Origin of the sequence: Bacillus cereus, from assembly GCF_002564555.1 — a bacterium.
GTDB classification, from domain to species: domain Bacteria; phylum Bacillota; class Bacilli; order Bacillales; family Bacillaceae_G; genus Bacillus_A; species Bacillus_A cereus_K.
On record NZ_NUVD01000091.1, the window covers coordinates 1 to 57,671 of the forward strand.

A 57,671-nucleotide genomic window follows, 5' to 3' on the forward strand; every position below is an offset into this window, starting at 1 on the left:
GAAATAGGAACGATCAATGCGACAAGCCTGCGAGTAAGAAGCGAAGCGAATACAAATAGCTCAGTTTTAGGAAACTTAAAAAATGGAGAAAAAGTAACAGTACTAGGAAAAGCAAATGGCTGGGCGAAAATAAGCTACCAAGGAAAAGAAGGGTATGTATCGTTAGAGTTTGTGAAGTTAGAAGAAGGAAAACCAGAAGAGAAGCCAGCGGAAAACATTACAAATGGAACGCAAGAAATAGGAACAATCAATGCGACAAGCCTGCGAGTAAGAAGCGAAGCGAATACAAATAGCTCAGTTCTAGGTAACCTGAAAAATGGAGAAAAGGTAACAGTACTAGGAAAAGCAAATGGCTGGGCGAAAATAAGCTATCAAGGAAAAGAAGGTTATGTATCGTTAGAATTTATAACGATCGGCAAGGATTCAATAGATCCAACAAGTCCAATAAGTCCTGAACAAGTAACAGAAGAACGAGCTGTTGTAAATGCGTCTTTATTAAATGTGCGTAAAGATCCATCAACAGGTGCGGCGGCTGTTGGTCATTTGAAAAATGGAGAGACTGTTACAATTATAGGGAAAGAAAATGGTTGGGCAAAAATCCGTTTTAATGGTGGAGAGGGTTATGTTTCATTACAATTCCTAAAAGTTAAACAGGGTTCGTCTTCTTATGAAATTGTTACCTCATCACAAAAGGTTCAAAAACCAAATGAAACAGAAGCAACACAAATTATGCAGAACATGAAAGAAGATGCTTACATTAAAAGTGACGGTAAAGTTGTAAATATGAAGCAAGGTTTCGTTCGTGCAAATGGAGTTATTAATATTTATGATATTACGACTGGTAAAAAGCTCACATATGTAAAGGGTGGAGCTGATCTGAAATTTGTAAAAGCTGTTGGGGATCGTATTCATGTCCAAATTGATGGTATGACAGGTTATGTGAATATAAACGATGTTACATTACATCCGACAATGACTGGTGAGAAAACGTCGTATTATGCAACTAAAAATGGCAAGCTATATCATTATGTATACAATCCGGAAAATGGTAAATATGCAACGTATCAGATTGGTAATGCTCCGAAACATTTAAAAGAAGGAGAGCGTTACGAGGCTTTCGATAAGAAGCAAGTTGGAGGGCAAGATAGTTATCAATACTTTGAATATATGCCACTTCGTGCAACATCTACTTATACAGGAGATGAAATTGATAATTTCTTACGTAAATCGAATGCAAATAGTCCACTTATAGGATTAGGAAAATATTTTGTAAGTGCAGCAGAGAAATATAAGATGAATGCTGGCTACTTAGTGTCACATGCAATTTTAGAATCTGGATGGGGAACAAGTCGTATCGCGCAGGATAAGAAAAATTTATTTGGCTTTAGAGCGGTAGATTCAGATCCATATAATGGTGCGACTGGATTCAAGACATGGGAAGAAGGCATTGATTTTTGTGCGGCATATATAGATAAGCATTACTTAAATCCAAGTGGAAATACATATAATGGCGGGAACTTGGGGGATAAAGCCGAAGGAATGAATGTCATGTATGCAAGTGATGAAAACTGGGGACAACAAATTGCCTCGCTTATGTATAGAATTGATGCAATGAATGGAAGTAAAGATTTAAATAAATATCGACTTGGAACGTTGACAACAGGTTCACCGATATTTAAGAATTTGGCTGAAGGTCAGACTGGAACTACATCGCGGAATATTATGGTAGCCATTAAGAGAACAATTAATACACCACAAGGGCCATATTATGAAATTGTTTCAGATAATAAAGAATACAACAGTGTCTACGTAAAAGCTGGGTCTGTAAATCTTGTAAACTCTTATTAAAGGAAAATATCATTATTTCAATGCATAAGAATGAAATTCATAATGTTATAGGGAGTGACAGTGTGAAAAAATATATTGCATTTGATATTGGTGGTACACAGATTAAATATGGGATTGTTTCAGAACTCGGGATATTATTAAATCACGAAACTACATTAACAGAGGCTCATGTAGGTGGGGAGCAAATCGTTCAAAAAATCATTAGTTTGGCGGAACAATTAATGAATGAACATGTTGTTTCTGGAATCGGTATTAGTACAGCTGGAATTGTAGATATTCATAAAGGAATTATAACCGGCGGCGTGGATCATATTCCACGCTATGCTGGTATTCCCATTATTGATAGATTACAAACAGAATTAAAAGTTCCTATATCTATTGAAAATGACGTCAATTGTGCTTCGTTTGGAGAGCTGTGGCAAGGTGTTGGAAGGGATGAAAGTAATTTCATTATGCTTACTCTTGGAACAGGCATAGGGGGAGCTATTGTTATTAATAAGGAACTGTACAGAGGTCATTCATTTAGTGCTGGTGAATGGGGAAATATGTTGATCGAAGGGAAAACGTTTGAAGAAGTTGCCTCGATTTCAGGATTAATTTATCTTGTGCGAAAGTATAAAGGTAGCGGTAATTGGAATGGTGAAACAATTTTTGAATTATATGATCAAAAAGATAAAGAAGTTATACATGCTGTTCAAATATTTTTTAAACATTTAGCAATTGGAATTAGTAATCTTGCTTATATATTTAATCCGCAAGCAATTATTATTGGTGGAGGGATTACTAATAGAGGCAGTCGGTTTTTAGAAGAAGTAAAGACAGAGGTGCGAAAATACTTGAATCCTGAAATTTATAGTAATTGCGAGATTAACCTTGCACAAAATCGTAATCATGCAGGAATGCTTGGTGCTATTTACCACTTCTTACATCATCACAAGTAAGTTATATGAATGTTTTCATATAACTGAGAATTTATCCTTTTTCTCACTAGATAAATAATGCTACAATGTAAGAGAAGAATACAATATTTTCCGATTCGGAAAAGGCTTTGTAGAAAGGAAGAAACTTCATGCCTATTATTTTAGAAAAAGGTCAAAAGATTGATTTAACGAAAGGACAACCGAGAGTAGCGAAACTACAGGTTGGCTTAGGCTGGGATCCAATTGGGCAATCAGGTGGATTTCTGTCTTCATTATTTGGAAGTAAACCAAGTGTAGATTGTGATGCATCTGTTGTTATGTTAGAAGGAGAGCATTTTTTAAATAAAAATGATCTAGTTTACTTCGGAAACAAACTTTCTACTTGTGGTAGTATTATTCATTCAGGAGATAATTTAACAGGTGAAGGTGCTGGTGACGACGAAACAATTTTCGTAGAATTACATAAAGTTCCGAGCCGTATTAATCGTTTAGTATTCGTTGTAAATATCTATGACTGTGTAAATCGTCGTCAAGATTTTGGGATGATTCGCAATGCATATATTCGTATTCAAAACCCACAAACAGGTGAAGAATTAGCACGTTATAACTTGTCGGATAATTATGCTGGCAAAACGACTTTAATTGCAGGGGAAATGTATCGAAACGGAAACGAATGGAAGTTTTCAGCAGTTGGAGAAGGCACACAAGATAAAAACTTAAGTGAGATTGTATCACGTTATCAATAATATAAACCAAGGAGGAATTGAATATGGCATCAATTTCATTGAAAAAAGGACAAAAGGTAGACTTAACAAAAACGAATCCAGGTCTTTCAAAAGTTCTTGTAGGACTTGGTTGGGATACGAATCGTTATGACGGACAAAACGATTTCGATTTAGATGTTAGTATTTTCTTAGTAGGTGCTAACGGTAAAGTTTCAGGTGCAGAGGATTTCGTTTTCTATAATAATCCAAAAGGTGCGAATGGTGCTGTAGAGCATTTAGGAGATAACCGAACTGGTGACGGTGAAGGCGATGACGAAACGATTAAAGTAGATTTAAAAAATGTACCTGCACATATCGAACGTATCTGCTTCACAATTACAATTTATGATGGAGAAGGCCGTAGCCAAAACTTCGGACAAGTTTCTAACTCTTTCGTACGTATTCTAGATGAAGAAAAGAATGCAGAATTAATTCGTTATGACTTAGGAGAAGATTTCTCTATTGAAACTGCTGTAGTAGTCGGAGAGTTGTACCGTCATGCAGGTGATTGGAAATTCAATGCAATCGGAAGTGGATTCCAAGGTGGATTAGGTTCTCTATGTAATAACTTTGGATTAGATGTAGAGTAATAGATTAATATATCCATCAGTAAATATATGTTTACTGATGGATATATTTTTAAAAATTAAAATATAGAGGTGAATATACATGGTTATTCAATTACAAAAAGGTCAGAAGATTGATTTAGGTAAGACAAGCCCTGGTTTAACAAAAGCGGTAATTGGTCTTGGCTGGGATATTAAATCTTATGATGGTGGATCAGATTTCGATTTAGATGCATCTGCCTTTTTATTAGATGCGAACGGCAAATGTACGAAGGAAACTGATTTTATTTTCTATAATAATTTACAGTCTCCTTGTGAATCAGTGTTACATACAGGAGATAACCGTACAGGTGAAGGTGAAGGCGACGATGAGCAACTTGTAGTGGACTTAAAGAAAGTTCCAGCAGATGTTCATAAAATTGCTATTACAGTTACAATTTATGATGGAGAAGGCCGTAATCAAAACTTTGGCCAAGTAGGAAATGCGTTCGTTCGTTTAGCAAATGAAGAAACAAATGAAGAAGTGCTTCGTTTTGATTTAGGGGAAGATTTCTCCATCGAAACAGCAGTTGTCTTTTGTGAATTATACCGTCATAATGGACAGTGGAAGTTTAATGCAGTAGGAAGTGGTTTCCAAGGTGGTTTAGGTGCGCTTGTAAGAGCGTATGGCTTGGATGCATAAAAGGAAACGACATTCGTTTCCTTTTTTTGACCTTTCTATAAATCTAGCAAAGAATAGGGGATAAAGGTAAGATGAGCATTTTGCAAGAAATCCTTAATACGTATGCTCAGTTTTTCGACTTAGATATGTGGATTAAAGTGTTACAAGATCCAGTATCTTGGGGATTAATCGGTACACTTGTTGTACTTGAAGGTTTATTATCTGCTGATAACGCACTTGTGTTAGCGGTAATGGTAAAGCATCTTCCGGAAGAGAAACGAAAAAAAGCGTTATTCTATGGGCTTATTGGAGCTTATGCATTCCGATTTATCGCGATTGGAATTGGAATGTACTTAATTAAATTATCGTGGGTAAAAGTGTTAGGTGCACTTTACTTAGCTTGGCTTTCAATTAAATACTTCATTGATAAAAGAAAAGGTAATGCAGAAGAAGAAGAAGCTCATGGCATGAATCAAAATAGTATTCTCATTAGAATGTTCGGTGTTTTCTGGGGAACGGTTGCGATGGTTGAATTAATGGATATCGCATTCTCTGTAGATAGCGTACTTGCTGCATTTGGTGTATCGAATGAAGTTTGGATTTTACTATTAGGCGGAATGCTGGGTATTTTAATGATGCGTGGTATCGCTGGCGTATTCTTAAAACTGTTAGAACGTATTCCAGAGCTTGAAACGACAGCATATATTTTAATCTTAATTATTGCAGTAAAAATGTTACTGTCTGTTATTCATATTGAAGTAAGTCATACAGCGTTCTTTATTATTTTAGTTGTAGCATTTGGAGTAACATTTATACTTCACTACATGAAGAATTCTGGACAAGCTAAAGAAGAAGTTGCAGCTACTAAAGATAATCATAAATAATTGAAATGGGTTTGCTCGTTTTGCGAGCGCCCATTTTTTATAACCAAAAATAGTTTATAATAGAAGAGAGACTTTATAAAAAACGTAAATGTTTTTGGAGGTGAACTGTTGTGTTTTCACGTTTTACACTTCAACCATGTGCATTAAAAGACGAATCAGATTTAAAGCAATTTGAAGCGCTTTTAGAAAAACGCCCACAATATGAACTGACAGAGAATGAGATGAAATTTAGTTATATAGCAACTCGTATTCTTGGTGTTCCTAATGATGTAGATGAATATTTCAATGAATTATTTGATTATAGTGAAGCAAAAGGGATTGAGGTTTTGCATGAACAAAATTTAAATAAGGTGATTGATCCCGACAAACTGCGCCATATTCAAGAAGTGTTTACATTACATCAAGAAGCACCGAATGGACTTACAGTAAATAGGCTTGTAGCCCATTTGTCTGGAAAACAACTATTACCGCAAGTAGACAATCCTGATTTACAGCATTATATACATACGACGTTTATTTCTGTATTGAAATTATATGAAAAACAACATAATCAATCATTAAAAACAGAAGGGTTTCGTCGCTTCTTAATTGATATCATTAAGCTAAGTGAAAATTACGTAGCGAAGTGGTTCTCTACTATTAATTATAAGAAACAAATGCCACGTATCATTTGGTACGGTGATGCGACGGAGAGTCGTATATATTTCTTATACTTTCTTATTATGCTCGGCTGCGATGTACTTTATTATCACCCTGAGGGGAAAGATGGATTTGAGGATATTGATGAAGCGGGAAGAACTTTTGTTGTGTCTCATTCTAGTCGTATTTCTCTTGAACCATTCCCCGATCGTCGTCGTGAGCGAGTTGCAACAGTAGCGTATCAAGCTTCAAAGGAAATTGAGCAAGTACTTCACCACGATAATTCACTATTATACAAACCGTGGCAATTCCGTTCATATACACCAGTAGCTCGTACGCTCAAAACAACGTATGATGAACTCTTTTTAATTACGAAAGAAAAAGCATTTGTACGCCCAACATTCTTTGTTGAAAATAAGCATATTTATATCCCTTCTTTATTTGCAAAAATATCAGGTGTGTCAAAGAATGATAAAGAATATTTTCAGCGATTAAAGGCTGTTACATCATTTGATAATAGTTTATTAATTAATACATTTCCGTTTACGAAAGAACAAAAAGCGAATTTCCAATATCATTATCGAGATGCATTAGATCGGGCAGGGAAGTTGCATCCAGATTTAATTATGAATAGCCATTGGTGGCCACATAAACGTCTACCAGAAGGATTGCAGCATGGCATTGCAGAGGCAATTATTCATACGTGTGAAAGTGAAATGTGTAAACCAATTGGGAAAGAGACGAAACAAGAGGTAGCATTATATGTTTTCGCGCAGCTCTCTCAAATACCACCGAATATTTTGGAACAGCTTGAGAAATTTGATTATTCGCAAGAAGTGCCGAAAATTGTTATATTTAATAATGAGAAGAGCGGAGAATTAAGTCGTTCTGATGCTGTTTTATTACTGTTTTTAAATCAAATTGGAGTAGATGTATTCCACTTTAATCCGACGGGGAGAAACGATATTGAACCGTATATTGAAGCAGGAGCATTTGATTCACATTGGCTTGAAGAAGTTAATTTTGATCTTGAGTTTCATGGTTCATCAGCCTATAAAAATTTATCACAAACAATAAAAGGACTATTTCGTCCGTTTTTATAAGGAAAGGGAGAATGTCATATGAATAACCCAGTCGTACTAGATTCGAAAACAGAATTGAATGAGCAAACTGCACAAGATGTTCGCTTGCAACTTAGACAAGATGAGGAAGTACAACGTATTTATAACGCTGTAGATATTAAAGACCAATTAGAATTAATCGAGCTTGGAAAAGAGCCTTCTATGGAAATTTCACGTTTCGCAGATCAAATTTTACATACAATGTCTTTATCGAAAATAGAAGACTCTGGTGAATTGTTAAAACAGCTTGGTAAAATTATGGACAAATTTGATAGCAAAGACTTTGCGGAAGAGAAAAGTGGTTTCTTCTCACGTATGTTCAAAAAAGCGGATAAAATGATTGAACAAATCTTTAGCAAGTATCAAACGATGGGCCGTGAAATGGATAAAGTATACGTGGAAATTACGAAGTATCAAGATGAAATGAAAAAATCAATTGGTACGTTAGACGGTTTATATGAGCAAAACTTAAAATATTACTTAGACTTAGAAAAATACGTAGTAGCAGGAGAAATGTTATTAGAGCGTTTAAATACAGAGTTAGTTCCAATGTATGAAGAGCGCGTACGTAATAATGATCAGTTAGCAGGTATTGAATTAGAATCTCTTAAAAACTCTGTTGAAATTTTAGAACAGCGTATTGATGATTTAGAAAAGGCACGTATGGTTGCGTTACTTACAGCACCACAAATTCGTATGGTACAACGTGGTAACAATAAATTAATCGGTAAAATCAATACAGCATTTATTACAACGATTCCGATCTTTAAAAATGGTATTATTCAAGCAGTAAATGCGAAGCGTCAAAAGCTTGTTGCAGACTCTATGGCTGAACTGGATCGCCGTACAAATGAGTTACTTAAGAAAAATGCACAAAATATTGCAACGCAAAGTGTGGAAGTAGCGAGATTATCAGGTTCTTCTAGTATTAAAATGGAAACACTTGAGGAAACTTGGAACATTATTTCAAGAGGTATGCAAGAAACACAACAAATTGAAGAGCAAAATAAACGTGAGCGTGAAGAAAGTCGCAAGCGCATGGCTACATTAACAGAGAATATCAAAAAAGAATTACAAGGATAAAGAAAAGGCAATGAGGAACAGTCCTCATTGCCTTTTAGTTTCTCTTAACTAATTTAATGATTTCATTCACAACAAGCGGAATGATACTTAGTAAGAGAACAAATCCACAATCTCGCATCGTTAATGCATGGACACCAAATATATTTGCAAGAGGTGGGATGGAGATGATGCACACTTGCATAAGAACACCGATAAGAAGGGAGAAAACTAAATATTTATTTGTAAATATCCCAATTGAAAAAATGGATTTCGTTCTTGAACGTAAGTTAAACGAATGAACGAGCTGAGAAAAACTAAGAACGACAAATGCCATTGTTTGAGCGTGTAATAGAGCGTCTTCATCAATTTGCTCGGGGAAAAGTGGAAATAGGTTTGTATCTCCGGAATAGAGTTTTGCCCCGACGATAAAGGCTGCTAACGTTAAAAGTCCAATTACAACTCCATTGAAAATAAGAAAAGGGACGCTCCCGCTAAATAAGCTTTCTTTTGCATGACGTGGTTTTTCTTTCATTACATCAGGGTCTTCGGGATCAACACCGAGTGATAATGCGGGCAATGTATCTGTGATTAAATTGACCCATAGAATATGAATAGGTCGTAGTGGTGTTGCCCAACCAAGTAAAATAGCTAAAAATAAAGCGATAATCTCTCCAAAATTACAAGAAAGTAGGAAGAGAATCGACTTTTTAATATTACGATAAATGTTTCTTCCTTCTTCAACCGCTTTAACGATAGATGAGAAGTTATCATCTGTTAAAACCACATCTGCGGCGCCTTTTGCTACATCCGTTCCTGTAATTCCCATAGCTACTCCAACATCTGCTTGCTTTAAAGATGGGGCATCATTTACACCGTCACCAGTCATGGAAACAATGTTACCTTTGTCGCGTAATGCTTTTACAATCTTCACCTTATGTTCGGGAGAGACTCTAGCAAAGACATTTAAATGATTAATTTTACTTGCTAGTTCTGTATCTGAAATGGTATCTAATTCAGTTCCAATCATAATTTCAGATTTTTCTTCAGCAATCCCAAGTTCTTTTGCGATTGCAAAAGCTGTGTCTTTATGGTCACCTGTAATCATGACTGTGCGAATACCAGCTTTTTTACATTCTGTAATAGAATCCTTTACTTCTGTTCGCGGTGGATCAATCATACCGACAAGGCCGATAAAGATGAGGTTTTCTTCAAGATGATCTATATCTACCTCGCTTGAATTGTATTGTTTAAATGCGAATGAAAGTACTCTTAAAGCTTCTTGTGACATTGCCCCGGCAGCGTCTAATATTTGATTTTTATTAGAATCTGTTAGAGCCTCTATTTTGCCATTTTTAAAAATATGGGTACATCGAGGCAAGAGCTTATCGATGGCGCCTTTCGTCATACTATAGTAGCTCTCATCGTATGTATGCACTGTTGACATCATTTTACGATCTGAATCAAAAGGTACCTCATTAACACGTTCATGTTTATTTTCTAAATCATCTTTTTGCATGTTAAAAGTACTTCCAGCAACGAGAAGGGCAATTTCAGTGGGATCCCCCGTTTGGGATTCACTGTTATAAGATGCATCATTACATAACACCATATTTTCTAACAATAGGCGTTGTACATCGTTATTTACATTCAAATTTTCTAAGTGATCGTATGTGTTATCACTATAAAAGTGAGTAACGGTCATTTTATTTTGAGTTAAGGTACCTGTTTTATCTGAACAAATAATTGTGACAGACCCGAGAGCTTCAACAGCCGGTAGTTTACGAATGATAACATTTTGTTTAATCATGCGCTGAACACCAATTGCAAGAACGATAGAAACAATAGCGGGTAAACCTTCTGGAATGGCTGCAACAGCTAAACTAATTGCAGTCATAAACATTTCTAACGTATCCCGGCCCTGTAAAAAACCAATGAGAAACATAGTAGCGCAAATAGCTACAGCGACAAATCCTAAATATTTCCCTACTTGTGCTAAGCTCTTTTGAAGTGGCGTCATATCATCGTCTGCTTCATGTAAAAGAGTTGCAATCTTACCAATTTGTGAATTCATTCCTGTTTCAACAGCAATACCGACGCCTCGTCCATACGTTACAAGCGTCGACATGAAGGCCATGTTTTTTTGATCGCCCAGTGGTACTTGTTCATCAGTTTGTATAGAAGGATGGTAAAGTGCATCCTTATCAACAGGGACAGACTCACCAGTGAGAGCAGATTCTTCAACTTTTAAATTTGCTGTTTCGATAAGGCGCAAATCACATGGGATATAACGCCCGGCATCGAGCATGACAATATCACCTGGAACGACTTGTTCAGATGGAATTTCTTTTAGCTCACCGTCTCGTTTTACAATGGCTTTAGGCGTTGCCATTTTCTTTAGTGCTTCTAAGGCCTGCTCAGCTTTGGATTCTTGGATTACACCAATAACTGCATTTAATATGACAACGAGCGCGATAATACTTGCATCCGCCCATTCTCCTACAAATGCGGAAATAAGTGCAGCTACAAGAAGAACATATACGAGGACGTCATTAACTTGAGCAAAAATCCGCTGCCATAAAGTACGTTTTTGTTTTGAAGTCAATTCATTTGGCCCATACCGCTTTACACGTTCATTTACGCTTTCGGTTGTTAAGCCATTTTGCTCATTTGTTTTAAAATCTGTTACTATTTGATCTTTCGTCTTACTGTACCAATTGCTCATAAGTAAGCACCTCCAGTAAAAACAGTTAGCAATGGTAGTGTTGCTATTATTTGTGAGTAGTATGTATGGAGAAAAAAATCTAAGGTGAGGTTCTATTTCTATTGTACAGCATTTAAAAATTGCTGGAAGAAAAGAGAAGATTTGTCATGAATTTGTTGGAATTAAAAAGAACCTCGAAACTCGAGGCCCTTTGTTATTTTTTAATTAATGTACCTAATTCTTCTGTAATAGCTTGCATTTCACTGATGCTGAATGTTTCACGTTTCATAACATGTTCATAAATGTCACGTAAATCTTCGTACATTTCTTCATTAAAGCTAGCAGCTCTCATCGCTCCAGCATTAACCATACGTAATTTTTCTTTAATAGCTTCGACCATATATTCAACGTTTTCTTCTGACTTTACGGATAAATCCACCGAAGTGTCCCCCTTTAAAATAACATAAGGTTATCTTAACATTTTTTATCATTTTCGTTAATGAATCTTTTCAATCCTATTAAATTAGTGGGGATTTCCTTTATAATTAATAATTGGTTGTTTATACTATAAGTATATATAGAAATGCACCAAGAAAGGAAGAAACAAAAATATGGTTCAAGTATTGTTTGTTTGTCTTGGGAACATTTGCCGTTCTCCAATGGCAGAAGCGATTTTTCGAAATCTTGTCGTAAAAGAGGGACTTGAGGAGAAAATTGTCATTGATTCTGCAGGAACTGGAGATTGGCATATTGGTCATCCACCACATAAAGGAACACAAAAAATTTTAAAAGAAAATGAAGTCGCTTTTGAAGGAATTAAAGCACGTCAAGTAGAAAAAGAAGACTTAACAAAGTTTGATTATATTATTGCCATGGACAACAAGAATATAGCAGATTTAAAAAGTTTAGGTAAAACTGGAGGCTATATTGGTAGGCTGTCCGATTTTGTTCCAGACGGTGGCTGGACAGACGTTCCTGACCCTTACTTTACAGGTAATTTCCAAGAAGTGTATGGCCTTGTAACAGAAGGGTGTGCAAAGCTATTAGCTTTCATTCGAAACGAACAAGGAATATGAGGAAGCTTAGAAAGAAATACTTTCTAACATAAGAAATGAAAGGGTGAAGGAATATGGCAAAGAAAAATAATATTGCTCGAAACATTGCGATTGGTGTAGCAGCAGGTGTCGCTGTATCTATGTTAAAGAAAGAAAATCGTGAAAAAGTAAAAAATACAGCAGAAAAAGCAAAAACAAAGATGATTGAAATTGGAGAAAATGCAAAGATAAAAGAGAAAGTGCAAACTGTTACAGATAAAGGACGCGAACTTGCTGATTTCAATGTAGTGAAAGCGAAAGTAGCAGAAATCAAAAAATTGACGCCGTCTGTTGTAGAAACGTTAAAAGAAACGAAAGAAATTTTTAGTAAGAAAAAAGTTGATTTAGACGAAAAGCCAGAAACAATTGAAATTCAAGCTGTATCTCCAAAGGTAGATGAACTTAAAGTAGAAGAAGAGCCAGTAGTAGCTGAAGATGGTGGTATGAAAGAGGCACGTGAGTTATTTATGAAAGACTCAAATGCAGAGGAAAAAAAAACTGAAGCGTACATTGAATTGAAACAAGATAAAGAAGAGAAGAAAAGCGTCTAAACATATATGAGAAAAATATTAGAAAAGGTGAGGAGACATCGCACTTACTCGTTTGGAAAAGATTTATATGACCGAACGATGCGCGATGATGTAGCGGGCTTGGCAGCACAGCTCGCTTATTTCTTCTTGCTTGCTATTTTTCCTGGGCTTGTTTTCTTAATTACGCTTCTTGGATTCATTGACCTTCAAACAGAAAGTGTGCTCAATTTATTAGAACCGTACGTACCGGAAGATGCGATGAACTTAATTGAAGTGAACGTAGATAAAGTTGTAAATGAGCAAAATGGTGGTTTGCTATCATTTGGTTTACTATCGATGTTATGGTTTGCTTCAAATGGGGTGAATGCGGTTATGAATGCTTTTAACCGTGCGTATGATGTAACGGAAACCCGTTCTTTTATTAAAACTAGAGCTTTATCAATTGTGTTTACATTGGCTATTATTTTTATGATTGTATTTGCGTTAATTGTCCCGGTATTTGGGCAAGTGATTGGGGCAGCGGTGTTTAAAATAATCGGTTTATCGGATAGTTTTTCTTACGTGTGGAGTATTGCTCGATTAGTAGCGAGTTTCTTTGTGCTATTTGCATTGTTTAGTTTTTTATATACGTTTGCACCAGATCGAAAGTTAAAAAGAAAAGAAGTCATTTCAGGAGCATTATTTGCTACTGTAGGATGGATTGTGGTATCGTACTCATTTGCTTTTTATGTAGATAAATTTGCGAATTACGCCAATACATATGGTGGTCTCGGTGGTATCATTGTTTTAATGTTATGGTTTTATTTAACTGGATGGGTCATTTTACTTGGCGGTGAAATTAATGGCTTACTCCATCATTATAGAACGGGTGACAATAATTCCCGTAATGAAAAATGAGCTCTTGTTCCATAATAAAAGGGAACAGGGGGGATATTTCATGAGTAATAATAAAAAGAACCACAATAATAAAAGTAACAATAAACAAAAGGGCAGTTCGCATCCAAAGCATAAAACGAGCAGCAGTGCGAACGGTCATAATAGCTACCATTAGAAAAAGCGGGTCCTTTATGAGGGACCCGCTTTAATTGTTTCCTTTTAATAAGCGTAAACCGTTTAAAATGACAAGAATCGTACTTCCCTCATGCCCAATAACACCAAATGGAAGAGCTAAAAATTGCAAGAAGTTTGAACATATGAGTATTGCAATTACAGCTAGAGAAAAGATTACGTTTTGCTTTACAATACGGTTCATTCGTTTTGATAAACGGATTGCTTGGGAAAGTCGAGATAATTCGTTCTTCATAAGTACAACGTCTGCAGTTTCTAAGGCTACATCTGTTCCTTCACCCATTGCGACACCAATACTAGCGGTAGCGAGCGCAGGGGCATCGTTTATACCGTCTCCGACCATTGCTACTGTACCGTACTTTTCTTTTAATTTTTTAATCGTTTCAACTTTTGTTTCTGGTAAACACGATGCGTAATATTCTTTTATATTACTTTCAGAAGCAATTGCTTTTGCTGTTTCCTCATTATCACCGGTAATCATAATTGCTTCGACACCAATGCTTTGTAAGTCTCGAATGGCAGCTATCGTTTCTTGGCGAAGCGTATCTTTTAAAGCGATAAGCCCAAGAATACCATCTTCATCACTTATATACACGACAGTTTTACCCTCTTTTTCAAGGGAGATAGAAATACCATTATGAAATGTTTTTGTTTCTTCACCGATAAAATCAGCCTTACCAATTTTATAAGCTTTGTTTTTTAATAGTCCCTTTAAACCAAAACCAGTTACATCTTCAACGTTTTCTGGTTTTTGTAATGTAATGTCATAAGCATGTTTTGCATAATTAACAATGGCTTCTGCTAAAGGATGTGTAGAGTGACTTTCAATCGATGCTGTAATAGAGAGCACTTCTTTTTCTGATATAGTATCTCGAACATATACGTCTGTTACGGTAGGTTTTCCTTGTGTTAATGTGCCTGTTTTATCAAACGCGATGGCTTTTACTGACGCGAGACGCTCTAAATGTATACCACCTTTAAAGAGAATTCCGTTTCTCGCTCCGTTAGAAATTGCAGATAACGTTGCTGGTGTAATGGCAGCAACGAGTGCACAGGGGGATGCGACTACAAGTAAGATCATTGCACGATAAAACGTTTCATTCCAGCTCCAGTCAAGTAAGAAATGGGGGACGAACATCATTAGTGCAACAACGATTAGTACTCCTTTTACATATGTTCCTTCAAACTTTTCGATGAATAATTGTGATGGTGATTTTTCACTTTGTGCACTTTGGACGAGACGGATAATCTTTTGGAATAATGTTTGATCGCTCGGTTTCGTGATTTTAACTTCGATAGCACCACGTAAATTTACAGTACCTGCAAATACTTCATCACCATATTTTTTTTCATTAGGAATAGGCTCACCAGTGATCGCTGCTTCATCAATATTTGTTTCACCGTTATGAATTGTACCGTCAGCAGGAACACGTTCACCTGGTTTAATTAAAATAATGTCGTTAATTTGTAATTGGCCAACGGGAATACGTTCCTCGGTGCCATTTGAAATACGTAATGCTTCTTCAGGTTGTAAATCAAGAAGCGCTGAAATTTCTTTTTGACTTTTACTTAACGTATAAGATTCCATTGCACCGCTTAGCGCGAAGATGAAGATTAAAATTGCACCTTCTGCCCAGTAACCAATTATTGCAGCACCGATAGCGGCAAAGAGCATGAGCATTTCGACATTTAACTCTTTTTCTTCAATTGTATCTTCAATGCCTTCTTTTGCTTTTGCATATCCACCGATTATATAAGCAAGGATATAGCAAGTAATACCTATATTCATTACATCGTTCTTTGTAAATAACCACCCAGCTAAAATGAAAATACCAGATGCGATTGCAAATATAAGTTCATAATGTTTTTTTAATGTATCCCATAAAGAGGGATGAGAAATAGTTTTTTTTGCTTGTAATGTTTTTGCTTCTGAGTTCATTACTACCCGCTCCTTTCAAATTCTTATTGAGAAAAATAATCAAAATCGAAACCTCTATAAAACGACGAAAGCTGCCATCCATAATGGATAGCAGCATTTCTGTTGAATCTGATTTTAATAGTTATTATGTTGTAATTATTCTATATTATATCATATGTTTTTATGAGATGGTATGCTTTTGTTTTAAGTATAAACTGAAAACTTGTGTTTTCACAGTTCCTTTGGTATATATGAGTATTGTTCATAAAAAGATCGGAAAGGAAGACAACAAGTGAAGACAGAGAAATTTTTTACCCATCCGATTGGCGTGTTTATTGCTGCGATAGTAGCAACTTTTTTATGGGGGAGCGCATTCCCTTTTATTAAATTAAGTTATGCTGAACTTGGAATTCAGCCACAAGAAGTTGGGGAGCAAATACTATTTGCTGGTTATCGTTTCTTCTTATCTGGGGTAATGCTATTATTCTTTTTTAAAGCGCTAGGAAAAGATATGCACTTCAAAAAAGGAACGGGGAAACAGTTACTACAAATTGGTTTGTTTCAAACATTTCTTCAATATATATGTTTTTATATTGGAATGAGTTATAGTTCGGGAATTGAAGGAGCTATTATTTCAGGAACATCGTCATTCTTTCAAATTTTACTCGCACACTTTTTATATAAAGATGATGCTCTTAATATAAGAAAAATAATTGGGGTTTCTATCGGTTTTTGCGGTGTCATTTTAGTAAATGTACCGAGTGATGGGAGTTTATCATTTCATTTTGGTATCGGTAGCGTATTACTTCTTAGTGCAGCAATGATGTATTCATATGGAAACATATTAGCAAAAGAAGGTAGCAAAACACTAGATATTGGCTATATGACAGCATATCAAATGATTTTTGGTTCTATAGGACTATTATGTATAGGTGCTTTACAAGCTGGAATCATGCCATTTACATTTAGTCTGCATGCAATACTTATGCTAATCTATCTATCCTTCTTATCCGCAGCGGGTTTTTGCATCTGGAATACAATTATGAAATACAATAAAGTTGGAAAAGTATCCATGTATATGTTCTTTATACCTGTATTTGGTGTGTTATTATCGTGCATGATTTTAGGAGAAGCAATTCATTCATTTGTATTATTCGGTTTAGCATGTGTAGCGGCAGGAATTATTGTCGTAAATCGTACCCCGGCTAAGCAGAAAATGGAGCAAAAAAAACAAGTAGCATAGAGAACAGAAAAACGATTAAAATGGAAGAGCAGTATTGTTCTTCTTTTTTTAGGGAGAAAAAGGAGAACAGGCCACATATAACGAAAGAAGATACAATAAAGTATTTATTGAGGAGAACAGGTTATGAATGTACTTTACATGGTGTTAATCGGGCAAATCATTCTCTTTTTCATGGGAGCGATTTATGCAATACGGCAGACAAAAAGAACGAGAGACAATATGCCGTTACCTTTAGCGATTCGTCTTATTCTTAGTTTTTCTTTAACAGGTAGTGCAATTTGGATATGGTTGCAAGATCCGTCGGCAGAATATAGCACGTGGGTTGCACTTGGTATGACTTTATCGACTGTAGGAGATTTGTTTATGGCAGGCTTGATTCCAATTGGTCATCGATTAATTGGAGGAATGGTTACTTTCGCTCTGGCTCATTGTTTTTATGTGAAAGCATTTTTGGAAAAAGGTATTTCGTGGAATGGTTTTGGGATTGGTTTACTTGTATATGGACTCTTTCTAATTATAGGGTGGTTCTTTTTTATCCGAAATGAAAAACAGGATAAATTGTTTACGATAGGAGCTCTAATTTACGGATTGTGGGTTGGAGGAATGGCTTGCTTTGCATTCGCCTTATATTACGAGAACGCAGGAATATGGTGGTTACCGGCGTTTGGTGGTTTACTGTTTGTGATTTCTGATTTTATTATTGGTGTGACAGATATCGGAGGGCGCAAATTGAAGTATGAGCCACTTTGGATTTGGTTTACATATGTAGCTGCTCAGATGTGTATTGTATATGTAGGATTATAAAAAGATACTCTCAAAAATAGTAGATAGACTATTTTGAGAGTATCTTTTTTTATTGCTATGCTACTATGTTTTTTTGTTGTAGAGCAGAAAGACTATATTCATCAGCTGCTTTATAGCCTTGAGCTAATAAATCGTTGATGTAAAGTTTGTTGTAAATAAAGCAGAATACTAGGTTAGAGAATCCAAATGTAAACATGCTAGCGACTAAAATAATTAAAAACCATTTCCAATCGCCGCGGAATATAGCAGGGAGGAAACCAAAGAAAAATACAGTCCAACTAAAACCGATTTTTGCTTGTTTAATTTGGCCAGTATTTTCATTTTTAAGCATAACTTTCATAGAAAAAGTCCTCCTAAGTAAAAATATAATAATAAATGCAAAATATAGTATATCAGAATAGTACGTTTGTAAATATTAATATTTTAGGATATATAGATTTAATAATTCAGAATTTTATGGAAAATTACCAGTTGAATTATTTATAATAAAAGTAAAAAGATGATGAGATGGTGGAATGATGCAAAAGAAAAAACGTTTGCGTGAATTCTTGGAGATAATTGCAATTGCATGTTTATTGGTGTTTTTGGCGAAAATTTTTGTGTTTTTTCCTACGACTGTAAAAGGAGCATCCATGAGGCCGACGTTACAAGATGGGGATAAGGTGATTGTTAATAAGTTAGCAAAACAATTTGAAAGCTATAAGAGAGAAGACATTATTGTTGTGAAGACAGATAATTTTTATGTAAAGAGAGTGATTGGATTACCGGGTGATGTAATTGAGATGAGAAATGATCAACTATATGTGAACGATGAAGTGAAAAATGAAGAGTACTTACAGAATAATAAAAAACAAGCTGAAAAATTACTTATGAATTTAACAGAAGACTTTGGACCGATTACAGTTCCTAAAAATAAGATTTTTGTTATGGGAGATAATCGCTTAATAAGCAGAGATAGTAGAAATGGTTTAGGGCTTATTGATAGATCTGATGTCTTAGGAAAGTTAACAGCAATTTATTACCCATTTGAACATGTGAAAATAATGAATTAAAGTAAAAAACCAAGCAAATTTTAGTTTGCTTGGTTTTTTATGTTAAACAGTAGGAGACTCATTAGATACAAAGATGTCTTCATTGTTTTTGTTAGTACTTAAAACGAATTTGTGCTGCAGTATTTGCAGTTTAAATAATGCTAAAGGATCATGATACGTTTCTGGATTGCTTCTTAGCGTTGCTAATGTTTGTTCGTCTTCTTGTATCTCAAGTTGAGCTGCTTCTACATTTTGTTTCAATATGCTAAGTGGATCTTTAAAGAACATCATGATATCACGTTCTAATGCACCTTCAAATACTTCAAATTGAAGGAAAAATTGCTTTGAAATTGTTTGAGCAATTTCTGTATAGTCTTCCGTTTCGATATATTGTTTATATTTGTTTGCGAGCATAGATTGGTTTTTTTGCATATTACCAAATAGTTTTCCGGCACTCTTTAAGAAAAATTGTGTCGGGGTAAAGCGTAGTAAAATATTGATGTTTGTTACGGTAATTCTATTCGTCATTCGTATAACATCTCGATGCCAATCATCTAGTAATTTGAAATCACAAGGAAGCTTCATACGTTCTTCTTTATATAATTTATTAAACGTTTCACTCATTTCATCTAAATAAGCCTGAGCTTGAATAAATTCATTATGTGCTGTTTCAATCCATTCTTGAATAGACCCAGTAAATTTAGGAAGAAGAACTTGTTGTACATGTTTTTGAATTCTTTCGTTCATTGCAGCATTTAATTCTTCATGAACTAATTTGAAATCACTCTCTTCTTGAACAAGGTCAGAGCAGCTCTGTAATAATTCAGGAATTTGAGAATGTATATCTCGTGTAATTTCTTCTTTCGTTAATAGATAAGATTCTGTGATAGAACGAATTTTGTCTTTTTCAAGAGCAGTAAGATTATTAATGAATCCAGTAAGTTTCACTGAGATATGTTTATTCCAACGTACTGATTTCACTAATGTATTTTCTAATTCCACACGTTCATTCACAAGGTACGCAATTGTCTTTTGAGTAAACCATATTAGCTTTTCTATACGTTCTTTTTCTATGTCACGTTCTGCAAGATTAGAGAGAATGGACTCTGTTACATCCCCAAGTTGCTGGCTACTCTCTTGGGAAGGAGAGTACGGGAAGAATTTTGCATTTGGGAAATGGACTTTAAGTTTACTAATTAGATTTTCATTAGCAGTCGTATTATTTGTGTGTAATACGAAATGAATTTGTAAGTTTGGCACTTGTTCACGTAAATAAAGTAATGTATCAAGATCTTCACCATGTAATGGTGAAGCAGAATTTAATACGTAAATGAGGCTATCTGATGCTTGTAAGTATTCAAAGTATGAGCTGTTTTTATCCAATTGCCCTTGAACAGATGGTGTAACAAGAAATGCAAACTTATTTTTTCTTAAAAATCTACTTGGTAACTTAATTTCTATACATTTTTTCTCAGGCTCTGACTGGGAAGATATATCCATTACTTGGTGGAATTCATCGAAATTCGGTATAGTTTTTACATCTAAATCAGTGAATTCTGTTATTTCAGTTTGACTATCGTCTTTAAATAGAATAGGAGCTGTTACAGTTTCAGCTAATATATTTTCTCCTAATATTGAATTGATGAATGATGCTTTATCATGGTCGCTAGTTCCAGCTATTAGTAGTTGAGTAACATTTAAATCATATAGTTCATGAACGAGTAGCGTAAATTGATGACTTAAATCTACATCATTTTTTTCAGCCCAAACAGCAATTGTTTCGAATAAATGAGAAACGGTTTCCATATCTACATTTGTTTCAGCTGATGAATTAGCAAGTAAGGCTCCAGCACTTTTTACGAGTAATGATTCTAAAGTTGTAGGTGAAACTTCATTCCATGCTAATACTGCGGCAGAGACAAGTAAGGAATCTTTTGCTTTTGTTAAACTAAACCAATTTGTTAATAAATCGGGCACAAGACCGTTTAATTCATGCATAAAATGATCGCCAGTAATTAATGCAAAGTATGTTTCTTGGTATCGGATAGAAATTTCATTCCAATTGTCATTGTTATCTGTTTCAATATGTAAGAATAAATGATTCATACTTTGGATCCAAGAAAGATATAATGGTTCATTTTGATAGCTGTTCCAAAGAGCAATAACAAAGTCTTTAAATTGGGATTGATCAATAGTATATAGAGCTTTTAAAGATTCATAGAAATATTCCGGTTTAATCTTTTTAGTAAATCCTTGGTTCACGTAATTGATTAAAGTATCAAACCAGTGTAGAGATTGCGTTCGAATTCCTTCTTGAACTGCTAGTTCGATAGCGTTGTTCCAATCCTCTTGTTTTTCATAGAAAGAACGTGCGATTGCAGTAATATTTGGATAGTCCGGTTGAAATGCAACAGCTTCACTAATCGTCTTAAAGGCTAGCCCTAAACGATCTTGTTCGATATAAAGAGAAAGAAGTTGTAAGGAAACTTCCATCGTAAGAGTTGTATCTTCAGTTTGAATAGATTGATAAATTTCTTCTGCTTTTGGTAAGAATCCTAGTTCAAAATAGGCATCAGCAATATTTTTGGTTGCCCAAAGTTCAAGGGCGTTATTTACTTTCTCCCACTTAAATATAGCTGCTTCAAAATCTTTATTTTGGTAATAAAATTCACCTTGAGCAAAGCGAATATTAGATATATTGGAGAATTCATTGTTAGATTCATTTATATAAGCTTCACCGAGTACTTCCGGTACCGGAGTAGAAGTTTCTTTTGTTAAAAATGTTTTATAGTAAACTTTTTGGATAAATTGATTTTTAATGGTCATGTTCGTTCCCCCCTGTATAATTTAGAAAAATGATGTTGTATGTAAAAGGGTGCATGTCTTTTAATAGGTAGAAGTTGCGTTATATAGACCAAACTATGTTTTTGCTAGATATATCATTTTTCTTGAGAGTTAAACCGTTGCGAAAAGTAACTTTCCTTTATTGTAACAAAAAAACAAGCATATGAATTTTTATTTTTTAATCCTGCGTGGTGCGGGCTAATAATCAGTGGAGATGGATAAAAACACTTACTGATTAAAGTTTTATTTTCTCTCGCCTAAGGGAATGAGTAGAAGTAGAGTTCATTATAAAAACAATGTATAGTGAATATGTATACCATGTTTGTCTTAAAGATAGAACGGGCACAATATGGAATAACGATCGTGCATAGGATGTGTCTTCCGAATGGAACAACATATTGGCGAGTTAATCTCACATTATGGGTATTTTGGAATTATTATAGCTTTAGCTGGTGGGATTGTTGGATTACCAATACCAGATGAGTTTTTACTGACTTTTATTGGTTATAATATTTCAAAAGGAGTTATGTCAGGAACAGCTGCTTTTTCAAGTGGAATGGCAGGGGCAATGATTGGTATTACGTTAAGTTACATATTAGGTTTAAAACTCGGACTTCCTGTTTTAAAAAAATATGGGCCGAAAATTAGAATTAAAGAACATCATATTGAAAAAACACATATTTTATTTGAAAAATACGGTCCGTTTCTTTTAATGATTGGTTACTTTATACCGGGGGTACGTCACTTAACAGCGTATTTTGCGGGGGTTTCGAATTTAACATGGTGGCGTTTTTGTTTGTATGCTTACGGTGGTGCACTCATTTGGATAAGTGTTTTTATTGGGCTTGGCTGGAAGTTAGGAGAGAAATGGCGTTTTGTTGAATATAGTTTACATCATTATGGAATATGGATTTTATTTATTTCAGCAATTGTAACATTGATTGTGTGGATTTACATAAGGAAAAGAAAAAACCGCTAATAATAGCGGTTTTTTTAGCTGAAAGCAATAAATAATACACCAGCTGTAATAAAGACTACACCAACGCCAGTCATAAAGTTTAACTTCTCACCGAGTATAATCACCGCAAGAATGATAGAAAATACGACACTTAATTTATCGACTGGAGCCACTTGTGAAACTTTTCCTGTTTTTAGGGCAAGAAAATAAAATAGCCATGACGAAGCACCTGCAATCCCACTTAATGTGATAAATAGCAGTGCTTTTTTATTTAGAAGGACATCACCGATATTTTGAAATTTACCTTGTATAATAATAACTCCTATCATAAATAATGCCATAATAATAGATCGAATCGTTGTTGCAACATTGGCATCGATTCCGTCTAAACCGATCTTTCCGAAAATAGATACGAGGGCAGCGGCAACTGCTGATAATAGTGCGAATAATAGCCAAGAACTCATAGTGAAATTCCTCCAATCGTACATTATTATACATGAAAATCATTCTCATGTATAAAGTGAAACTTTAATCAGTGGGGGTTTTGTTCATCTTCACTGATTATTATCCCTCACCAATCGGGCGTTTACGGGGAGTAAGGCTCCGACCTAACCTCTTTGTCCCACCTGAATTTTGAGGTGGGAGTGTATTGCCCAAAAATAGCGGAATAAATAACGAAATAATCCCCACCTTATCTTTTAAATAAGGTGGGGATTATTATACTACTCTGCAATTTCCTCATATAAAAAATACGTTACATTATAAATATGCTCTACTTCATCGTCCGTCATAAATAATAATTCGTCACGTTCAATCCCTTTTTTCTTTTCAATAAACTCAATCATGTTTTTTCGTTCTTCTCTTTTCATCAATTTAATTTCTCCCCTCAATCTGTTTTAATACAGTTTATTTAAGTTACTGCTATTATATAACAGAATCTTTAGAAAGTTCCACCTATTTTATTGTTTTTTTCAGAAGAACCTTTCGACAAAACAAGCCCACCTAAGGGGGCTTGTTTTCACTTTATAGTCGTAAAAACTCGGGCTCGGTCGTACCAGCACCATCGATGTAGTAAATTGTATCAGGGTTGATTTTTATCAGTACGTAATTAGGGTCTTCGGCGCTAAGTAACCAGCGTTTTAAGCTATTATTCCAAAACTTGTTTTTTAATGTTGAGTCTTCTTCGATTGAAGCTAATCCTTCAACTTCAATATAGTCTTCATCTAATTTTTTTCCTTCACGTCCGAGTAGTACATGTACATTTGGGTTGTTTTCGATATCTGTTATCTTTTTTGATTTTCGATCTGTTGCAACGTATAGTACAAAGTCTTCGTGGAAAAACATCATAAAAGCACTATGCGGCTTATCGTTACGTACAGTAGATAATACACCAGTTCTTTGACCTTGAATAATCGTTGCAATTTTTTCTTTTAAATGCATGTTTTTAGCCCCTTTTCACGATTTGTAATTCTTTCCGCTTAAACAAGATAAATTAAGTATCTTTCATACTCTTTTCATCAACATGATTTTTTAAACGTATTTGTGATGAAATCGTACAAGTTAGGAGAAGAATAAGAATAAGAATAATGAGGAGAAATACATACGATGGAAGGATGAAGTCATGTTTAATAAAATATTTCTTATAGTAGCGCTTATAGGTGTGCCACTTTCTGTACTTGGAAAAACAATGCATTGGCCCCAAACAATTATGTTTGCTGTATATTGTATTACTATTATTGCATTAGCGGGTTTTATGGGGAGAGCAACAGAAAGTTTGGCAATTGTTTCTGGTCCTAGAATAGGTGGATTATTAAATGCCACTTTTGGTAATGCAGTGGAACTAATCATTTCAATTTTTGCACTTCAGGCAGGATTAATTGAAGTGGTGTTAGCCTCTTTAACGGGTTCTGTGCTTGGAAATTTACTATTGGTAGGAGGGCTATCTTTCTTTGTAGGAGGGCTTAAATACAAAAGACAAAGCTTCAATGTGTATGATGCAAGGCATAACTCAGCTTTATTAATATTTGCTGTTGTTGTAGCTTTTGTTATTCCAGAGATTTTTTCAATGAAGATGGATGCTGGAAAGACGTATCAATTAAGTATAGGTGTTTCTATTATTATGATTATTATGTACCTTGCTGCGTTGCTATTTAAGTTAGTTACGCACCGCGGTGTATATCAACATAAGAGTGATGAAGTAGCTCATGAGGAAGAGCCCGAGTGGTCAAAGAGGAAAGCACTACTCATTTTAGCTATAGCGACAATTGCGGTAGCTTATGTATCAGAGGCGCTCGTGCATACATTTGAGACGGTTGCAAAGTCGTTTGGTTGGTCAGAGTTATTTATAGGAGTTATTATCGTTGCGATTGTTGGTAATGCAGCAGAACATGCATCTGCAATTATTATGGCGTATAAAAATAAAGTAAATATTGCAGTTGAAATTGCAGTAGGTTCTACATTACAAATCTCGATGTTTGTTGCTCCTGTATTAGTACTTCTCTCCATGTTTTTTGCACAAAGGATGCCTTTAGTATTTACAATACCAGAACTTGTTTCCATGATTACAGCTGTTCTCTTAACAATCGCGATTTCAAATGATGGAGATACAAACTGGTTTGAAGGCGGCACTTTATTAGCAGCGTATGTCATTATGGGAATTGGTTTTTATTTATTATGAAAAATAGGGATAACAATTGCGTAGAGAGAAAACAATAAACAAAGTAGTATATATACCTTTATGTAGGAAGGAGCCAGACAGGTGAAACGAGTATACAGCATATGTCTTTCAACTATGGTCTCGTTTATTTTATTATTTCCTAACATGAGTTTTGCAAAGACAACCGTAAAAATAAACATGCCTTCATCTGTTTTAAATATTTCAAAAGATAATACATTTCCAAATGATGCGCAAGATGTGCCACGCTTACAGCCAAGTAAATTTGCTCAAGAATTATTAAAAACAGCAAATATTAAAATTGAAAATCCGGATTTAATTCGAATGTTCAATGAAACGACAATTTCGAATGCACCGCTTGCGGTAGGGTACCGGGCAAAAATTTATTTAGGTCAATGGGCATTAAATTATGAATCCATAGACACATCGATTAATTGGGAATATAAGCAAGTGAATCGTAATGTGTACGATAATCGCGGAGGGGATCGATTATATCCACTCCGCTATAAGCAAGAAACTCAAAAGACAATTGAAGGCGATTTAACAGCGGATATGAAAGATGCTGCAGATGTGAAAAAAATGATGCTTTTAAGAGCACTGGAGAAAGTACAATTGCCACTTTCATTTAAAACGACCATTGGTTATGGTACCGGACATGAGCGCGTGTATAATATTAGTCCAAGTCAACTAGGATATTTATACGCTTATACGCCAGCGGTAAATGAAAAAGGGAAAGTAACATTTGGAGAAGTATATCTTGTATTAAAGGGAAATCAAAAAAGACTTGTCGTAAAAAATATTACTTCTCAAGGAATTGGAGCAGCAATTCCAATTCATGATCATTTATATTTTAAATTCATTTCTTCTTCTCACTCGCAATAAAATAAAAAACGTCAGCTTATAAGCTGACGTTTTTTATTTATAATGTAATGTGTGATTTTTTTGATAAGAAATCTTCTGTTGGATAGTAACTGTTTTTTACAAGAACATTCGGTCCAAGACACTTTACAGCAGGGCAGTGGCAGCTTAATGATTTTGCTGTTTTTGAAGCGCTCCACTTTTCATATGATTCTTGTAATGTGTTTGTTTGTATATTCCCTAGAATTGGAACATCACCGAAATCGGTAACTATAATATTGCCATCAAAAATGTTTACATTTAAACGTGAACGACCATCTGGATCGTTACGAACAGTAACATTTTTGCTGTCTTGTAATTTTTTAAATGTAGCGATGTCTCGCTCGTCATCGCTACAAGCATAGAAAGGTAATGTTCCAAATAACATCCATACATTTTCATCGCGAATTTCTAGTAAATGCTCAATTGCATCACGAATTTCAGCTTTTGTTAAAATTTCTAAATTGCTCGCGAAGTCACTTGGATACATCGGATGAACTTCGTGACGTTTACAGCCCATTTCTTCAACGATTTGACGATGAATATGTTCAATGTGTGGTAGAGTTCGTTTATTCAGCATAGTTTCGGCTGATACGAGTACACCTGCATCTGATAGAGCTTTACTATTTGTAATCATTCTTTCGAATAATTTTGCACGTTGTTCATAAGTAGGTTTACGCTCCATCATTGCAAATCCGCCTTCAACGAAGTCATCAATTGTTCCCCAGTTATGTGAAATATGCAATACATCTAAGTAGGGAATAATTTGTTCGTAACGTGCTAAATCTATAGTTAAGTTTGAGTTGATTTGAGTGCGAACGCCTCGTTCATGGGCATATTTTAAGAGTGGCGTTACATAGTTGTCGACGGATTTCTTTGAAAGCATAGGTTCGCCGCCAGTAATACTTAAAGAACGTAAATGAGGAATCTCATCTAATCGTTTTAATAAAAGCTCCATCGGAAGCGGATTTGGATCTTTCGGCTGTAATGTGTAACCAACAGCACAATGCTCGCAACGCATATTGCATAACGTCGTCGTTGTAAACTCAACGTTTGTTAATAGTAGTTTGCCGTACTCTTCAAGGTCCATATACGCTTCCCATGGATCGTAAGAAGGAGTAATCGGCTTCATTTTTTGTGATATCGTCATATGAAATACTCCTTTGACTATTGAAATAACAAATTGTCCATTCTCTATAATAGAAGAATATGTACTTTTTATAAAGTGAAACTTTTTAGCGGAAAAAGAGAGAAGGCTTACATTATAGCGGATGACCGTGACAAAATTGATGAAATTTCATGCCCATAGCAATCATTTTTGCGGTATAATAAAAGCAACTCGAATTAAAAGGAGAGTGCCTTCATGGGAAAAGCAATTCAAGATAAAGATACACAATTAGTATATTTAAAAGAGCGTTTAAATATGTTCATTGAAGTAATTGATACAATTGAACCTGAAGAAGTAGAGTTAGAAGATGTAGATCGTCTTCTTGCGATGTTAGATGAATTAGAATTAAAATGTGAGCAATTTAAAAAAGACGAATAATATATTAAAAAGGCTGCCAATACAAAATTGGTAGCCTTTTTCTGTACGGATAATAGAAGGAATATAGAAAAAAAGGTATAATCAAGTTGTGAAAAATTTCATTTATACTTTAATAGCATGAAATAAATAAAAAGCTGAAGAGCATAACAATGGAATTTTCATCTCATAACGTTTTGGTAGCGTTCACAATTGAGGGGGAAGTAACAATGGAAAAGCTTCAAGAAAGCATGTATCAACTAGTTGTTGAAACGTCAACGAACTTACCGAAAGATGTTCGTCGTGCGATTCAACAAGCAAAGGAACGAGAAAATGCAGGGACTCGTTCTGCGATGGCACTTGGCACAATTACGAATAATATTAAAATGGCAGATGATAATATCTCGCCGATTTGCCAAGATACAGGGATGCCAACGTTTAAAATTTATACACCAGTGGGTGTGAATCAATTAAAACTGAAGGAAGCTATCTATAGTGCGCTTGAGCGGGCGACAAAAGATGGTAAACTCCGTCCTAACTCTGTTGATTCTCTGTTTGGAGACAATAGTGGAAATAACTTAGGACCAGGTACACCTGTTATTAAGTTCGAGCAATGGGAAAAAGATTATATTGATGCACGTTTAATTTTAAAGGGCGGCGGCTGTGAGAATAAAAATATTCAGTATAGCTTACCGTGTGAATTAGAAGGACTTGGACGCGCAGGTCGTGATTTAGAAGGAATTCGTAAATGCCTTCTTCATGCGGTATATCAAGCGCAAGGTCAAGGATGTAGTGCAGGTGTAATTGGTGTTGGTATCGGGGGAGACCGCACATCAGGTTACGAATTAGCAAAGAATCAATTATTCCGTACATTAGATGATGTTAATCCAGTACCAGAGTTACAAAAACTTGAAGAGTACGTATTAGAAAATGCGAATAAGCTTGGCATTGGTACGATGGGATTTGGCGGAGAAACAACTTTACTTGGTTGTAAAATTGGCGTATATAATCGTCTGCCAGCTAGCTTCTACGTATCTGTTGCGTATAATTGCTGGGCATATCGCCGCCTTGGTGTGAAAATCCATCCTGAAACAGGAGAAATTATGGATTGGCTATATCAAGAAGGTGACGATACACTTCAGCAAGAAGTACAAGAAAAAACAGAGCAACGTGAAATTGTACTGCAAGCACCAATTACAGAAGAGCAAATTCGTGAACTTCGTGTTGGTGATGTTGTAACAATTAATGGCATGATGTATACAGGTCGTGATGCAATCCATAAACATTTAATGGATAACGATTGTCCAGTAGACTTAAATGGACAAGTTATTTATCACTGTGGTCCAGTTGTAGTGAAAGACGAGAATGACAATTGGCAAATTAAAGCAGCAGGCCCAACGACAAGTATTCGTGAAGAGCCATACCAAGGTGATATTATGAAGAAGTTCGGTATTCGTGCTGTAATTGGTAAAGGCGGTATGGGTGCGAAAACATTAGCTGCTTTAGAAGAACATGGTGGCGTATATTTAAATGCAATTGGTGGCGCAGCACAGTATTATGCTGAATGTATTAAGGAAGTAAAAGATGTTGATTTCTTACAATTCGGTATTCCAGAGGCAATGTGGCATTTACGCATTGAAGGCTTTAAAGCAGTTGTAACGATGGACTCTCATGGTAATAGCTTACATGCTGATGTTGATAAAACATCACTTGAAAAATTAGCGAGCTTTAAAGAGCCAGTATTTAAGTAAACAAAAATGCATCTCGAATGATTCGAGATGCATTTTTTTGGTATATATAGAAAAACATGCTCAGCATGAAAGAAAGCAAAGAAACAGAAACTACAGGTACGATTATATATGGAAAGGAGACTATTTATGAAATATAAATGGTTATATATAGGTCTCATTTTTTCAATTATGATGGCACTTGTTCCAGTTTCAACATTTGCTTATACGAATACCCCACATAACTGGGGAATCCCGCGTCCTAAAAATGAAACAGTACCAGATGCAGGGAAGTTATATACAGAATTACTACAAAAAAATGGTGGTTTTTACTTAGGAGATACGAAGAAGAAAGACATTTATTTAACATTTGATAATGGATATGAAAATGGCTACACAGGACAGATTTTAGATGTATTAAAAGAGAAGAAGGTGCCAGCCACTTTCTTTGTAACAGGGCATTATATTAAAACACAAAAAGATTTATTATTAAGAATGAAAAATGAAGGACATATTATTGGAAATCATTCTTGGAGTCATCCTGATTTCACAGCGGTAAACGATGCAAAACTTCGTGAAGAATTAACGAGTGTAACGGAAGAAATAAAAAAAGTAACCGGACAAAAAGAAGTGAAATATGTACGTCCTCCGCGCGGTGTATTTAGTGAAAGAACATTAGCTCTTACGAAAGAAATGGGCTACTATAACGTATTTTGGTCGCTTGCATTTCTTGATTGGAAAGTAGACCAGCAAAGAGGATGGCAATACGCTCATAATAATGTAATGACGATGATTCATCCAGGATCTGTTTTATTACTTCATGCGATTTCAAAAGATAATGCAGAAGCACTTGCGAAAATCATTGATGATTTGCGCGAGAAAGGGTATCATTTTAAAAGTCTGGATGACTTAGTAAAAAGCAATCAACCGTAAGCATGTATGCTTACGGTTTTCTCATGCTATAATGATGTGTAAAAAGGATGGGGAAACGTATGTGGAGCGAACATGTTACGTTAGAGTATCCGTATCACTTTGAAGAAGTACTAAAGCGTTTATCTTTTGATCCGTTAAACGTCATTCAATTAGATGAGAAAGTCATGTATGTCCCGCTTTGTATAGACGAAGAACAGGTTGTTGTTCGTTTGCAAGGGATTGGTACTGTTCAAAATCCACAGTTTTGGATTTCTAGTCAGACAGGAGATCCAGAGAAAGTAATGAAACGAATGAGGTCCATCTTTCATTGGAATGATTCGTTTCAAGATATACAAAATCATTTTTTAAACACATCATTACGTCCACTATTTGAAATGTATGCCTATACTCCAATTATTTTAGAATTCGATTATTTTGCATGTTTACTTCGCTGTATCATTCATCAACAAATAAATTTGAAATTTGCTACTGTGTTAACAGAACAATTTGTAAAACGATATGGAATAGAGAAGAACGGTGTATTCTTTTTCCCCACTCCGGAAATAGTAGCAAATATTTCAATAGAAGAATTGAGAGAGCAGAAGTTTAGTCAGCGGAAGGCTGAATATATAGTAGGATTAGCAAAACATATTGTAGACGGTAAATTAGATTTAGCGAGTATAGAAACCAGGGCGGAAGAAGAGGTTTCGGCACAATTGTTACCAATTAGGGGGATTGGTGCATGGACAGTGCAAAACTTTTTAATGTTTGGGCTTGGACGGAAAAATATGTTTCCAAAAGCAGACATCGGAATTCAGCGCGCAGTGCAAGGTATATTTCAATTAGATGATAAACCGGATGATGCATTTTTAGAAAACGTGAAACAAGAGTGTGAACCATACTGCAGTTATGCAGCGTTATATTTATGGAAAAGTATAGAGTAGAGGTGTAATAATGATACAAAAGCAACATGAGAGTAAGTTGGAAGTTGGTCAAACATTTCCTGTGACGATTAAACGTCTTGGAATTAACGGAGAAGGCGTTGGTTATTTTAAGAGACAAGTTGTTTTCATTCCAGGGGCATTACCAGGAGAAGAAGTTGTTGCTGAAACAACGAAAATTCAGCGTGGCTTCGCTGAAGCGAAAGTGAAAAAAATTCGTAAATCGTCACCACATCGTGTGAAAGCACCGTGTCCAGTATATGAGGAGTGTGGCGGTTGTCAATTGCAACATTTAGATTATAAAGAACAATTAAATCAAAAACGTGATATCGTTGTACAAGCATTTGAGAAGTACATGAATAACACTTTGGAAGAGAAAATTCGTCCAACGCTTGGCATGGAAAATCCATGGCATTATCGTAATAAGAGTCAATTACAAGTGGGGCGTAAAGACGAGAAGGTTATTACAGGGCTATATAAACAAAACTCACATCAGTTAATTGATATCGCCCATTGTATGATTCAACATAAAGCAACGAATGAAGCGACAAAAGTTGTGAGACGTATATTAGAAAAATTAAATGTTTCTATTTACAATGAGAAAAAACAAAAAGGTTTAGTACGCACAATTGTAACACGTACTGCAGTTCAAACAGGGGAAGTACAAGTTACACTTATTACAACAAAAGAAGAATTGCCAAATAAAGAACAATTTATTGCAGAAGTACAAAAACAGATGCCAGCTGTTAAATCAATTATGCAAAACGTAAACTGGCGTAAAACATCTGTTATTTTTGGTGATAAAACATTTAAATTAGCTGGAAAAGAAGTAATTCAAGAAACACTTGGTGATTTATCATTTGAATTATCAGCACGTGCATTCTTCCAGTTGAATCCAGAACAAACGGTTGTTTTATATGATGAAGCGAAAAAAGCAGCGGCTTTAACAGGAAATGAGAAAATTGTAGACGCTTATTGTGGTGTTGGAACAATCGGTCTTTGGCTTGCGAATGATGCAGCGGAAGTGCGCGGTATGGATGTAATTCCAGAAGCAATTGAGGATGCAAAGAAAAATGCAAAACGCCACGGATTTACTAATACAAAGTATGAAGCTGGTAAAGCGGAACAATGGCTACCAAAGTGGGTAAAAGAAGGATGGCGTCCAGATGTAATTGTTGTCGATCCACCGCGTACAGGTTGCGATGATAAATTACTGGAAACAATTTTAAAGGTACAGCCGAAGCGAGTTGTATACGTATCGTGTAATCCTTCATCGTTAGCACGTGATGTGAAGGCATTAATGAAGAGCTATGAAGTGGAGTATGTACAACCTGTTGATATGTTCCCGCACACGGCTCATGTAGAAAATGTAGTGAGACTTGTTAAAAAGTAAAGTTTATTTATATTCCCTCATGATATGAGGGAATATTTTCTATGAAGGAGAATACGATGAACAATTATAAATTAACGATTCAGTATGACGGTGCACGTTTTAAAGGATGGCAACGTCTTGGTAATAACGATAGTACGATTCAGGGGAAAATCGAAAGTGTAATATCTGAAATGGTCGGGAAAGAAACTGAAATTATCGGTTGTAGTAGAACGGATGCGGGTGTACATGCTTTGAATCAAGTGGCTAACTTTAAAAGTGATGAGAAGTTAGTGGAACATAAATTGAAAAAATATTTAAATCAATATTTACCAAATGATATTAGTATTACGAATGTAGAAGAAGTTTCAGATCGCTTCCATGCTCGTTACAACTCTAAGGCGAAAACATATCTTTATAAAATTTGGAATGAAGAGCATACGAATCCATTTATGCGTAAATACAGCATGCATGTGAACAAAAAATTAAATGTGGAAAGCATGAAACAAGCTGCGAAACATTTAGTTGGTTCACATGATTTTACTGCTTTTTCAAATGCGAAATCAAAGAAAAAGTCTATGGTTCGTGAAGTGTATACACTGGATGTAATAGAAGAGGCAGGATTTGTACTAATTAGAGTAAGTGGTAATGGCTTCCTTCATAACATGGTGAGAAAAATTGTTGGGGCATTAATTGAAGTTGGATTAGGACAATTAGATGCTGAAGCAATTCCAAACATTTTAGAAGAAAAACAACGCAATCAAATTAATTGTCTTGCTGAGGCGAGTGGTTTGTATTTGGAGAGTGTTGAGTTTTAAAAAAGATACGGATATGAAAAAAGCACTCATTTGAGTGCTTTTTCTTTTATGCTGATGCAGTAGTTTTATCTTTGCGGAAAATCCCCATTAATCCTCCGATTAATAATAAAATTCCTGGTAATAAGTAAACGATAGAAATACAAATAAATCCACCAATGGCAGCGATAGTCATCATAATGCCACCTACTTTAGCCTTGCTTTTAACCATAACGCATCCAACAATTCCTAAAATAGAAAGAGCTACAGCAGCCCAGCCTAATCCAATAACTTGATTAGCGCCGTCAGCTTCAACTGCTGCTCCTACGCCTCCGATAAATAAAGCGATAAATGCACATAAAATCCCGAATATACCGCCGATTAGTCCTAATACAAATTCTGTTGTTCTTTTCATAGTAATCACCTTTTTGATTATATTTTATTTAGAATTAAAGAAAACTTTTTTATTTTCGTGAGTTTCGTATTGAATTTTAAAATCGTCACCAGTGTTAACCAATTGAGAGATGTAACCTTCTCCTTCGGCTCCTTTATAGAGTTTCTGTTGCAGTTCATTTGGTGTTACTGCGTACTGGTCATTATTGTAAACATGCCCATCATTTGAAACAAGTTTGAAACTCGATCCGAATAAGTCATATTCGTGATCTTGTGTTTCAGCATCAGTAACTTTACCTTTAATTTTTACTAGAACCCATTCTTTTCCTTCTGGAGCAGCTTCGTTAAATTGATTTTCCTTTTTTAATATTTCAAAGGCTTGATCACCACGAATTACTTCTAAGATAGATAATTCAACCTTAGCCTTGAATTTTTCGAATTTGCCGTCTTCACTATTGAAGATAACATCATTAACGGTAGCAGTTTCATTAAATTTAATTGGATTAGTACGATTTCCTTTAGCTGATTCTGTTTTTGATTCTTTTTCTTTCGGTGTTTCTTGTGGAGCTTGTTCTTTTTCTGTTGTTTGTACCCCATTATCTTTTTGTTCATTTGATCCGCAAGCCGCTAATCCGAAAATTAATGAACTACATGCTAATGTAAGTAAAAGTTTTTTATACATAAATTCTTCCTCCTAGATGTTGAAATGTCAGATTTAGAACTTACATGATAACAAACATAATGAATACTGAATGTCGAAAATTGTCGTTAGAATTAAAGAACATTTATTCTGTATATAATCAATTTTAAATTAAATTTCAAAGTTTTGAGGTAGAGGGAATAGAAAGAAAAAACACGAGACCTGTAAATGTCTCGTGTTTGAATTTGATAATGAGATTTGTTAGTTCAAGAAGAGTGTTCTTTCTTTATACGTATCTTCAAATTCCAAAAAGCAGCAAGCATAATAGCTGCAAAGGAGCCGCTAATTGTTCCTAATAGCTTTGCATAAGGGAAGCTACTCATATCACCATTAAGGAATAACATCATACATAGAACGGCAGGGAGAAGGTATAAGTATTGTAATAACTTTAATTTTTTATCATTACTCATATATATAGCCCCTTTCTAGCATGTTATATGTAAATTATAACGTATTTTTCCAAATAGTTACTTATAATTGAAGAAATGTTCATTTCATATGTGTAAATGCAATTTTTTAATTCGATATTGTAAGTTTTGTCTACTCAATCCTAAAAACTTTGCAGCTTGTGAGATATTACCATTATTTTCTTTAAGGATTTGATTGATGTAGTCCTTTTCCATTGCTTCTATTGTGTTCTTTAAAGTTTTAGGTGTATCAGCATTGAGACTGGTTAGGGAAGGTTGCATATCGAATTCCTTTTTTATTCGTTCGCGAAAGCGAGTTGGTATATGAAAAGCTGTAATAATATTTTCATCTTCTATTAAGTTCATGGAACCTTCAATGATATGTTCCAATTCTCGTATGTTTCCGGGCCAATCGTATGCATAAAAGAATTCTCTTACGTTTACATCTACATCCGTTACGCCGAGCTCAAATTGATTGTTATACTTTTCGATAAAGTGCTGAACAAGAGCTGAAATATCTTCTTTTCTTTCGCGTAAAGGTGGAAGGCATAAAGTAACGACACTTAATCGGTAATATAAGTCTTCTCTTAATCGATTGTGTGTAATAGCTTCAAGTGGGTCTTCATTAATAGTTGCTATAATACGAACATCGATTTCTTTTTCTTGTGTACCTCCAATTCTTCGTATTGTTTTTTCCTGTATGGCCCGCAGTAATTTGGCTTGAAGTGTTGGACTTAATGAGTTGATCTCATCTAATAACAAAGTGCCTCCATTTGCCTCTTCAAATAAGCCGGCTTTATCTATAGCTCCTGTAAATGCACCTCTGTTCGTGCCAAATAATAAGCTTTCCATTAGCGTATCAGGTATGGCGGCACAGTTTTGTGAAATAAACGGTTTGGTTGAACGTTGACTTTCATTATGGATACTTTGTGCAAATAATTCTTTGCCAGTCCCTGTTTCTCCTACGAGAAGTATGGATGAGGGAGTACGAATTACTTTCTTTGCTTCTGCAATGACCGATTGAATCGCTCTAGAATCACCAATTATGTGATCAAAGGTAAACTTAGTGTTTTGTTTTCGCGAAAGGTTTGTTTTCATTGTTTGCTTTAAATGATTTATCTCTTTTGAAATTTCAATAGCACCTTTAATTTTTCCATTTTCTATTATCGGAAAAGTATCGTTAATCGTCGTAATTTCTTGCCCTTTATTGTTAAAATACGTTTGTTTTATATTTTTGTTTGTTTTTCCAAGTTTTAATGCCTCTATAAGAGTACTATTTTTATTTTCTTCAAATGCAAATACTTCTAAAGGATTTTTATATAGCACATCTAAGCGGTTCATTGATTCAATTTCCATCATTTTGCGGTTATAGATAATCGTTTTACTTTCCTCATTAATAATATGAATCCCGATATCGAGTTCATTGAGTAAAGTTTCATATAGCATATTCATTTCAATAATTTTTTTGAAATTGATTTCTTCTGTATGCATGTTGTATCTTCCCCTCGTTTTACCCTATGAAGACTGACTTTTTATAATTTTATTAAAATTCTCATAAAATCGCAAAATTTTTTTGCTATTTTTCTTTTAAAACTTTTAAAATGATAGAAAAATTTTGCGGTTAGACAGATTTTTTTGTGCAAAACTCTTATTTTATATACGAATTCGAAATTGGTACGTATTTTGCATAAATAATATTCGAAATCTCTAGAGGGGAGAATATGAATCTTACAGGATATGCAACGTTCCAGTGTCAATTAATAAGAAGGAGGAGTGTATAAAGTGAAGACGGTTATAGAGGGCGTGTATAGTCCTTGTTACGGGAAAGTAGAGAAGTTATTCGTTGCGGAAAGTTCTTACGTATATGAGTGGGAGAAATTAGCGCTAATTGAAACAATAGATAAACAGAAAATAGAAATTAAGATAGGAATCAGTGGTTATATCGAATCATTAGAAGTAGTAGAGGGACAAGCTATCGCTGATCAAAAACTATTAATAACAGTGAGGGATGACCTTTTAATAACAGGCAGTGATTGATATAAGTGATATGTATTTTTGCTCTTTTAAATCGTTATTTTTACTATGAATAAATTTAAAAACGCTTACATTAAATGGGTTTTAAAAATGAAAAGGGGGGATTTATATGATGGATCAAAACCAGGGATTAAAAAGAGAATTGAAAAGCAGGCACATCTTTATGATTGCACTTGGAGGGGTTATTGGTACAGGACTCTTTTTAGGTTCTAGTTATACAATTCATGAAGCTGGACCTGGAGGGGCAATCTTAGCGTATCTTGTCGGAGGATTTGTTATGTATTTAACGATGCTCTGTCTTGGAGAGCTAGCTGTTGCGATGCCTGACGCAGGATCTTATCAAACGTATGCTACAAAGCACATTTCCCCTGCAGCGGGTTATGTAGTGGGATGGATGTCGTGGCTAAACTGGTCCGCTACGATAGGTATTGAATTAATTGCGGTTAGTATTTTGATGAAACGCTGGTTCCCTGATGTACCGTCATGGATTTGGTGTGTAGCGTTTGCGGTGCTCCTCTTTGCTATTAATGCGTTATCTTCAAGAAGTTTTGCGGAAGTTGAATTTTGGTTTGCAAGTATTAAAGTAATTACAATTATTGCATTTATTATTTTGGGCGGGGCAGCAATGTTTGGTTTTCTAGATATGAAAGGAAATGAACCAGCACCAATGTTCTCTAGCTTTACTGATTACGGTGGACTATTTCCAAATGGATTATCAGCTATTTTAATTACGATGATTGCAGTTAATTTTTCCTTCCAAGGAACGGAACTAGTTGGTATTGCAGCTGGTGAGAGTGAAAACCCAGAGAAAACGATCCCGAAGGCAATTAATAATACTGTTTGGCGCATACTTGTTTTCTTTGTACTATCTATTTTCATTCTTGCAGGACTATTCCCTTGGCAGCAGGCAGGCGTGATAGAAAGTCCATTCGTAGTTGTATTTGATAAAATTGGTATTCCTTATGCGGCGGATATTATAAATTTCGTTATTATTACAGCGGTACTATCAGTTGCAAACTCAGGCTTATATGCGACTTCTCGTATGCTATGGTCTATGTCTAATCAAGGAATGATTAGCCCGATTTTTGGTAAGTTGTCTAAAAACGGCGTTCCTATTTATGCATTGATTGTAAGTACGATTGTAGGGTGTCTCTCATTACTATCAGGTATTTATGCGGAAGATACAGTTTATTTATGGCTACTTTCTATCGCTGGGTTCGGAGCGATATTAGTTTGGGCATCTATTGCTCTATCTAACTTATTAGCTAGAAGGTCATACATTAAGCAGGGTGGGGATGTGAAGGACTTGAAATTTAAAACACCATTATATCCATTTGTACCACTTCTTGCGTTAGGATTAAATTTAACAGTAATCGTTGGTATGGCTTTTATTCCAGAACAAAGAATGGCATTATATTGTGGAATCCCATTTATGATTGTTTGTTTACTGTTTTACCGTGCGACAAAGAATAAGGGAAGAAAAATAGAACAAATTGAAAAAGTAAATACAACAGAAGTAGAAAGTTTATAAGTATATTCGAAACCTGCAAGTAATTTAGAGACTGTAAAATTGTAAACAGTCTCTTTTAATGAGAAAGTTAAAGTGAAACAGTTAATTGAATTTACCAAAGTGATAACAGCGTTCATATATGAATGGTGTCATACAAAAAATTTGAAATCGTACAGGTATGTATACTTGTACGATTTTTTAGTGAACTATTTCAGAGTTGAATGTAAACAGCTGAAATAGTTCTTTATTTTTCTATGTTTTTCGTCTTATTTCAATTAATTTCTCTTTCGCTAATTCAACAGCAATGGCATCATCTAAATAGCCAATTGGAAAGAGGTAATCGGGAATAATGTCTGTCGATAAAATAAAATACAGTAATGCGCCTCCAAGAATTGCACGTTCTTCCTTTGAAATGGTTTCATTGCAAAATTGTTGATACATATTTGTTAATTGTTCAATGAAAGGACCAGCGCTATCAATCTGCTCCAATTTGCTTGTGAAACTTTCATGAATACGTTTTTCACCTTCTGTTGTTTGAGCATAGCGTTCATAATTTTCAAGTTCTTGTTTTACGCGAGTTGTTGTGTAATCGAAGTCGAATAAGTTAGAGGATTGTAAAGTTTGCTGAATTGTATCAAGAGATGTGTACATATCCGTCTTTTCTTTGTTTATATGGGGAGAATCAGGATACATTTCATCAAATAACAATTGAGGTGGAACTTGAAGACATTCTGCAAATTTTTGTAGATGCTTTTGCTTTGGTTGTTGTTTGCCGTTCATAATTCTTGAGATGGTTGCAGGATCGATATTTGTGAGTATTCCTAGCTGGCGCATGGATAAGGCACGTTCTTTTAAAAGTTTTTTTATTAATGTACCAAGCCGATCATTTGGATTTTCATTAGACATAATGTAGGCACTCCTTTTTTATTGTTGAAAAAATGTTGAGTATTTATTACAAGTATATGAAACAGACAGGCACAGTTGCTCAATAATTTCATAATATGCATTGAAAAGTGAAAAAAGGGGTGACTATTTATGAGTACAGCGGGTTTATTTTCAATTCTTTTGATCGGAATTGCTTCTAATTTAGATAATGCAGGCGTTGGGATTGCATATGGCATTCGTAAAATTCGAATTTCGTGGTTTAACAATTTTATCATCGCATTTTTGGGATTTTTATTTACTTTATTAGCTGGATTTTTTGGGAATTGGATCGCATTATTTATTTCAGAGTTTACAGCAAACCTGATTGGGGCAATCGTTTTAGGGGTAATCGGGGTGTTTATTTTATGTCAACCTTTCTTGAGTCAAAAAGACACCATAGAATCTAAAGATGGTAGTGTTATGGGGATTTTACGTGATCCAGAAAAAGCAGATTTTGACGGTTCTAAAACAATTAGTTTTTCTGAAGCAATCGTTTTAGGCGTGGCATTATCTATTAACAATATCGCAGGTGGTTTTGATGCTGGTGTAACAAACTTAAATCTATGGCTTACGGCAGTTATTTCTGGATTGTTTAGTTTTATTTGTATTCGTGGTTTTGCGTATGTAGGAAAACGATTTTTAGCTGAATACTTAGGGAAATGGGCGACGGTTATTGCAGGTATATTATTAGTTCTTATTGGGATAGATCAGCTATTATGAGAATAGAAAAAACAAGGTTCGAGTATTTCCTTGGAAATACTCGAATAAATTGCATATATCGACATCGGGGATATTTATTTCTTTAAATAAAAGTAGATATCTCATAAAAGTGCATCATATGTAACTACTTAAATGTTAATACTTCTTAATAAACATAAAAAGCACCTACATAGGTGCTTTTTAGCGTATATCTTCAATTAATTGTTCCGATTCCTCGTGCATACTGTACTCACTTAAAACTTGGATACAAAGCCATTTTAGTTCCTCAATACTATGCTCAAGCTCTTCAGGGAGTACATGATGAATATCTTCGAGCCCCATTCCGAAATGAATAAGCTCTAGTACTTGATCATCGATGTTTCGATCCATTAATAGTTCAAGTACTTCTAAATTGAATATGTATCGGTGAGCTTCATCGAGTGAAACAACTTTTAGCTTTAAGCTTTCTACAATACTCAATATAAAAAGAAGAATTGTTTTTTCAAGAACAGTTTGTTTCGCCATTTGAAATATCAGTTTCATCTTTTACACCTCCACATACAGCGCTAGGTTGTACTATATTATTCAAGAGGGGGTAGCAAATATGCATAATAAAGAGAAACTTTCAGTACTGTTTTTGTAAGGGTATTGATGACCAGAAACAATGAATTTTTCGTAAAAAAATCCTGCTATATTAGCAGGATAACAATCATTTAAAAAATGCTCCAACCTTCTTGAGCAGAAAGGAGTTCAAGAATTTTAAAACCAGCGATACTATTTCCGTTTGCATCTAAAGCCGGTCCGAAAATGCCGATTCCCATTTCGCCTTTTACGCAGCCGAAAATGCCACCCGCTACACCACTTTTTGCAGGAATCCCAACACGAATTGCAAATTCACCGGATTCGTTATACATACCGCACGTTACCATAAATGTTTTACAGATTTTTGTAATATGTTTAGGGATAATTTGTTTTTTCTTATATGGATCATATCCATCCATTGCAAAAATTAAGCCAATACGTGCTAAACCGATACAGTTTACTTCAACTGCACATTGACGAGTGTATAAATCCATAAGTTCCTCAATGTCACAATCGATAATTCCATTTTGCTTCATATAATAACAAAGTGAACGATTTAAGTAAGCTGTCTCTAATTCTGAATTGGCAACTTTAGAAGAATAATTAATAGTAGGATTATCTGTTATTTCACGTACAAAATGAAGAATACGCTCCATTTTTTCTTCGTTATCTTTTCCTGTTAACATGCTTGTAATAGCTAGTGCTCCTGCATTAATCATTGGATTAAGTGGTTTGGAAGGGCTTGTCGTTTCTAACTTAATAATAGAGTTAAATGGATCACCAGTTGGTTCCATTCCAACTTTAGAAAATACATATTCTTCACCACGATCTAAAAGGGCAAGTGCAAGTGTGATTACTTTAGAAATACTTTGAAGAGTAAATAGTGTTTGTGAGTTTCCAGCATGGATATATTCAGTTTCTTTATGGAAAATGGCGATCCCTAAATCATCTGGATCTGCATTTCCTAGTTCGGGGATATAAGTAGCAAGTTTTCCTTTTTTCGTATATGGTTTTACTTGTTCTAACAACTGTTGTAAGTTGTTTGTTTCAATGCACTGCATAGTACCAACGCTCCTATTTCGAATTAACTAAGTTTACTTTTCCCGATATGCTCAGAAATAAATAATAACATGAAAAAGTGGAATGATAAAACGAAAGTTATATGTTATATAGTGGGTCTTTTGTTTCAATTATCGTATAGTGAAAAAAGAGAATTTTCCTTTTATATAACAGCTTAGGAATAGAAAAAATAACTATAAAAAGTTCGGAAATAAAAGCTACACATCTATACAACTATATGTTATTATGGTTATGTAATAGAAAGCGTTTTCTAAGGCGTACTTATAATGATAACGATTTCATAAATTTGATAGGGGGAATTAAAATGTTGCAATTTTTACAACGTATTGGTAAAGCATTAATGCTACCAATCGCCGTACTACCAGCAGCAGGATTATTGCTTCGTTTAGGACAAGAGGATGTATTTAATATTCCTGTTATGGCACAGGCCGGTGCAGCAATTTTTGATAATTTAGCACTTATTTTTGCAATTGGTGTTGCAATCGGTTTGTCTGTCGATGGCAGTGGAGCAGCTGGACTTGCTGGGGCAATCGGATATCTTGTTTTACAAAATACAACGAATGCTCTAAGTAAGGCGTATTCAGCAGCAGAGCTGAATGATAAATTAAAGAGTGTTCAAGATTTAGTCGGTTCAGTAGATCCAACTAAATTAGCAGATACAATGACAAAAGTTTCAAAGGCAGCGGCGTTAACGCCGAAAATAAATATGGCCATACTCGGTGGTATTATTGCTGGGGTTGTTGCAGGGTTACTATACAACAAATTCCATAAGATTAAGTTACCGGAATGGTTAGGATTCTTTGCAGGAAAACGTTTCGTACCAATTATTACTTCAATTGTAATGCTTCTTTTAGGATTAGTATTCGGTCAAATTTGGCCAACAATTCAAAGTGGTATTGATGCAGTAGCACACGGCATCGTGAACTTAGGTTCAGTTGGTGCGGGTCTATTCGGATTATTAAACCGTTTATTAATTCCAATCGGTTTACACCACGTAATGAACACATATTTCTGGTTTGTACTTGGTGACTTTACAAATGCAGCTGGTGATATTGTTCATGGTGATATCGCTCGCTTCTTTGCAAAAGATCCTTCAGCGGGTATGTTCATGACTGGTTTCTTCCCAATTATGATGTTCGGTTTACCAGCAGCATGTTTCGCAATGATTGCAGCTGCTAAACCAGAAAAACGTAAAATGGTTACAGGTATGTTAGGTGGTCTAGCATTAACTTCATTCTTAACTGGTATTACAGAACCAATCGAATTCTCATTCATGTTCTTATCACCAGTATTATATGGTATTCATGCAGTATTAACCGGTCTTTCTTTATTCATTACAACAACACTTGGCATTCACGATGGTTTCTCCTTTAGTGCCGGGGCAATCGATTACTTCTTAAACTTCGGTATTGCAACAAAACCATTGTTACTAGCAGGAATCGGTTTAATTTACGCAGTAATTTACTTTGTAGTATTCTACTTCTTAATTAAGAAATTCGACCTAAAAACTCCTGGTCGTGAAGATGAAGAGGAAGTAGTTGAAGGCGAAGAAGCTCCAGTTGCAGGTTCAATTGGTGAGACTTACGTAGCCGCTTTAGGTGGAAAAGACAACTTAACAGTTATCGATAACTGTGCAACACGTCTACGCTTACAAGTGAAAGATGCTGGTCAAGTAAACGAAGCAGCGCTAAAACGTGCGGGTGCAAAAGGTGTTATGAAATTAAGTAACACAAGTGTACAAGTTATCGTAGGGACAAATGTTGAATCTGTTGCCGATGATATGAAAAAACACGTATAAATAATTAGATAAGAGGATATCCTGAAAAATTGATAATATCAGTTTTGAGAGGATATCCTCTTTTTTTATTCCGCTATTTGCGGGCAGTAAGACCCCTACTTTAAAATTCAGCGAAAGTAAAGAATTTAGATGGGGGATTAACTGCCCGTAAAAGCCTGATTGGTGTAGGCTAATAATCAGTGGGGGATGAAGCCCCTACTGATTAAAGTTTCGCTTTATGTTAAAAATTTAACGGGAATCTTACTTTTGTAAATTTTCTTTTTCTTTTTTGTACATATAGGTTGGTTATATGTTCAGTGCGTGATAAAGTAGTGATGGTATAGAATAGGTTATCCATAATCTAGGAAGAAAATTATCGGTAAATAAGGGGAAAAAGGCAATCATGGATCAGGAAAAAAATAATGCGAATGGGAAAGCAAGTCAGCCGATTGTATACATAAAAAGAACAATCATTCTCGTCTTACTATTATCACTTGTATATTTCATGTATACAAAAATTGTTGCGCATAATAAGAAAGAGGAAACTTTAAAAGTAGCAGCAGAAATGAAAAAACAAGAAGAGCTAAAAAAGAAAGAAGAAGAAAAAAAGAAGCAAGAAGCACAAAAACAAAAAGAGCAGGAAGAACAAATGAAGCAAGCGCAAGCTGTGGAGAAACCTGCTGAGGGACCACCTCAAGAAATTAATGAAAATGTTCAATTGGATCAATATTTACAGAGCATAGGATTTAGTGGGACAGCTGTTATTGTGAAGAACGGAAAAGTTCTTTTGAATAAAGGATACGGTATGGCAAATAAAGAGAAGCAAGTACCGAATAATTCAGAGACGACTTTTTATATTGGTTCTATTTCAAAAGCGTTTGTAGCGACCGCTATTATGCAATTAAAAGATCAAAATAAGTTACAAGTAGAGGATACGGTTGCAAAGTATATTCCAGATTTTCCTCAAGGCAATAGCATTCAGCTAAAGCATCTGCTAACACATACATCAGGAATTCCAGAATATGAGCAGGGGACAGAGGATATTTCTCATGAAGAATTGATTAAACGAATAGGAAACCAAAAACGTATCGGAAGTCCAGGAGAGAAATGGAAGTATTCTGATTCAAACTACTCTATACTTGCCTACATTGCCGAAAAAGTAAGCGGCCAACCGTTAGAAGAGTATATTAAACAACATATTTTTGCTACTGCGGGCATGAAACATTCTGGTTTTGGTAAAGCGTTAGAACAAACACGATTCCCATCAACAGGTTATAAAATCGTAAATAACAATATGACAACACCTAATATTCCAAGCATGTCACAACTATATGGTTGTGGTGATATATATACGAGTGCGCATGATTTATATTTATTTAATGAAGCGCTATTTTCAGGAAAGTTAATTTCAAAAGAGAGTTACAATCAAATGTTTACAGCGGTGAAAAAGGATTACGGATTTGGTTGGTATGTAGATCCAGGAAGTTATTCGAATCACGGTGTAATGCCAGGTTGGAATTGCTTAAATGGATTTAGTAAAAATGGTAGTGTATATGTTGTTTTATTATCTAACATTCAAAACAACATTAAATCATTTGGTAAAGTGAATAACGACATTTATACGATGTTACGAAATATTGAAGTGTAAAAGACTATCCGGTTTGGATAGTCTTTTTTTGTGTTGAGGAAGTGTATGTGCAATACGACAATGAAATAAATAGAAATGAGGAGGGAGATGAGTATACATACATAAGCATCACGCACATAATGCGAAATGAATTTTCTTTTACAGTACAGCTGCCATTATTATAATCGGAAAATTATATATCCGATAGTTAAGATGTTGTTTATTTGAAAAATGTATATCTTACCTATCACATAAAAAGTCTGCTTTGTATAAATTAAGATGTATGGATGTAAAATTTTATATTGTAAAAATAATAGGAGGAGAAGCATATGTGTCTGTTCAGAAAATATTGGCATAAATTATCAAGAGTGTTTAATAGACAATTAGACTATTTTTTAGATAACAAGTTACTGCCTGCTGTGGAACGGCTTTTATTTTCGCAAAACTTCGCAAGGTTTATTCAAAGAAATTCTAAGCAAGCTACAGAAGAATTTATTAAATCAAGTCAATTTCAATCCATTATTTGTAACATTTTAAAAGAATGTAATACATCACCGTTTAAAGAAATTGCAAAGCAATATTTAGGTAAAAACGTAGAAATTACTGTGACAGTTGGACAGTTAACGGGTGTGATTGTAGAAGTTGGTGACGATTTTTTAACACTGCAAGAAGGAATAGGAACCGAAGTTTTATTACCATTTACAAGTATTATATCAATTAAAGAAGTGTAAGAAAGGAGACTTATATATGTTATTTACTGATGAATTGCGTGACCATGTTGGTGAGTTAGTGCAAGTTGTGACGGCTGTAGAAATCGTTGCAGGCATTCTTTTATCTGTGACGGATGGAGCAGTGAGTGTCCGTACTTCTCCTTCTTATGGACCACCGGAAGATGTACTTGTACGTATTCCTATCATTTCTTATGTTCGCTTGGAAGGATGAGAGTGATACAAGTATGAGAGTATCAGTTGTTATTCCGGCGCATAATGAAGCAATTACTTTATCTCAAGTCCTAGTAGAAGTGGAGAAGCTCCAGCCTTATGAAATTATCGTAGTCGATAATGGATCGATAGATGGAACGAAAGAAATAGCATTACAACATCATTGCAGTGTGATTTATTACAAACATTCTCTTGGCAATGATGTCGGACGGGCAATTGGAGCTAGAGAAGCAAAAGGCGAAATTATATTGTTTTTAGATGGTGATATCGTTATTGATAGTAAAGAGCTACAACGTTTCGTGAAAGGAATTCAGCAAGGGCATCAAATTGTTGTGAATAATTTAACATGGTCTGTATATTTAAAGATGAGACCACACTATACGACGGTTGGAAAATGTATGTTGAATCGTTATTTGAATAAAAAAGAGCTTGTTGTTGGATCTTTAATCGCAATTCCACATGCGATGGGTAGGGAAGTTATTCAGAAACTTGGATGGTGGAATTTAGCAGATCCAGCACTATTTCAAGCGATGGCGATGTCTAGAGGGGTAGATATTGTCGATATGGCTTCGGTCGATGTAATTCACACAAATAAAGTTCGTCCTGTGCATACGGGAACATCACCTGGTTCTCCTTATCCGAAAGCGACTAGTCGTATTATGGGTGATCATTTACGTGCTTTGCAATATGTAATCGAAACATACGGTAAACGTGGCAGTTTTTCGGAGGGAAACAGGGATAGAGAGTTTATAGGGAAATATAAAACAGTTGTATTAAAGAAGGAAAAAGCGAAATATAGTGCGATTATACCAGTGTCAGAAGAAAAAATGACTATAAGATCCGTTATACAAGAAGTGAAAAAAGCAGGAGTGGATGAAATTATAGTTGTTGCGAATGGAGCAGACATAGAGACGATAAAACAAGCAAAACTAGAGAATGTTATTGTTCTTGAATTCGCGAAGGCGCTTGGACATAATGTAGCACGAGCGATTGGGGCCATGCACGCTACGGCTGATATTTGTTTATTTGTTGATGGCGATTTTGCTATTCCGGCCAAAAAACTAATTCCATTTTTGCGTACTATTGAAGATGGAAGTGACGTGGCGTTAAATGATCTGCAAAGTTTATTAGATATGTTTCATCCGGCAGATCCAATTAGTATGGGGAAATACTTTGTAAATTTGGTAGCGAAACGACCAGATTTATGGAATAACTCGCTAACAGCGGTGCCACACGCTATGCATAAGAAGGTAATAGAGAAAATAGGATATGATTCTCTCGTTATTCCGCCATTAGCGCAAATGAAAGCTATTTTGGAGGGATTTTCTATTACAGCAGTAGAATTTGTAGATGTTATAAAAACAAATCGAGTACGTCCGGAGCAACATGGATTTGTAAATGGACGCATTCCAGCATTTGACCGTATTTTCGGTGATCAACTTGAGGCGATTGCTTATCTATTACAATATACAGACGAACGTGGGAGTTTTACAGATGGAGAACGGGACAGAGATATTATTCAACAATTGAGAAAGGAAGAAAAGAATACAGATGAATGCTAGTAGTAAAGTAGCTATTATTGGATTAGGATATGTTGGTCTTCCTTTAGCAGTCCATTTTGCAGAAAGAGGATATACAGTGCTTGGACTAGATAAAGATACTAGAAAAATAGAATCGATTATAAAAGGAGAAAGTTATATTCCGGATGTTTCTTCTAAAGAGTTACAAAGTTTATTAACTAAAAAAAGCTTACTAGTAAATACGCCAGATAAAGGGGTTGTTGAGTTTCAAACTAGTGATTATGTTATTGTCACTGTCCCAACTCCAATTAATGAACAAAGAGAACCAGATTTAAGTGCCCTCATTTCAGCTTCGCGCTATATACAACAAAACCTTCAAAAAGGACAAACCCTCATTTTTGAAAGCTCCACATACCCAGGTACGCTTGAAGAAGTTATCATTCCTATTATTTCTCAAACAGGTAAAAAGGTAGGAGAAGATTTCTATATCGGATATTCCCCTGAGAGAATTGATCCGGCGAATAGTCAATATTCAGTTCAAACGATTCCAAAAGTTATTAGCGGACAAACAGAACAATGTAAACAAAAAGTACAGGATTTATATAGCACTATATTTGATGTAGTTGTTCCAGTTTCCTCTCCAAAAGTAGCAGAGATGTGTAAGTTATTTGAAAATATTCAACGCTTAGTCAATATTTCATTAGTAAATGAGTTAAACACACTATGTGAAAGTTTAGGAATCGATTTTTATGAGGCACTTGAAGCTGCATCTACAAAACCGTTTGGATTTACCCCATATTGGCCAGGGCCAGGGATAGGAGGGCACTGTATTCCAGTAGACCCTTTATATTTTCAATGGAGAATAAAAAAGAATGGGGCAATTAGTCAATTAATTGAGGCTGCACATGTAATTAATGAAGAAATGCCAGAGAAAATAGTCCAGAAAGTAAAAGGCATGGTGCAATCACCCGCAACAGTTTTAATTGTAGGAATTGCGTATAAGAAAGATGTAAATGATTTGAGAGAATCACCGGCGTTGCCAATTATTCAATTACTAATAAAAGAAGGATACGAGATAGAATATCATGATCCATATATTTCTTCTGCGAAAATTGGAGATAAGGTGTGTCAATCCGTTGCCTTGGATGAACAAGCAGTTAAAGAGGCGGATTGTATTTTAATTTTAACTGATCATTCTAATGTCGATTGGCAGCTTTTTAAAGGAAGTAAGCGAGTAATAGATACACGTGGAATCGTAAAGAAGGTGAGTGTATGAGCAAAAAGTGTTTAATTACAGGTGGAGCAGGATTTATTGGATCACATTTAGCTGAAGAGTTGGTGAAAAGAGGTTATGAGGTCACGATTGTGGATAACTTCTATAAAGGGAAAAATGGATATCATAATAATTTAATGAAAGAGATTCCAGTTATTCCAATCAGTGTTTTAGATAAAAAGGAAATCCATGAATTAGTAAATCAACATGATGTAGTATTCCATTTGGCTGCAATTTTAGGTGTTAAAACGACAATGGAAAAAAGTATAGAGCTCATTGAAACAAATTTTGATGGAACGAGAAATATTTTACAAGCAGCGTTAAAAAGAAAGAAGAAAGTAGTCTTTGCATCTACTTCAGAAGTATATGGTAAGAGTAAGCCACCTTTCTCTGAAGAAGGGGATCGATTATATGGTGCAACTTCTAAAATACGTTGGAGTTATGCAGTATGTAAAACGTTAGAAGAAACATTATGTTTAGGATACGCATTAGAAGGCTTACCGGTAACGATTGTTCGTTATTTTAATATTTATGGTCCAAGAGCGAAAGATGGTCCGTATGCAGGGGTAATCCCACGATTTATCCGCGCGGCTTTGCAAGGAGAAGACATTCTCGTATATGGAGATGGAAAGCAGACCCGTTGCTTTACGTATGTAAGTGATGCGGTAGAGGCGACGATTCGGGCAATGGACGAGAAGGTAAATGGTGAGATTATTAATATAGGTTCTGAGAATGAAAAGAGTATAAAAGAAGTAGCAGAAGTAATTAAAAAATTAACGAAATCTTCTTCAAAAATTGTACAAGTTCCTTTTGAAGAAGTATATCCACATGGCTTTGAAGAAATTCCAAATAGAAGACCAGACGTAACGAAGTTAAGGGAACTTGTTCAATTTCAAGCGGAAGTAATGTGGGAACAAGGATTGAAGGAGACTATTAAATGGTTTCGTGAAGAAAACAATGGCTAAGTCGCTATCGGTTATTATTCCCGTATGTAATGAAGTGGATACGATTTCAGACGTTATTCAATCAGTAAAACCATTAAATCCAGTAGAGGTTATTGTAGTAGCAAATGGTTGTAATGATGGTACAGAAGAGGTTGCTGATCGTTTAGGGTGTAAAGTAATCAAGCATACAGAGCTACTAGGGAACGATGTTGGGCGTGCAGTCGGTGCAAAACATGCGATAGGTGATGTATTCCTGTTTATAGATGGAGATTTTGCTATTCAAACTTCAAAATTACAATTATTTCTGAATCCAATTTTACATGATCAGACCGACATCGTTTTAAATAATTTGGACGCAGTATTTTTAAAGAAACAAAAACCACATTCCATTACAGTATGGCGTCAAATATTAAATGCAATGTTAGAACGTGAAGAATTGAAAATTGATTCTTTATTATCTGTACCTCACGCTCTGACGAAAGAAGTTGTACAAAGTATTGGATATGAATGTTTTGTTAATCCGATTGTAGCTCATCTACACCTATTGCAAAGTCAATGGAGAATAAGTCGCCATTGTGCAATCGATGTTATTACGCCGAACAAATTTCGACCGACCGAGCATGCTGCATATGGCACAAGCCTTTCTCAATCTGAAAAACGAATGATAGGCGATCATATAGAAGCAGTAGCCGAGCGGATAGTAGGCAGCGATGAGCGCGGAGGGTATTATGATGGGAATAGGCAAAGGGATAGTGTCTATCATACTTTAAGTTTTGAAGATTTTTATCAAGGCTGGGGTGTTACATCTAATTTGTACAAGGGAAAGCAATTATCGGTTGTAATTCCTGTACAAGATGAAGAGAAAACAATTGGAAACGTTATAGAAGAGCTTCGGAAAATTGAAGCTTTTGAAATCATCGTTGTTGTAAATGGTTCATCAGATAAAACAGCAATGATTGCAAAAGACAGGGGAGCAACAACAATTGTATATAAAGAAGCACTTGGTAACGATGTAGGGCGTTCACTTGGAACGTATTTTGCCAAAGGAGAAATTGTTTTATTTATAGACGGTGATTTTGTTATTCCAGCTAGTGAGTTATATCCTTTTGCCAAAGCTATCGCAGACGGAAAGGATGTCGCCTTAAATGATTTAAATCATTATTTAGATTTAAGAGTACCACTTCATCTCGTAACTGCATTTAAGTATGCATTAAATTTAGCTTGTGATAGAAAAGATTTAGGGGTAGGATCTCTTATTGCTGTACCTAATGCGTTTAGTCACAAGTGTTTGAAAGAAATTGGATATAGATCTTTACTGGCACCTTGTGTAGCACAAGTCAAAGCTGTTCTTTCAGGATTTGAAATCGTATGTGTAAGTCGTGTTGAGGTCGATAAGATGAACCGGATTCGCCTTAGTGAACATTTCGCAAAAATAGGTCATCCTCCAGCTGTACTTCGAATTATTGGTGATCATATAGAAGGATTAGAGCAATTAATTGCATTAACAGGTAGTCGTGGTGGATTCCATGATGGAAATAGAAAAAGGGATGTTTTATAGGTAACAAAAAAAGTGTACAACATATGTACACTTTTTTGTTCTGTTATAAAAACTATAACAGATTAGGAGATAAGAGTATTACAGCTCTACAATGGGTATTGTTCTTATATTACAAAATAGGACTCGTGTATAATACTACCAAAAAAATACAATTAAGAAAAGGGTTAATTATAAAGACTTTTAAGTAAAGTTAACACTACGCATATAGTAGTTTGCTCAACGTTTCACAAACATGTCACAACTAGTTCGTTCACTTTCGCAAAAAAGTAGTATTCTAAGTGTGTAAGCTGTTATATAAAAAATCTTAGTCCTGTACTAATCAAAAATGGAGGAGATTAGGATGACTCAAGTATTAGAAAATGTTAAAAACGCATGGGAAAACTTTAAAGGTGAAAAATGGAAAGCAGAGATTGATGTTCGCGATTTCATTTTAAATAATGTAAACGTTTTTGAAGGAGACGAATCTTTCTTAGCGGGAGCAACTGAAGCAACGAAACAACTTTGGGATCAAGTAATGGATTTAACAACAAAAGAACGTGAAAACGGTGGCGTTCTGGATATGGATACAAAAATTGTTTCTTCTATTACATCACACGATCCAGGATATTTAAATAAAGATATTGAAAAAGTAGTCGGTTTCCAAACTGATAAACCATTTAAACGTTCTTTACAACCATATGGTGGTATTCGTATGGCGGAGCAAGCTTGTGAAGCGTATGGATATGAAATGGATAAAGAACTTAGCAGTATTTTCAGAGACTGGCGCAAAACTCATAATCAAGGTGTATTCGATGCATACACACCAGAAATGAAAGCGGCTCGTAAATCAGGTGTTATTACTGGCCTTCCAGATGCATATGGACGTGGACGTATTATCGGTGACTATCGCCGCGTAGCGTTATATGGTATAGATCATTTAATTGAAGCGAAAAAAGCTGATTATAATTTAACAGGCGGTGTAATGAGCGAAGATACAATGCGTTTACGTGAAGAGTTATCTGAGCAAATGCGTGCACTTCAAGAATTAAAACAAATGGCTGCTTCTCATGGCTTCGATATTTCTAAGCCAGCAACAAATGCACAAGAAGCATTCCAATGGTTATACTTCGCATACCTTGCAGCGATTAAAGAGCAAAACGGAGCTGCAATGAGTCTTGGACGTACTTCTACATTCTTAGATATTTATATTGAAAGAGATTTAGCAAATGGTACTTTAACAGAAGAAGAAGTACAAGAAATTGTGGATCACTTCATTATGAAACTACGTCTTGTGAAATTCGCAAGAACACCTGATTATAATGAATTATTCTCTGGTGATCCAACTTGGGTAACTGAATCTATCGGTGGTATGGCGTTAGACGGTCGTCCGTTAGTAACAAAGAACTCATTCCGTTTCTTGCATACATTAGATAATTTAGGACCAGCTCCAGAACCAAACTTAACAGTTCTTTGGTCTAAACAATTACCACAGAACTTTAAAAACTACTGTGCGAAAATGTCTATTAAAACATCAGCAATTCAATATGAAAATGATGACATTATGCGTGCTGATTACGGCGATGACTACGGAATTGCTTGTTGTGTATCTGCAATGAGAATTGGTAAACAAATGCAGTTCTTCGGCGCACGTGCAAACTTAGCAAAAGCATTACTATATGCGATTAACGGTGGTAAAGATGAAAAATCTAAAGCACAAGTTGGTCCTGAGTACGCACCGATTACTTCTGAAGTATTAGATTATGAAGAAGTTATGCATAAGTTTGATATGACAATGGAATGGTTAGCGGGTCTATATTTAAACACATTAAACGTTATCCATTACATGCACGATAAATATAGCTACGAGCGCATTGAAATGGCGCTTCATGATACAAATGTTCTTCGCACAATGGCAACAGGTATCGCGGGTCTATCTGTAGTAGCAGACTCTTTAAGTGCGATTAAACACGCAAAAGTAAAACCAATTCGCGATGAAAACGGTATTGCAGTTGACTTTGAAATTGAAGGGGATTTCCCTAAATACGGTAACAATGATGATCGTGTAGATGAAATCGCTGTAAATCTTGTAAAAACATTTATGAATAAACTTCGTAAACATAAAACATACAGAAATTCTGTTCATACAATGTCAATCTTAACAATCACATCTAACGTTGTATACGGTAAGAAAACTGGTAACACTCCAGATGGTCGCCGTACTGGAGAACCATTTGCACCAGGTGCGAATCCAATGCATGGACGTGATACAAAAGGTGCATTAGCTTCATTATTATCTGTAGCTAAATTACCATATGAAGATGCACAAGATGGTATTTCGAATACATTCTCTATTATTCCAAAAGCACTTGGTAAAGAAGATGATGTACAAGTACGCAACTTAGTATCTATGCTGGATGGTTATGCAATAAAAGAAGGACATCACTTAAATATTAACGTATTTAATCGTGAAACTTTAATGGATGCAATGGAACATCCTGAGAAATATCCACAATTAACAATTCGCGTATCTGGTTACGCTGTTAACTTTATTAAATTAACTCGTGAACAACAAATTGATGTAATTAATCGTACAATGCATGAAAGTATGTAAGTGAAAAAAGTGTCCCTCTGCTTTTTATAAATAGCAGAGGGAGGCTGTTTCAATAAAGGAGGAAGTAACATGGTAAAAGGAAGAATTCATTCTGTAGAGTCTTGTGGTACTGTTGATGGCCCAGGAATTCGTTATGTCATATTTACACAAGGGTGTTTATTACGGTGTCAATATTGTCATAATGCTGATACGTGGGAGATCGGTAAAGGAAAAGAAATAACAGTTGAAGAAGTAATGCAGGATGTGACATGTTACCTTCCTTTTATTGAAGCTTCCGGAGGCGGTATAACAGTTAGTGGTGGGGAACCATTATTACAGCTAGATTTCTTAATTGAATTATTTAAGAAATGTAAGGAAGTTGGAATTCATACAACAATTGATTCTTCGGGTGGTTGTTATTCTGAGGAGCCAGAATTCCAGCGAAAGTTAGATATATTAATGGATTATACAGATTTGGTTTTATTAGATTTGAAACATATCGATTCCAAAAAGCATCGTAAATTAACAGGGAAACCAAATGAACATATTTTACAATTTGCTCGTTATTTATCGGATAAAAATAAACCGATTTGGGTACGACATGTATTAGTTCCTGGTATTACTGATAATGAAGAGGATCTACAAAAATTATCTAACTTTATTCAAAGTCTGTCTAATGTTCAAAAAGTTGAAGTGCTACCATATCATAAGCTTGGTGTATACAAATGGGAGGCGCTTGGACATAAATATCCACTTGCGAATGTAGAACCACCTACTGAAAAAAATATAGAACAAGCGAGACATATTTTACAAGCAGTCTAATCCAAATATTGGATTAGGCTTTTTGCTTTCTTTACAATAAAACCTAGAGTATATATATAGAAAAGAGTATACTGAAAATAGAATATTCATATTTTGTAAGGAATAAGTGGATAAATTTACATAATTGTAAAGGGAAATCAAAATAGTAAAAAGAATTAAGAAGTAAAAGAGTGAGTATCATAGAATAGAGAACATTTGTAAGTTATTGCGAAAGCTCTTATAGGAAAGTATAATGTAAAGATATGAGCACAGATAGGATTAAGGGGTCAATCTTATATGCTTTGCATATCCACGACAGGTACATAGCTGAAAGGGAATTATTAGAATCTGTTTATGTAATTTTTAAGGAAAATGTTTTTCCTATTGTCGTATATGCAATATGGAGAAACAATAAGCTAGGAGTGGATTTGTTTGATAAAAAACCCCAAGGTTTTAATATTAACTGCACATTACGGTAATGGTCATGTGCAAGTAGCGAAAACATTAGAACAAACATTTCGCCAAAAAGGAATTGAAGATGTTATTGTATGCGACTTGTTTGGAGAATCGCATCCATTTATAACCGACATTACAAAATATTTATATTTAAAAAGTTATACAATAGGAAAAGAATTATATCGTTTGTTTTATTACGGGGTAGAGAAAATTTATGATAAGAAAATAGCATCTTGGTACGCAAATTTTGGAAGGAAACGTTTGAAATCGCTTTTGCAAGCTGAGAAACCAGACATTGTTATTAATACCTTTCCGATTATTGCTGTACCAGAATTAAAAAAGCAAATAGGTATTTCAATTCCTGTTTATAACGTATTAACGGATTTTTGTGTGCACAAAATATGGATTCACCGGGAAGTAGATCGTTATTTTGTAGCAACTGATCACGTGAAAAAAGTTATGATTGATATAGGTGTGCCTGCGGAGCAAATTGTGGAAACTGGAATTCCGATTCGTAGTAGTTTTGAGCTAAAGATAAGCCCAGACATTATATATAATAAATATCAGTTATGTAAAAATAAAAAGGTTTTACTAATTGTAGCAGGTGCTCATGGGGTATTAGGAAGTGTAAAAGAACTATGCCAGTCATTTATGTCAGTACCTAATTTACAAGTAGTTGTCGTTTGTGGAAAAAATGAGGCTTTAAAACAGGATTTATTAGGTTTACAGAAACAAAATTCTGATGTATTAAAAGTATTTGGTTATGTTGAAAACATTGATGAACTATTCCGTGTTACTTCTTGTATGATTACGAAGCCAGGCGGTATTACGTTAAGTGAGGCAGCATCGTTACAAGTACCTGTCATTTTATATAAGCCTGTTCCAGGACAAGAAAATGAAAATGCGATGTACTTTGAAAAAAAAGGAGCTGCAGTTGTCATTCGTGATGATAGTGAGGTTTTTGCGAAAACAGAGGCGTTATTACTAGATGATATGAAGCTTCTTCAAATGAAAGAGGCAATGAAAAGTATTTATCGTCCGAAGCCAGCTGGTCATATTGTGGATGCAATTTTGGCAGAAAATCATGTGGAACCGAATCATATACCTATGAAATCGCCTGCTCTTGCAGAATCGTTTACTTAATATGTAACCCTCTTTTATATGTTTAAAGAGGGTTCTTTGTTGTTTTAAAAGATTCACTTTATCCACAAACGATTACGCTTTCATTAAACAGTAAAGTCGGAATATTAACAACTATATCCACATTGTCCACAACTTTCAGATGAATATCCACAATTTTTAGAAAAATATCCACAATTCCAGCAGTTGATATGAGATGAAATATATAAATAGATCGAAGTTTTTTGAAAAATACTCACAATTCTATCGATTTTGTGGATAAAGTTGTCCACAGCTAAAAAGTTCCCTTATGTATAAGGGAACTTTTTAGTCTAATCCTATCAGTCGGAAAGAATGTGTAATGAAAATGAATAATTAGGGGGGAAAGCTTCTAATTATTCATTTTCACTTTAAATACTTTTTGAGCGATATCCCGCTGCACGATCTGCTTTTCGAAATTCTCGTTGGTATAGAACTTCTTGTGTACTAGATAATGTGTTTTTCGCTTTGTCACGTTTCTTTTTATCCATTACAAATCACCTCGTGTCCTAAAGTCACTATTTATCGTTTCCAAAGACATGGGGTGATATACATATATGTTAATTGGTTGATGATTAATTATTATTTCTGAAAATTAAGATTACGCTTCTTTTAATTGGTGAGCATCTTGGAATGTTGTATCACGCATTGTTGCAAGTGTATATTGATCTTTTGGAATTTCATATAAGTTATATACTTCTTCATTTGCGTTAATTTCATCATAAACGGCTTTTCTTGTTTCATTTGCTAGATTTACATATTGTAGTTTTTCGGCAGCTTTAATAGAACGGATATTTATTTTGCGAATACGCATAAAGATGGTTTCAATATCTAATTCGTAGAAAAGCTCGCTAAAAAATGAATCTTTTGCCAATTTGTTATATCCTTTGCCATGATATGGTTTTCCAAGCCATGTTCCAAGAAACCCAGCTTTTTCTTGCACATCAAATAAAGTAATTGTTCCGATAGGGTTACCCCATTCATCTAAAATTGTGCGTGAAATTAATTCTCCACGCTCTTCGGCTTCAATGGTTTGTTTCGTTAAAAATAAATATTCCTCATAAGAATAAGCCTTTTGACGCACAAAAGGGAAGACAGCTGGATCCACCATTAACTCGTATAGAACGTGGCTGTCGTGTAAGTCGCGTTTTTTCAACATACTAACTCCTCCTCACACGAGGGTAGCATGACGAAAAAGCACCCCACCCTCGAAATTTTTATATCAA

General features: G+C 35.1%; 55 protein-coding genes and 1 pseudogene. 38 read left to right on the forward strand and 18 right to left on the reverse strand.

The features are described 5' to 3' along the window. The 8 genes from COI75_RS20610 to COI75_RS20645 form a co-directional block, all read left to right on the forward strand. Positions 1-1,848, forward strand: a 1,848-nt coding sequence (locus tag COI75_RS20610; protein WP_176535604.1) for an SH3 domain-containing protein, incomplete at its 5' end; no start/stop codon positions are given. Between the two features lie 62 nt (positions 1,849-1,910). Beyond that, a complete protein-coding gene (locus tag COI75_RS20615) occupies positions 1,911-2,789 on the forward strand; it encodes an ROK family protein (protein WP_000759856.1) in 879 nt (292 codons plus the stop codon). A gap of 128 nt (positions 2,790-2,917) precedes the next feature. Further along, positions 2,918-3,514, forward strand: coding sequence for a TerD family protein (locus COI75_RS20620; RefSeq protein ID WP_001121600.1), 597 nt, complete (start codon positions 2,918-2,920; stop codon positions 3,512-3,514). A 23-nt stretch (positions 3,515-3,537) separates the two neighbouring features. Next, positions 3,538-4,122 carry a TerD family protein gene (locus COI75_RS20625; RefSeq protein ID WP_000146725.1) on the forward strand — a complete coding sequence of 195 codons (585 nt, stop codon included), beginning with the start codon at positions 3,538-3,540 and terminating at the stop codon, positions 4,120-4,122. A 79-nt stretch (positions 4,123-4,201) separates the two neighbouring features. Next, on the forward strand, positions 4,202-4,780 hold the full coding sequence (locus COI75_RS20630) for a TerD family protein (RefSeq protein WP_000236645.1): 579 nt from the start codon (positions 4,202-4,204) through the stop codon (positions 4,778-4,780). A gap of 71 nt (positions 4,781-4,851) precedes the next feature. Then, complete coding sequence (locus COI75_RS20635) at positions 4,852-5,643, forward strand: TerC family protein (RefSeq protein ID WP_000025682.1); 792 nt, start codon at positions 4,852-4,854, stop codon at positions 5,641-5,643. 110 nt (positions 5,644-5,753) lie between these two features. Continuing rightward, the gene (locus COI75_RS20640) at positions 5,754-7,385 is read left to right on the forward strand and encodes a YceG family protein (RefSeq protein WP_000492829.1); all 1,632 of its coding nucleotides are present in this window, start codon (positions 5,754-5,756) and stop codon (positions 7,383-7,385) included. 18 nt (positions 7,386-7,403) lie between these two features. Beyond that, the gene (locus COI75_RS20645; protein ID WP_001064421.1) at positions 7,404-8,486 is read left to right on the forward strand and encodes a toxic anion resistance protein; all 1,083 of its coding nucleotides are present in this window, start codon (positions 7,404-7,406) and stop codon (positions 8,484-8,486) included. Positions 8,487-8,520: 34 nt separating this feature from the next. Here COI75_RS20645 and COI75_RS20650 read toward each other — a convergent pair whose 3' ends face one another. Beyond that, positions 8,521-11,187 carry a cation-translocating P-type ATPase gene (locus COI75_RS20650; RefSeq protein WP_098448614.1) on the reverse strand — a complete coding sequence of 889 codons (2,667 nt, stop codon included), beginning with the start codon at positions 11,185-11,187 and terminating at the stop codon, positions 8,521-8,523. 193 nt (positions 11,188-11,380) lie between these two features. After that, entirely contained in the window at positions 11,381-11,605 is a 225-nt protein-coding gene (locus COI75_RS20655) for a DUF1128 domain-containing protein (protein ID WP_000366197.1), read from the reverse strand. A 172-nt stretch (positions 11,606-11,777) separates the two neighbouring features. Between COI75_RS20655 and COI75_RS20660 the strand changes: the two genes are divergently transcribed. From COI75_RS20660 to COI75_RS20670, 3 genes are read left to right on the forward strand one after another with little or no spacing between them, the layout of a single operon-like run. Further along, positions 11,778-12,242, forward strand: a complete 465-nt coding sequence (locus COI75_RS20660) for a low molecular weight protein-tyrosine-phosphatase (RefSeq protein WP_002095924.1) — start codon at positions 11,778-11,780, stop codon at positions 12,240-12,242. A 53-nt stretch (positions 12,243-12,295) separates the two neighbouring features. Then, a complete protein-coding gene (locus tag COI75_RS20665; protein ID WP_001085383.1) occupies positions 12,296-12,811 on the forward strand; it encodes a DUF4075 domain-containing protein in 516 nt (171 codons plus the stop codon). A 6-nt stretch (positions 12,812-12,817) separates the two neighbouring features. Further along, positions 12,818-13,687, forward strand: coding sequence for a YihY/virulence factor BrkB family protein (locus tag COI75_RS20670; protein WP_001226521.1), 870 nt, complete (start codon positions 12,818-12,820; stop codon positions 13,685-13,687). Between the two features lie 184 nt (positions 13,688-13,871). Here COI75_RS20670 and COI75_RS20680 read toward each other — a convergent pair whose 3' ends face one another. Beyond that, complete coding sequence (locus COI75_RS20680; RefSeq protein ID WP_001083559.1) at positions 13,872-15,797, reverse strand: heavy metal translocating P-type ATPase; 1,926 nt, start codon at positions 15,795-15,797, stop codon at positions 13,872-13,874. 271 nt (positions 15,798-16,068) lie between these two features. Between COI75_RS20680 and COI75_RS20690 the strand changes: the two genes are divergently transcribed. Beyond that, the gene (locus tag COI75_RS20690; protein ID WP_000845684.1) at positions 16,069-17,019 is read left to right on the forward strand and encodes a DMT family transporter; all 951 of its coding nucleotides are present in this window, start codon (positions 16,069-16,071) and stop codon (positions 17,017-17,019) included. A 123-nt stretch (positions 17,020-17,142) separates the two neighbouring features. Continuing rightward, positions 17,143-17,823 carry a lysoplasmalogenase gene (locus COI75_RS20695; protein WP_001102006.1) on the forward strand — a complete coding sequence of 227 codons (681 nt, stop codon included), beginning with the start codon at positions 17,143-17,145 and terminating at the stop codon, positions 17,821-17,823. 55 nt (positions 17,824-17,878) lie between these two features. Here COI75_RS20695 and COI75_RS20700 read toward each other — a convergent pair whose 3' ends face one another. Further along, complete coding sequence (locus tag COI75_RS20700) at positions 17,879-18,163, reverse strand: hypothetical protein (protein WP_000867044.1); 285 nt, start codon at positions 18,161-18,163, stop codon at positions 17,879-17,881. A 175-nt stretch (positions 18,164-18,338) separates the two neighbouring features. On the opposite strand from COI75_RS20700, the gene lepB reads away from it, so the two are divergent. Further along, entirely contained in the window at positions 18,339-18,875 is a 537-nt protein-coding gene (gene lepB, locus COI75_RS20705) for a signal peptidase I (protein WP_000983300.1), read from the forward strand. Between the two features lie 42 nt (positions 18,876-18,917). On the opposite strand, the gene COI75_RS20710 is transcribed toward lepB, so the two are convergent. After that, a complete protein-coding gene (locus COI75_RS20710) occupies positions 18,918-21,680 on the reverse strand; it encodes a tetratricopeptide repeat protein (protein ID WP_000153123.1) in 2,763 nt (920 codons plus the stop codon). A gap of 403 nt (positions 21,681-22,083) precedes the next feature. Between COI75_RS20710 and COI75_RS20715 the strand changes: the two genes are divergently transcribed. Further along, positions 22,084-22,677: a DedA family protein gene (locus COI75_RS20715; protein WP_000434880.1), complete on the forward strand. Its 594-nt coding sequence runs from the start codon at positions 22,084-22,086 to the stop codon at positions 22,675-22,677. A 14-nt stretch (positions 22,678-22,691) separates the two neighbouring features. Here the strand turns inward: COI75_RS20715 and COI75_RS20720 are convergent, their stop codons facing one another. From COI75_RS20720 to COI75_RS20730, 3 genes are all read right to left on the reverse strand, one after another. Then, positions 22,692-23,120: an EamA family transporter gene (locus COI75_RS20720; RefSeq protein WP_000100311.1), complete on the reverse strand. Its 429-nt coding sequence runs from the start codon at positions 23,118-23,120 to the stop codon at positions 22,692-22,694. Between the two features lie 258 nt (positions 23,121-23,378). Beyond that, positions 23,379-23,525: a BH0509 family protein gene (locus tag COI75_RS20725; protein WP_000817786.1), complete on the reverse strand. Its 147-nt coding sequence runs from the start codon at positions 23,523-23,525 to the stop codon at positions 23,379-23,381. Between the two features lie 154 nt (positions 23,526-23,679). After that, positions 23,680-24,096: a pyridoxamine 5'-phosphate oxidase family protein gene (locus tag COI75_RS20730; protein WP_000550209.1), complete on the reverse strand. Its 417-nt coding sequence runs from the start codon at positions 24,094-24,096 to the stop codon at positions 23,680-23,682. Positions 24,097-24,277: 181 nt separating this feature from the next. On the opposite strand from COI75_RS20730, the gene cax reads away from it, so the two are divergent. Both cax and COI75_RS20745 read left to right on the forward strand, forming a co-directional pair. Continuing rightward, positions 24,278-25,333 (forward strand): calcium/proton exchanger, encoded by a 1,056-nt coding sequence (gene cax / locus COI75_RS20740; protein ID WP_000482150.1) that lies wholly within the window; start codon positions 24,278-24,280, stop codon positions 25,331-25,333. 81 nt (positions 25,334-25,414) lie between these two features. Further along, positions 25,415-26,212 (forward strand): YfkD famly protein, encoded by a 798-nt coding sequence (locus COI75_RS20745; RefSeq protein WP_002095923.1) that lies wholly within the window; start codon positions 25,415-25,417, stop codon positions 26,210-26,212. 37 nt (positions 26,213-26,249) lie between these two features. On the opposite strand, the gene yfkAB is transcribed toward COI75_RS20745, so the two are convergent. Further along, on the reverse strand, positions 26,250-27,377 hold the full coding sequence (yfkAB, locus tag COI75_RS20750; protein ID WP_000156028.1) for a radical SAM/CxCxxxxC motif protein YfkAB: 1,128 nt from the start codon (positions 27,375-27,377) through the stop codon (positions 26,250-26,252). Between the two features lie 213 nt (positions 27,378-27,590). Here yfkAB and COI75_RS20755 point away from each other — a divergent pair, with 213 nt between their 5' ends. The 6 genes from COI75_RS20755 (at position 27,591) to truA (ending at position 33,516) form a co-directional block, all read left to right on the forward strand. After that, positions 27,591-27,773, forward strand: a complete 183-nt coding sequence (locus tag COI75_RS20755) for an SE1561 family protein (RefSeq protein ID WP_000513558.1) — start codon at positions 27,591-27,593, stop codon at positions 27,771-27,773. Between the two features lie 206 nt (positions 27,774-27,979). Further along, positions 27,980-29,500, forward strand: coding sequence for a class I fumarate hydratase (fumA, locus tag COI75_RS20760; RefSeq protein WP_000413541.1), 1,521 nt, complete (start codon positions 27,980-27,982; stop codon positions 29,498-29,500). Positions 29,501-29,626: 126 nt separating this feature from the next. Then, entirely contained in the window at positions 29,627-30,409 is a 783-nt protein-coding gene (gene pdaA / locus COI75_RS20765; protein WP_000875964.1) for a delta-lactam-biosynthetic de-N-acetylase, read from the forward strand. Positions 30,410-30,468: 59 nt separating this feature from the next. Continuing rightward, the gene (locus tag COI75_RS20770) at positions 30,469-31,332 is read left to right on the forward strand and encodes a DNA-3-methyladenine glycosylase family protein (protein ID WP_000269452.1); all 864 of its coding nucleotides are present in this window, start codon (positions 30,469-30,471) and stop codon (positions 31,330-31,332) included. Positions 31,333-31,342: 10 nt separating this feature from the next. Next, on the forward strand, positions 31,343-32,722 hold the full coding sequence (rlmD, locus tag COI75_RS20775; RefSeq protein WP_000615191.1) for a 23S rRNA (uracil(1939)-C(5))-methyltransferase RlmD: 1,380 nt from the start codon (positions 31,343-31,345) through the stop codon (positions 32,720-32,722). 56 nt (positions 32,723-32,778) lie between these two features. Beyond that, positions 32,779-33,516, forward strand: a complete 738-nt coding sequence (truA, locus tag COI75_RS20780; RefSeq protein WP_001067315.1) for a tRNA pseudouridine(38-40) synthase TruA — start codon at positions 32,779-32,781, stop codon at positions 33,514-33,516. Between the two features lie 46 nt (positions 33,517-33,562). Here the strand turns inward: truA and COI75_RS20785 are convergent, their stop codons facing one another. From COI75_RS20785 to COI75_RS20800, 4 genes are all read right to left on the reverse strand, one after another. Continuing rightward, positions 33,563-33,907 (reverse strand): DUF4064 domain-containing protein, encoded by a 345-nt coding sequence (locus COI75_RS20785; RefSeq protein ID WP_000831859.1) that lies wholly within the window; start codon positions 33,905-33,907, stop codon positions 33,563-33,565. Positions 33,908-33,931: 24 nt separating this feature from the next. Further along, on the reverse strand, positions 33,932-34,567 hold the full coding sequence (locus COI75_RS20790) for a hypothetical protein (RefSeq protein ID WP_000277148.1): 636 nt from the start codon (positions 34,565-34,567) through the stop codon (positions 33,932-33,934). Between the two features lie 224 nt (positions 34,568-34,791). Then, on the reverse strand, positions 34,792-34,995 hold the full coding sequence (locus COI75_RS20795; protein WP_000063868.1) for a hypothetical protein: 204 nt from the start codon (positions 34,993-34,995) through the stop codon (positions 34,792-34,794). A gap of 84 nt (positions 34,996-35,079) precedes the next feature. Next, on the reverse strand, positions 35,080-36,483 hold the full coding sequence (locus COI75_RS20800; RefSeq protein ID WP_000556683.1) for a sigma-54 interaction domain-containing protein: 1,404 nt from the start codon (positions 36,481-36,483) through the stop codon (positions 35,080-35,082). Between the two features lie 291 nt (positions 36,484-36,774). On the opposite strand from COI75_RS20800, the gene COI75_RS20805 reads away from it, so the two are divergent. Then, positions 36,775-37,029, forward strand: a complete 255-nt coding sequence (locus tag COI75_RS20805) for a biotin/lipoyl-containing protein (protein WP_000859482.1) — start codon at positions 36,775-36,777, stop codon at positions 37,027-37,029. A gap of 106 nt (positions 37,030-37,135) precedes the next feature. After that, positions 37,136-38,557, forward strand: a complete 1,422-nt coding sequence (locus COI75_RS20810) for an amino acid permease (protein WP_000969262.1) — start codon at positions 37,136-37,138, stop codon at positions 38,555-38,557. Between the two features lie 231 nt (positions 38,558-38,788). Here COI75_RS20810 and COI75_RS20815 read toward each other — a convergent pair whose 3' ends face one another. Further along, complete coding sequence (locus COI75_RS20815) at positions 38,789-39,442, reverse strand: DUF1232 domain-containing protein (protein WP_000064209.1); 654 nt, start codon at positions 39,440-39,442, stop codon at positions 38,789-38,791. Positions 39,443-39,571: 129 nt separating this feature from the next. Between COI75_RS20815 and ytaF the strand changes: the two genes are divergently transcribed. After that, positions 39,572-40,180 carry a sporulation membrane protein YtaF gene (gene ytaF / locus COI75_RS20820; protein ID WP_000100748.1) on the forward strand — a complete coding sequence of 203 codons (609 nt, stop codon included), beginning with the start codon at positions 39,572-39,574 and terminating at the stop codon, positions 40,178-40,180. A 180-nt stretch (positions 40,181-40,360) separates the two neighbouring features. Here the strand turns inward: ytaF and COI75_RS20825 are convergent, their stop codons facing one another. Then, a complete protein-coding gene (locus COI75_RS20825; RefSeq protein WP_000766600.1) occupies positions 40,361-40,702 on the reverse strand; it encodes a DUF3969 family protein in 342 nt (113 codons plus the stop codon). A 170-nt stretch (positions 40,703-40,872) separates the two neighbouring features. Beyond that, positions 40,873-41,802 carry a glutaminase A gene (glsA, locus tag COI75_RS20830; RefSeq protein WP_001149842.1) on the reverse strand — a complete coding sequence of 310 codons (930 nt, stop codon included), beginning with the start codon at positions 41,800-41,802 and terminating at the stop codon, positions 40,873-40,875. A 323-nt stretch (positions 41,803-42,125) separates the two neighbouring features. Between glsA and nagE the strand changes: the two genes are divergently transcribed. From nagE to COI75_RS20895, 12 genes and pseudogenes are all read left to right on the forward strand, one after another. Further along, entirely contained in the window at positions 42,126-43,619 is a 1,494-nt protein-coding gene (gene nagE, locus COI75_RS20840; RefSeq protein WP_000938877.1) for an N-acetylglucosamine-specific PTS transporter subunit IIBC, read from the forward strand. Between the two features lie 382 nt (positions 43,620-44,001). After that, positions 44,002-45,246, forward strand: a complete 1,245-nt coding sequence (locus COI75_RS20845) for a serine hydrolase domain-containing protein (protein WP_000371826.1) — start codon at positions 44,002-44,004, stop codon at positions 45,244-45,246. Positions 45,247-45,554: 308 nt separating this feature from the next. Then, positions 45,555-45,956: a hypothetical protein gene (locus COI75_RS20850; protein ID WP_000335543.1), complete on the forward strand. Its 402-nt coding sequence runs from the start codon at positions 45,555-45,557 to the stop codon at positions 45,954-45,956. Positions 45,957-45,972: 16 nt separating this feature from the next. After that, the gene (locus COI75_RS20855; protein WP_000899465.1) at positions 45,973-46,167 is read left to right on the forward strand and encodes a hypothetical protein; all 195 of its coding nucleotides are present in this window, start codon (positions 45,973-45,975) and stop codon (positions 46,165-46,167) included. Then, positions 46,118-47,728 (forward strand): glycosyltransferase family 2 protein, encoded by a 1,611-nt coding sequence (locus tag COI75_RS20860; RefSeq protein WP_002097628.1) that lies wholly within the window; start codon positions 46,118-46,120, stop codon positions 47,726-47,728. The genes COI75_RS20855 and COI75_RS20860 overlap by 50 nt, the downstream gene beginning before the upstream one ends. After that, positions 47,718-48,962, forward strand: a complete 1,245-nt coding sequence (locus COI75_RS20865; protein WP_000994264.1) for a nucleotide sugar dehydrogenase — start codon at positions 47,718-47,720, stop codon at positions 48,960-48,962. The genes COI75_RS20860 and COI75_RS20865 overlap by 11 nt, the downstream gene beginning before the upstream one ends. Continuing rightward, positions 48,959-49,924, forward strand: coding sequence for an NAD-dependent epimerase/dehydratase family protein (locus COI75_RS20870; RefSeq protein WP_000037042.1), 966 nt, complete (start codon positions 48,959-48,961; stop codon positions 49,922-49,924). Before COI75_RS20865 ends, COI75_RS20870 begins: the two co-directional genes overlap by 4 nt. Next, entirely contained in the window at positions 49,917-51,461 is a 1,545-nt protein-coding gene (locus COI75_RS20875) for a glycosyltransferase family 2 protein (RefSeq protein WP_001130023.1), read from the forward strand. The genes COI75_RS20870 and COI75_RS20875 overlap by 8 nt, the downstream gene beginning before the upstream one ends. Further along, positions 51,430-51,649 (forward strand): annotated as a pseudogene (locus tag COI75_RS27430) (hypothetical protein). The gene COI75_RS20875 and the pseudogene COI75_RS27430 overlap by 32 nt, the downstream one beginning before the upstream one ends. Positions 51,650-51,801: 152 nt before the next feature. Beyond that, a complete protein-coding gene (gene pflB, locus COI75_RS20885) occupies positions 51,802-54,051 on the forward strand; it encodes a formate C-acetyltransferase (RefSeq protein ID WP_000195474.1) in 2,250 nt (749 codons plus the stop codon). A 69-nt stretch (positions 54,052-54,120) separates the two neighbouring features. Beyond that, entirely contained in the window at positions 54,121-54,852 is a 732-nt protein-coding gene (gene pflA, locus COI75_RS20890) for a pyruvate formate-lyase-activating protein (RefSeq protein WP_000238487.1), read from the forward strand. Positions 54,853-55,263: 411 nt separating this feature from the next. Continuing rightward, the gene (locus COI75_RS20895) at positions 55,264-56,430 is read left to right on the forward strand and encodes a diglucosyl diacylglycerol synthase (protein WP_000594684.1); all 1,167 of its coding nucleotides are present in this window, start codon (positions 55,264-55,266) and stop codon (positions 56,428-56,430) included. Between the two features lie 386 nt (positions 56,431-56,816). Here COI75_RS20895 and COI75_RS20900 read toward each other — a convergent pair whose 3' ends face one another. Both COI75_RS20900 and COI75_RS20905 read right to left on the reverse strand, forming a co-directional pair. Beyond that, positions 56,817-56,936 (reverse strand): YfhE family protein, encoded by a 120-nt coding sequence (locus COI75_RS20900; protein WP_000358484.1) that lies wholly within the window; start codon positions 56,934-56,936, stop codon positions 56,817-56,819. 110 nt (positions 56,937-57,046) lie between these two features. Beyond that, entirely contained in the window at positions 57,047-57,604 is a 558-nt protein-coding gene (locus COI75_RS20905; RefSeq protein WP_000914737.1) for a GNAT family N-acetyltransferase, read from the reverse strand. Positions 57,605-57,671: the final 67 nt, after the last annotated feature.

Bases quoted from the DNA above. Each gene is read 5' to 3' on its own strand.
- COI75_RS20620 (WP_001121600.1), top strand. From the start codon at position 2,918: ATGCCTATTATTTTAGAAAAAGGTCAAAAGATTGATTTAACGAAAGGA.
- COI75_RS20625 (WP_000146725.1), top strand. From the start codon at position 3,538: ATGGCATCAATTTCATTGAAAAAAGGACAAAAGGTAGACTTAACAAAA.
- COI75_RS20630 (WP_000236645.1), top strand. From the start codon at position 4,202: ATGGTTATTCAATTACAAAAAGGTCAGAAGATTGATTTAGGTAAGACA.
- COI75_RS20635 (WP_000025682.1), top strand. From the start codon at position 4,852: ATGAGCATTTTGCAAGAAATCCTTAATACGTATGCTCAGTTTTTCGAC.
- COI75_RS20645 (WP_001064421.1), top strand. From the start codon at position 7,404: ATGAATAACCCAGTCGTACTAGATTCGAAAACAGAATTGAATGAGCAA.
- COI75_RS20650 (WP_098448614.1), bottom strand. From the start codon at position 11,187: ATGAGCAATTGGTACAGTAAGACGAAAGATCAAATAGTAACAGATTTT.
- COI75_RS20660 (WP_002095924.1), top strand. From the start codon at position 11,778: ATGGTTCAAGTATTGTTTGTTTGTCTTGGGAACATTTGCCGTTCTCCA.
- COI75_RS20665 (WP_001085383.1), top strand. From the start codon at position 12,296: ATGGCAAAGAAAAATAATATTGCTCGAAACATTGCGATTGGTGTAGCA.
- COI75_RS20670 (WP_001226521.1), top strand. From the start codon at position 12,818: ATGAGAAAAATATTAGAAAAGGTGAGGAGACATCGCACTTACTCGTTT.
- COI75_RS20680 (WP_001083559.1), bottom strand. From the start codon at position 15,797: ATGAACTCAGAAGCAAAAACATTACAAGCAAAAAAAACTATTTCTCAT.
- COI75_RS20695 (WP_001102006.1), top strand. From the start codon at position 17,143: ATGAATGTACTTTACATGGTGTTAATCGGGCAAATCATTCTCTTTTTC.
- COI75_RS20700 (WP_000867044.1), bottom strand. From the start codon at position 18,163: ATGAAAGTTATGCTTAAAAATGAAAATACTGGCCAAATTAAACAAGCA.
- lepB (WP_000983300.1), top strand. From the start codon at position 18,339: ATGATGCAAAAGAAAAAACGTTTGCGTGAATTCTTGGAGATAATTGCA.
- COI75_RS20710 (WP_000153123.1), bottom strand. From the start codon at position 21,680: ATGACCATTAAAAATCAATTTATCCAAAAAGTTTACTATAAAACATTT.
- COI75_RS20715 (WP_000434880.1), top strand. From the start codon at position 22,084: ATGGAACAACATATTGGCGAGTTAATCTCACATTATGGGTATTTTGGA.
- COI75_RS20720 (WP_000100311.1), bottom strand. From the start codon at position 23,120: ATGAGTTCTTGGCTATTATTCGCACTATTATCAGCAGTTGCCGCTGCC.
- COI75_RS20725 (WP_000817786.1), bottom strand. From the start codon at position 23,525: ATGAAAAGAGAAGAACGAAAAAACATGATTGAGTTTATTGAAAAGAAA.
- COI75_RS20730 (WP_000550209.1), bottom strand. From the start codon at position 24,096: ATGCATTTAAAAGAAAAAATTGCAACGATTATTCAAGGTCAAAGAACT.
- cax (WP_000482150.1), top strand. From the start codon at position 24,278: ATGTTTAATAAAATATTTCTTATAGTAGCGCTTATAGGTGTGCCACTT.
- yfkAB (WP_000156028.1), bottom strand. From the start codon at position 27,377: ATGACGATATCACAAAAAATGAAGCCGATTACTCCTTCTTACGATCCA.
- COI75_RS20755 (WP_000513558.1), top strand. From the start codon at position 27,591: ATGGGAAAAGCAATTCAAGATAAAGATACACAATTAGTATATTTAAAA.
- fumA (WP_000413541.1), top strand. From the start codon at position 27,980: ATGGAAAAGCTTCAAGAAAGCATGTATCAACTAGTTGTTGAAACGTCA.
- pdaA (WP_000875964.1), top strand. From the start codon at position 29,627: ATGAAATATAAATGGTTATATATAGGTCTCATTTTTTCAATTATGATG.
- COI75_RS20770 (WP_000269452.1), top strand. From the start codon at position 30,469: ATGTGGAGCGAACATGTTACGTTAGAGTATCCGTATCACTTTGAAGAA.
- rlmD (WP_000615191.1), top strand. From the start codon at position 31,343: ATGATACAAAAGCAACATGAGAGTAAGTTGGAAGTTGGTCAAACATTT.
- truA (WP_001067315.1), top strand. From the start codon at position 32,779: ATGAACAATTATAAATTAACGATTCAGTATGACGGTGCACGTTTTAAA.
- COI75_RS20785 (WP_000831859.1), bottom strand. From the start codon at position 33,907: ATGAAAAGAACAACAGAATTTGTATTAGGACTAATCGGCGGTATATTC.
- COI75_RS20790 (WP_000277148.1), bottom strand. From the start codon at position 34,567: ATGTATAAAAAACTTTTACTTACATTAGCATGTAGTTCATTAATTTTC.
- COI75_RS20795 (WP_000063868.1), bottom strand. From the start codon at position 34,995: ATGAGTAATGATAAAAAATTAAAGTTATTACAATACTTATACCTTCTC.
- COI75_RS20800 (WP_000556683.1), bottom strand. From the start codon at position 36,483: ATGCATACAGAAGAAATCAATTTCAAAAAAATTATTGAAATGAATATG.
- COI75_RS20810 (WP_000969262.1), top strand. From the start codon at position 37,136: ATGATGGATCAAAACCAGGGATTAAAAAGAGAATTGAAAAGCAGGCAC.
- COI75_RS20815 (WP_000064209.1), bottom strand. From the start codon at position 39,442: ATGTCTAATGAAAATCCAAATGATCGGCTTGGTACATTAATAAAAAAA.
- ytaF (WP_000100748.1), top strand. From the start codon at position 39,572: ATGAGTACAGCGGGTTTATTTTCAATTCTTTTGATCGGAATTGCTTCT.
- COI75_RS20825 (WP_000766600.1), bottom strand. From the start codon at position 40,702: ATGAAACTGATATTTCAAATGGCGAAACAAACTGTTCTTGAAAAAACA.
- glsA (WP_001149842.1), bottom strand. From the start codon at position 41,802: ATGCAGTGCATTGAAACAAACAACTTACAACAGTTGTTAGAACAAGTA.
- nagE (WP_000938877.1), top strand. From the start codon at position 42,126: ATGTTGCAATTTTTACAACGTATTGGTAAAGCATTAATGCTACCAATC.
- COI75_RS20845 (WP_000371826.1), top strand. From the start codon at position 44,002: ATGGATCAGGAAAAAAATAATGCGAATGGGAAAGCAAGTCAGCCGATT.
- COI75_RS20850 (WP_000335543.1), top strand. From the start codon at position 45,555: ATGTGTCTGTTCAGAAAATATTGGCATAAATTATCAAGAGTGTTTAAT.
- COI75_RS20855 (WP_000899465.1), top strand. From the start codon at position 45,973: ATGTTATTTACTGATGAATTGCGTGACCATGTTGGTGAGTTAGTGCAA.
- COI75_RS20860 (WP_002097628.1), top strand. From the start codon at position 46,118: ATGTACTTGTACGTATTCCTATCATTTCTTATGTTCGCTTGGAAGGAT.
- COI75_RS20865 (WP_000994264.1), top strand. From the start codon at position 47,718: ATGAATGCTAGTAGTAAAGTAGCTATTATTGGATTAGGATATGTTGGT.
- COI75_RS20870 (WP_000037042.1), top strand. From the start codon at position 48,959: ATGAGCAAAAAGTGTTTAATTACAGGTGGAGCAGGATTTATTGGATCA.
- COI75_RS20875 (WP_001130023.1), top strand. From the start codon at position 49,917: ATGGCTAAGTCGCTATCGGTTATTATTCCCGTATGTAATGAAGTGGAT.
- pflB (WP_000195474.1), top strand. From the start codon at position 51,802: ATGACTCAAGTATTAGAAAATGTTAAAAACGCATGGGAAAACTTTAAA.
- pflA (WP_000238487.1), top strand. From the start codon at position 54,121: ATGGTAAAAGGAAGAATTCATTCTGTAGAGTCTTGTGGTACTGTTGAT.
- COI75_RS20900 (WP_000358484.1), bottom strand. From the start codon at position 56,936: ATGGATAAAAAGAAACGTGACAAAGCGAAAAACACATTATCTAGTACA.
- COI75_RS20905 (WP_000914737.1), bottom strand. From the start codon at position 57,604: ATGTTGAAAAAACGCGACTTACACGACAGCCACGTTCTATACGAGTTA.